Source organism: Deltaproteobacteria bacterium, from assembly GCA_020848745.1.
GTDB lineage: Bacteria > Desulfobacterota > Binatia > UTPRO1 > UTPRO1 > UTPRO1.
In genome coordinates this window covers 1-42349 of record JADLHM010000043.1, presented here as the reverse complement: position 1 = coordinate 42349, position 42349 = coordinate 1, and the positions used below count along the sequence as shown (strand labels likewise).

40 protein-coding genes, 1 other RNA gene and 1 pseudogene are annotated in these 42349 nt (G+C 70.5%); 23 read left to right on the top strand and 19 right to left on the bottom strand.

The window, feature by feature from the left end:
- Positions 1 to 5 precede the first annotated feature (5 nt).
- The 7 genes from ffs (at position 6) to IT293_05595 (ending at position 5105) form a co-directional block, all read left to right on the top strand.
- An RNA gene (gene ffs / locus IT293_05625) (signal recognition particle sRNA small type) lies at positions 6 to 104 on the top strand.
- Positions 105 to 180: 76 nt separating this feature from the next.
- Complete coding sequence (gene dnaX, locus IT293_05620) at positions 181 to 1920, top strand: DNA polymerase III subunit gamma/tau (protein MCC6764124.1); 1740 nt, start codon at positions 181 to 183, stop codon at positions 1918 to 1920.
- Complete coding sequence (locus IT293_05615) at positions 1917 to 2231, top strand: YbaB/EbfC family nucleoid-associated protein (protein ID MCC6764123.1); 315 nt, start codon at positions 1917 to 1919, stop codon at positions 2229 to 2231. The genes dnaX and IT293_05615 overlap by 4 nt, the downstream gene beginning before the upstream one ends.
- A 12-nt stretch (positions 2232 to 2243) precedes the next feature.
- Positions 2244 to 2840, top strand: coding sequence for a recombination protein RecR (gene recR / locus IT293_05610; protein MCC6764122.1), 597 nt, complete (start codon positions 2244 to 2246; stop codon positions 2838 to 2840).
- A gap of 49 nt (positions 2841 to 2889) precedes the next feature.
- Positions 2890 to 3912 (top strand): thioredoxin domain-containing protein, encoded by a 1023-nt coding sequence (locus tag IT293_05605; GenBank protein ID MCC6764121.1) that lies wholly within the window; start codon positions 2890 to 2892, stop codon positions 3910 to 3912.
- A gap of 27 nt (positions 3913 to 3939) precedes the next feature.
- Complete coding sequence (locus tag IT293_05600; protein MCC6764120.1) at positions 3940 to 4386, top strand: hypothetical protein; 447 nt, start codon at positions 3940 to 3942, stop codon at positions 4384 to 4386.
- Positions 4383 to 5105 carry a dienelactone hydrolase family protein gene (locus tag IT293_05595; GenBank protein ID MCC6764119.1) on the top strand — a complete coding sequence of 241 codons (723 nt, stop codon included), beginning with the start codon at positions 4383 to 4385 and terminating at the stop codon, positions 5103 to 5105. Before IT293_05600 ends, IT293_05595 begins: the two co-directional genes overlap by 4 nt.
- Positions 5106 to 5127: 22 nt before the next feature.
- Here IT293_05595 and IT293_05590 read toward each other — a convergent pair whose 3' ends face one another.
- From IT293_05590 to metF, 5 genes are all read right to left on the bottom strand, one after another.
- On the bottom strand, positions 5128 to 8535 hold the full coding sequence (locus tag IT293_05590) for an AAA family ATPase (GenBank protein MCC6764118.1): 3408 nt from the start codon (positions 8533 to 8535) through the stop codon (positions 5128 to 5130).
- A 31-nt stretch (positions 8536 to 8566) separates the two neighbouring features.
- The gene (locus IT293_05585; GenBank protein ID MCC6764117.1) at positions 8567 to 9682 is read right to left on the bottom strand and encodes a zinc-binding dehydrogenase; all 1116 of its coding nucleotides are present in this window, start codon (positions 9680 to 9682) and stop codon (positions 8567 to 8569) included.
- A gap of 1 nt (position 9683) precedes the next feature.
- Positions 9684 to 10352, bottom strand: a complete 669-nt coding sequence (locus IT293_05580; protein ID MCC6764116.1) for a hypothetical protein — start codon at positions 10350 to 10352, stop codon at positions 9684 to 9686.
- Positions 10340 to 11584 carry a beta-ketoacyl-ACP synthase II gene (gene fabF, locus IT293_05575; protein ID MCC6764115.1) on the bottom strand — a complete coding sequence of 415 codons (1245 nt, stop codon included), beginning with the start codon at positions 11582 to 11584 and terminating at the stop codon, positions 10340 to 10342. The genes IT293_05580 and fabF overlap by 13 nt, the downstream gene beginning before the upstream one ends.
- A 61-nt stretch (positions 11585 to 11645) precedes the next feature.
- Complete coding sequence (gene metF, locus IT293_05570; GenBank protein MCC6764114.1) at positions 11646 to 12518, bottom strand: methylenetetrahydrofolate reductase [NAD(P)H]; 873 nt, start codon at positions 12516 to 12518, stop codon at positions 11646 to 11648.
- Between the two features lie 98 nt (positions 12519 to 12616).
- On the opposite strand from metF, the gene clpS reads away from it, so the two are divergent.
- A complete protein-coding gene (gene clpS / locus IT293_05565; protein MCC6764113.1) occupies positions 12617 to 12943 on the top strand; it encodes an ATP-dependent Clp protease adapter ClpS in 327 nt (108 codons plus the stop codon).
- A complete protein-coding gene (clpA, locus tag IT293_05560) occupies positions 12943 to 15270 on the top strand; it encodes an ATP-dependent Clp protease ATP-binding subunit ClpA (GenBank protein ID MCC6764112.1) in 2328 nt (775 codons plus the stop codon). The genes clpS and clpA overlap by 1 nt, the downstream gene beginning before the upstream one ends.
- 15 nt (positions 15271 to 15285) lie before the next feature.
- Here clpA and IT293_05555 read toward each other — a convergent pair whose 3' ends face one another.
- The gene (locus IT293_05555) at positions 15286 to 16434 is read right to left on the bottom strand and encodes a GNAT family N-acetyltransferase (protein MCC6764111.1); all 1149 of its coding nucleotides are present in this window, start codon (positions 16432 to 16434) and stop codon (positions 15286 to 15288) included.
- Between the two features lie 125 nt (positions 16435 to 16559).
- Here IT293_05555 and IT293_05550 point away from each other — a divergent pair, with 125 nt between their 5' ends.
- Complete coding sequence (locus tag IT293_05550) at positions 16560 to 17438, top strand: alpha/beta hydrolase (GenBank protein ID MCC6764110.1); 879 nt, start codon at positions 16560 to 16562, stop codon at positions 17436 to 17438.
- Between the two features lie 6 nt (positions 17439 to 17444).
- Here IT293_05550 and IT293_05545 read toward each other — a convergent pair whose 3' ends face one another.
- Entirely contained in the window at positions 17445 to 18050 is a 606-nt protein-coding gene (locus IT293_05545) for a hypothetical protein (protein ID MCC6764109.1), read from the bottom strand.
- 65 nt (positions 18051 to 18115) lie between these two features.
- Here IT293_05545 and IT293_05540 point away from each other — a divergent pair, with 65 nt between their 5' ends.
- On the top strand, positions 18116 to 18430 hold the full coding sequence (locus tag IT293_05540; protein MCC6764108.1) for a DUF971 domain-containing protein: 315 nt from the start codon (positions 18116 to 18118) through the stop codon (positions 18428 to 18430).
- Positions 18431 to 18521: 91 nt separating this feature from the next.
- Here the strand turns inward: IT293_05540 and IT293_05535 are convergent, their stop codons facing one another.
- On the bottom strand, positions 18522 to 18803 hold the full coding sequence (locus IT293_05535; protein MCC6764107.1) for a dodecin domain-containing protein: 282 nt from the start codon (positions 18801 to 18803) through the stop codon (positions 18522 to 18524).
- Between the two features lie 134 nt (positions 18804 to 18937).
- Positions 18938 to 24586, bottom strand: coding sequence for an excinuclease ABC subunit UvrA (uvrA, locus tag IT293_05530; protein ID MCC6764106.1), 5649 nt, complete (start codon positions 24584 to 24586; stop codon positions 18938 to 18940).
- Between the two features lie 44 nt (positions 24587 to 24630).
- On the opposite strand from uvrA, the gene IT293_05525 reads away from it, so the two are divergent.
- The gene (locus tag IT293_05525) at positions 24631 to 25344 is read left to right on the top strand and encodes a methyltransferase domain-containing protein (protein ID MCC6764105.1); all 714 of its coding nucleotides are present in this window, start codon (positions 24631 to 24633) and stop codon (positions 25342 to 25344) included.
- Here IT293_05525 and IT293_05520 read toward each other — a convergent pair.
- The 3 genes from IT293_05520 to IT293_05510 all read right to left on the bottom strand — a co-directional run bounded on the left by IT293_05520 (position 25310) and on the right by IT293_05510 (position 28811).
- The gene (locus tag IT293_05520) at positions 25310 to 25690 is read right to left on the bottom strand and encodes a response regulator (protein ID MCC6764104.1); all 381 of its coding nucleotides are present in this window, start codon (positions 25688 to 25690) and stop codon (positions 25310 to 25312) included. The genes IT293_05525 and IT293_05520 overlap by 35 nt on opposite strands.
- Positions 25691 to 25827: 137 nt before the next feature.
- On the bottom strand, positions 25828 to 27228 hold the full coding sequence (locus IT293_05515) for a sigma-54-dependent Fis family transcriptional regulator (GenBank protein MCC6764103.1): 1401 nt from the start codon (positions 27226 to 27228) through the stop codon (positions 25828 to 25830).
- A complete protein-coding gene (locus IT293_05510; protein MCC6764102.1) occupies positions 27225 to 28811 on the bottom strand; it encodes a PAS domain S-box protein in 1587 nt (528 codons plus the stop codon). Before IT293_05510 ends, IT293_05515 begins: the two co-directional genes overlap by 4 nt.
- Before the next feature lie 164 nt (positions 28812 to 28975).
- Between IT293_05510 and IT293_05505 the strand changes: the two genes are divergently transcribed.
- From IT293_05505 to IT293_05480, 6 genes are all read left to right on the top strand, one after another.
- A complete protein-coding gene (locus tag IT293_05505; protein MCC6764101.1) occupies positions 28976 to 29584 on the top strand; it encodes an RNA polymerase sigma factor in 609 nt (202 codons plus the stop codon).
- Entirely contained in the window at positions 29581 to 30198 is a 618-nt protein-coding gene (locus IT293_05500) for a zf-HC2 domain-containing protein (GenBank protein MCC6764100.1), read from the top strand. The genes IT293_05505 and IT293_05500 overlap by 4 nt, the downstream gene beginning before the upstream one ends.
- Entirely contained in the window at positions 30195 to 30527 is a 333-nt protein-coding gene (locus tag IT293_05495) for a DUF3106 domain-containing protein (GenBank protein MCC6764099.1), read from the top strand. Before IT293_05500 ends, IT293_05495 begins: the two co-directional genes overlap by 4 nt.
- A gap of 94 nt (positions 30528 to 30621) precedes the next feature.
- A complete protein-coding gene (locus IT293_05490; GenBank protein MCC6764098.1) occupies positions 30622 to 31734 on the top strand; it encodes a hypothetical protein in 1113 nt (370 codons plus the stop codon).
- Positions 31731 to 33611, top strand: coding sequence for a hypothetical protein (locus IT293_05485; GenBank protein MCC6764097.1), 1881 nt, complete (start codon positions 31731 to 31733; stop codon positions 33609 to 33611). The genes IT293_05490 and IT293_05485 overlap by 4 nt, the downstream gene beginning before the upstream one ends.
- A gap of 77 nt (positions 33612 to 33688) precedes the next feature.
- Positions 33689 to 34453: a transposase family protein gene (locus IT293_05480; GenBank protein ID MCC6764096.1), complete on the top strand. Its 765-nt coding sequence runs from the start codon at positions 33689 to 33691 to the stop codon at positions 34451 to 34453.
- A 419-nt stretch (positions 34454 to 34872) separates the two neighbouring features.
- Here IT293_05480 and IT293_05475 read toward each other — a convergent pair whose 3' ends face one another.
- A complete protein-coding gene (locus IT293_05475; protein ID MCC6764095.1) occupies positions 34873 to 35124 on the bottom strand; it encodes a hypothetical protein in 252 nt (83 codons plus the stop codon).
- A 794-nt stretch (positions 35125 to 35918) separates the two neighbouring features.
- Here IT293_05475 and IT293_05470 point away from each other — a divergent pair.
- Both IT293_05470 and IT293_05465 read left to right on the top strand, forming a co-directional pair.
- On the top strand, positions 35919 to 36818 hold the full coding sequence (locus tag IT293_05470; protein MCC6764094.1) for a hypothetical protein: 900 nt from the start codon (positions 35919 to 35921) through the stop codon (positions 36816 to 36818).
- 145 nt (positions 36819 to 36963) lie between these two features.
- Entirely contained in the window at positions 36964 to 38001 is a 1038-nt protein-coding gene (locus IT293_05465) for a hypothetical protein (GenBank protein MCC6764093.1), read from the top strand.
- A gap of 147 nt (positions 38002 to 38148) precedes the next feature.
- On the opposite strand, the gene IT293_05460 is transcribed toward IT293_05465, so the two are convergent.
- Positions 38149 to 38601, bottom strand: coding sequence for a hypothetical protein (locus tag IT293_05460; GenBank protein MCC6764092.1), 453 nt, complete (start codon positions 38599 to 38601; stop codon positions 38149 to 38151).
- A 175-nt stretch (positions 38602 to 38776) separates the two neighbouring features.
- On the opposite strand from IT293_05460, the gene IT293_05455 reads away from it, so the two are divergent.
- The 3 genes from IT293_05455 (at position 38777) to IT293_05445 (ending at position 40294) form a co-directional block, all read left to right on the top strand.
- Positions 38777 to 39067: a DUF933 domain-containing protein gene (locus IT293_05455; GenBank protein ID MCC6764091.1), complete on the top strand. Its 291-nt coding sequence runs from the start codon at positions 38777 to 38779 to the stop codon at positions 39065 to 39067.
- A gap of 760 nt (positions 39068 to 39827) precedes the next feature.
- Complete coding sequence (locus IT293_05450) at positions 39828 to 40070, top strand: DUF4258 domain-containing protein (protein ID MCC6764090.1); 243 nt, start codon at positions 39828 to 39830, stop codon at positions 40068 to 40070.
- A complete protein-coding gene (locus IT293_05445; protein ID MCC6764089.1) occupies positions 40067 to 40294 on the top strand; it encodes a type II toxin-antitoxin system MqsA family antitoxin in 228 nt (75 codons plus the stop codon). The genes IT293_05450 and IT293_05445 overlap by 4 nt, the downstream gene beginning before the upstream one ends.
- Here IT293_05445 and IT293_05440 read toward each other — a convergent pair.
- From IT293_05440 to IT293_05420, 5 genes and pseudogenes are all read right to left on the bottom strand, one after another.
- Positions 40279 to 40477: pseudogene (locus tag IT293_05440) on the bottom strand (DUF433 domain-containing protein). The gene IT293_05445 and the pseudogene IT293_05440 sit on opposite strands and share 16 nt — an antisense overlap.
- Before the next feature lie 73 nt (positions 40478 to 40550).
- Positions 40551 to 40775 (bottom strand): type II toxin-antitoxin system HicA family toxin, encoded by a 225-nt coding sequence (locus IT293_05435; protein MCC6764088.1) that lies wholly within the window; start codon positions 40773 to 40775, stop codon positions 40551 to 40553.
- A complete protein-coding gene (locus tag IT293_05430; GenBank protein MCC6764087.1) occupies positions 40768 to 40977 on the bottom strand; it encodes a type II toxin-antitoxin system HicB family antitoxin in 210 nt (69 codons plus the stop codon). The genes IT293_05435 and IT293_05430 overlap by 8 nt, the downstream gene beginning before the upstream one ends.
- Positions 40978 to 41106: 129 nt before the next feature.
- Positions 41107 to 41220: a hypothetical protein gene (locus IT293_05425; protein ID MCC6764086.1), complete on the bottom strand. Its 114-nt coding sequence runs from the start codon at positions 41218 to 41220 to the stop codon at positions 41107 to 41109.
- A 299-nt stretch (positions 41221 to 41519) separates the two neighbouring features.
- Positions 41520 to 42349, bottom strand: an 830-nt coding sequence (locus IT293_05420) for a transposase (protein MCC6764085.1), incomplete at its 5' end; no start/stop codon positions are given.

Below are 42349 nucleotides of genomic sequence, written 5' to 3'. Positions count from 1 at the left end.
GTGGTGGCTAGGTCCCGCGCAAGAAAGCGTCGCGAACTCCGTCAGGTCCGAAAGGAAGCAGCGGTACCGACTCCCTTTCTGTGCCGCGGGGGCGCCTAGCTGCCACCTCGAGCGGACGACCGTCGCCTGCAACCGACCCGCGATGGTGGAGACCCGCGAACCCTCTTCGAGGACACGGCGATGGCGTACTTGGTACTGGCCCGGAAGTGGCGGCCGCAACGATTCGAAGACGTGGTGGGCCAGGATCACGTCACGACCACGCTCAGGAACGCCATCACGCAGGGCCGGATCGCCCACGCCTTTCTCTTCTCGGGCCCGCGCGGCGTCGGCAAGACGACGATCGCGCGCCTCCTCGCCCGCGCGCTGAACTGCGAGCGGGGGCCGACCGCCGAGCCCTGCGGCACGTGCGGGAGCTGCGCCGACATCGCCGCCGGAAGCGCGCTCGACGTGGCCGAGATCGACGGCGCCTCGAACACCGGCGTCGACAACATCCGCGATCTGAACGAGGCGGTGCGCTACCGGCCCGCCTCCGGGCGCTTCAAGATCTACATCATCGACGAAGTCCACATGCTCTCGACCGCGGCCTTCAACGCGCTCCTGAAGACGCTGGAGGAGCCGCCCGAGCACGTGAAGTTCATCTTCGCGACGACCGAGGTGAACCGCCTGCCGCCGACCGTCGTGTCGCGCTGCCAGCGCTACGAGTTCAAGCGCATTCCGATGCCCGAGCTGCTCGCGCGCCTCAAGCAGATCGCCGCCGACGAGAAGATCGAGACCAGCGACGCCGCGCTCTTCGCGCTCGCCCGCGAGGCCGACGGCAGCATGCGCGACGCGCAATCCCTGCTCGATCAGGTGATCGTCTTCGCCGGGAAGACCATCGGCGAGGCGGAGGTGCGCGCCGCGCTCGGGGTCGCCGACCGCTCGGTGCTGCACCGGACGACCGAGGCGATCCTCGCGCGCGACCCGGCGACGTGCCTGCAGGCGGTCGAGGAGCTGCACCGCTACGGCTACGAGGTCGGACAATTCTGCCGCGACCTCGTCCGGCAGCTGCGCAACCTCACGGTCGCGGCGCTCTTCGCCGACGCGGGCATGCTGACCGATCTCCCCGACGCCGAGGTCGAGGAGACGATGCGGCAGGCGACGCTGCGGTCGAGCGACGACCTGCAGCGGCTCTTCCGTATGGCCCAGGTCGGCGCGGACGAGATCCGGCGCTCGATCCTGCCCGCAGTCATGCTCGAGATGACGCTGGTGAAGATGGCGACCATGCCCGACGCCGCGCCGCTCGATCAGCTGCTCGCGCGCCTCGAGGCGATGGAACGTCGTCTCGGCGGGGGCGCCCCCGGGGGCGGCCCGCGTCCCGCGAGCGGCGCGCCGGCCGCGGCGCCGAGCCCCGCGCGGCCGCCGGCACCGGGCGCCGGCCCGTCTCCACGCGCCGATGCGGCGTCGGCGGCGAGCCCGCCGCGTCCCGCGCCGCCGCCGCGACCGCCAAGCGCGGCCGCGGCGCCGCCCGCCGCGGACCCGGCGGGGAACGGCGGCAAGGGATGGGATGGCTTCCTCGCCGCGGCGCAGAGCAAGATCAGCCTGAAGGTGTATCTCGCCGGGAGCCGCCTCCTCGAGGAGACCGGCGACACCCTGCACATCGGGGTCGAGAACGACCTCGCGATGCGGGCGCTCAAGGATCCCGACAGCGCAGCGGCGCTGCAGGAGATCGCGTTCCGGGCCTACGGCGGTGCGCGGCGCATCCTCGTGAGCGTCGCCAAACCCCCCGCCGAGGAGATCGCGATGCGCATGGCCGCCGAGGACGCGCGGCGGCGCGAGATCAGCGAGCGCGCGGAGCGCAGCACGAGCGTCCGAGCCGCGGTCGACATCCTCGGCGGCGAGATCACCGAGGTGCGGCCGCGCGGCCGCGGAGGGAAGACATGAGCTTCGGAGACATCGGGAACATCATGAAGCAGGCGCAGCAGCTCCAGGAGCGCCTCGCCCAGGTCCAGGAGGACGTCGCCCGCCGGACCGTCGAGGCCGCAGCGGGCGGCGGGATGGTCAAGGTGAAGGTCAACGGCAAGCACGAGCTGCTCGCGATCACGATCGACCCCGCCGTGCTGAAGGAGGACGTCGAGCTCGTGCAGGATCTCGTCCTCGCGGCGGTGAACGAGGGCCTCCGCAACGCCCAGCGGATGGTCGCCGAGGAGATGACGAAGGTGACCGGCGGCCTCAAGATCCCCGGGCTCGGCTGAGGCGACGCCCGCATGGCCTACACCCCCTCGATGACCCGGCTGATCCAGCAGCTCTCGAAGCTCCCGGGCATCGGCGAGAAGACCGCGGCGCGGCTCGCCTTCCACCTCCTGCGCGCCGACCGCGGCCTCGCTGACGGCCTCGCCGAGGCCCTCAAAGCGCTGAAGGAGCAGACGCGGCTCTGTCAGACCTGTCACGGGCTCACGGAGACCGACCCGTGCCCCATCTGCGCCAACGGCGAGCGCGCCGCCGACGTGATCTGCGTCGTCGAGGAGCCCGCGGACCTGATCGCGATCGAGCGCTCCCGCGGCTTCCGCGGGCGCTACCACGTGTTGCAGGGCGCGCTGTCCCCGCTCGACGGGGTCGGGCCGGAGGACCTCCAGATCGGCGGCCTGCTGCAACGCCTGCGCGGCGATACCGTGCGCGAGGTGATTCTCGCGACCAATCCCACCGTCGAGGGCGAGGCGACCGCGCTCTACCTCGCCCGGCTCATCAAGCCCCTCGGCGTGCGCGTCACCCGCATCGCGCACGGCATCCCGATGGGCGGCGACGTCGAGTACGCCGACGTCGTGACCCTCGGTCGGGCGCTGGACGGCCGGCGGGACATGTGACCCGAATGCCCGCGGCGCGTCCGCCGAACGGGCCCCAAGGAGGACAGGCATGCGAAGATTGACGATGGCCGGGGGTGCGCTCCTGGCCGGTGTGATGATCGGAACGACGCCGCGGATCGCCGCGGCCGACGACGTCCTGGCGACGGTCGGGACGAAGAGCTTCACGCGCGCCGAGATCGAGGCGCAGGTGAAGCCCAAGCTCATCGAGATCGAGGCCCAGAAGTACGAGATCCTGCGCGAGGGTCTCGACGAGGCGATCGCGCAGGAGCTCTTCACGCTCGAAGCCGCGGCGCGCAAGGTCACGCCCGCGCAGCTGGAGGAGGACGAGGTCGCGAAGAAGGTGCCGGCGCCGAGCGACGCCGAGATCCAGAAGCTCTACGACGACAACAAGGAGGACCTGCAGGGACAGACGCTCGAGCAGGTGAAGCCGCAGATCGTCGAGTACCTGAAAGCCGAGAAGGGCCAGGCGCGCCGGCTCGCGTTCATCCAGGAGCTGAAGGCGAAGTACAAGACCGTCGACAAGCTGAGGGCGCCGACGGTCGAGGTCGCGACGGCCGGCCGCCCCGAGCGCGGCGGCGCCAAGGCCCCGGTCACGATCGTCGAGTTCTCCGACTATCAGTGCCCGTTCTGCAAGCGCGGCGAGGACTCCGTGCAGAAGGTCGTCGACACGTACGGCGACAAGGTCCGCGTCGTGTTTCGCGACTACCCTCTGCCGTTCCACGAGCGCGCGCGGCCGGCGGCGGAAGCGGCGGCCTGCGCCAACGCCCAGGGGAAGTTCTGGGAGTACAACAAGAAGCTCTTCGCCAACCAGAGCGCGCTCGGCGACGACAACCTGAAGCAGTACGCCAAGGATCTCGGTCTCGATACGGCGAAGTTCGACGAGTGCTACGCGAAGAAGCCCTACAGCGCCGCGATCGACAAGGACCTCGCCGACGGCGTGATGGCGGGGGTCAACGGCACGCCCGCGTTCTTCATCAACGGGCGCGCGCTCTCCGGCGCGCAGCCGTTCGAGAAGTTCAAGGAGATCATCGACGAGGAGCTGGCGGCGGCCGCCGCGAAGCCCGCGTCCTGATCCGGCGGTGAGCGCGGAGGAAGCGCCATGGCGAGAAGCGAGACGCGTCGAGCGGCCTCGGGCATCCTGACCGCGGTCCTCGCGGTCCTGGTCTCGGGCTGCAGCCCGCAAGCCGTCGTACCGCGCTGGGATCCCGTCGCCTTCCGCGACCTCTCGACGCTCGAGTTTCTGACGGTCGGCGCCGACGAGGGGCCGCACTGGTCGACGGTGTGGCTCGCCGTCGTCGACGACCAGGTCTACATCCGGCTCGGCACGCGGGCGGCCGGCCGCATGCAGGCCAATACGACGACCCCGTTCGTCGACGTCCGGATCGGCGGTCGCGAGTACCGGCGGGTGCGGGCCGTCGAAGCGCCGGAGATGGCGAGCCGGGTCGCGACCGTGATGGGCGCGAAATATCCGAGCGACCTCCTGATCCGTCACGTCCCGCACCCGCTGACGATGCGGCTGGAGCCCGACGCGGCGAGCACGTCGTGAGCGCGGCCGTCGAGCGGATCACGATCACGGCCGGCGGCCGCACGATCCCGCTCGAGATCTTCCCGCGCGCGAGCGGGGAACGCGGCCCGGCGGTGTTGGTGCTCTCGGAGATCTTCGGGCTGAACGACGACATCCGGCGCATCGCGCGGCGCTTCGCCGCCAACGGCTACCTCGCCGCCGCGCCGGATTTCCTCGCGGGAGGCTGGCACCTCGGTTGCGTCGTCCGGGCCGCCCGCGACCTGCGGGCCGGCGAGGGCGCGACGGTCGCGGTCCTGGAAGCGGCGATCGACGCGGTCGCCGCCCGTCAGGACGTCGCGCGCGTCGGCGTCGTCGGCTTCTGCATGGGCGGCGGCTACGCGCTCCTGCTCGGGACGCGCGTGCCGCTCGGCGCCGCCGGCGTCTTCTACGGCGACGTCCCCGGCGCGGAGGCGCTGGCCCGCGCCTGCCCGATCGTGGGCGGCTACGGAGGACGCGACCGCATCTTCGCCCCGCAGGGCCGCCGCCTGATCGCCGGCCTCGACGCGCTCGGCCGCACACACGACGTGGTCGTCTACGAAAACGCCGGCCACTCGTACATGAACGACGCCGGCCATCCGCTTCTCGCGACGCTCACGCGGCCGCTCATGGCGGTCGCCTACGACGCGGCCGCGGCCGAGGACTCCTGGCGGCGCATGCTCGCGTTCTTCGCCCGCCACCTCGTGGAGGCGCCCCAGGGATGACGCCGACGCCGGCGCCGCGGCGCTACGCCGTCTCGCGGCTCGCCGCCCCGAGCTCCGCCAGGATGCGGTTCGCTTTCCCGGCGTCGCGCGCGTAGCCGAGCGCCGCGTAGGCGGCGCGGGCGACCTCGGCGTGGCGCGCCGCGCCCTCCGCGTCGCCCATCGCCTGCGCGAGGGTGGCGCGACCCAGGCTCGTCGCGGCGAGCCCCGACCGCGAGCCGATCGCCTCCGCGAGCGTATGCGCGTGCGCGTACCAGCGCGTCGCGTCCGCCCAGCGCGATGGCCCGAGCCGCGTGGCCACGTCGCCGAGGGCGAGGGTGCAGCTCAGCTCCCGCAGGCGGCCCCCGGCGTTCTTGTACGAACGCTCGGCGCACTGTTCGGCGCGCTTCGCCTCGTCGATCACGAGCAACGCCTCGCAGATCGTCTGGCAGCTGAGCGTCTCGATGCCGGTGAGCGGGACATTCTCGAGCAGCTCGACGTGGCGATCGCCGCTGATCGGCTCGTCGAGCTCGTGCCGCGCGAGGATGCCGAGCGCCGCCGCCAGGCGCAGGTGCGACACGCTGCCGATCGCGCGTGCGATCTCGAGGCTCCGGTCGGCCCATTCGCGCGCCCGCTCGTACTCGCCGCGCGCGAGGTACATGAGGGAGAGGGTGACGGCGGATCCGCTCTGCACCGTGCGATTCGGATACGCGACGGCCGCGGCGTAGGTCTCCTGGGTCGCGGCGAGGCCGCGCTCGAGGTCGTCGGCGTGGAAATGGAGGCGGTCGCGCATGAAGCGCGCCCCGAGGTAGATGTCGCGCCGTTTCCCCTCCAGCGGGACGGTGGCCCGCTCCAGCGCGCCGATGACGCCTTCGGTCCGCGCGCGGGCGTCCGCGAAGCGACCGTCGAAGAGATAGTCCCAGGCGAGCGCCCGCGAGATCCGGATGGTCGCGAGCTCCAGCCCCGCGCGCTCCGCGATGCCGAGCGCCTGCTCGATGAGCGCTTGCCCCGCCGGAAAGTTGCTCGGGCCCCGGCCGCTGATCATGAGACCGTGCAAGGCGCAGAGCTCGGCGAGGTTCTCCGCGTCCCCGAGCTCCTCGGCGAGCTCGCGACCCCGCCGCGCCGCCTCCTCGGGATCGCCGTGGTCGAAGATCCCGTAGATCACGTTCATGCGCAGCACGGCGAGCGCGGCCTCCACGACGACGCGCTTGTGCTCCGCGGCGTCCGGATCGGCCGCGAGCGCCGCCGTGGCGAGGTCGTAGGCGCTGCGATAGAAGCGCGCCGCCGCGTGGAACGACGGGACCCGCTCGGCGTCGCGCGCGGCGCGCAAGACGGCCTCGATCGCCTTCTCGCGATGCTCGCTGCGCGTGTAGTGGTGCGCCAGCAGCGCCGAGCGCTCGGCGTTGGGATCGCCGGGCATGGCTTCGATCATCCGCCCGATGCGATCGTGCAGCTCGCGGCGCTGGCGCAGGAGGAGGCCCTCGTAGGCGACCTCTTGAATGAGGCTTTCCCCGAAGCGGAACTCGTCGCCGACGAGCAGGCTCTTGCGGTGGATGATGCCGCGCTCCTCGAGCATGGCGAGCTCGGCGTTCACGTCGATGCCCTCGTCGACGAGGAGCTCCCGGAGCTGGTCGCGCTGAAACTGTCGTCCCAGCACCGCCGCCACCTGGACGACGCGCTTTCCCTGCGCCCCCAGCCGGTCGAGGCGGGCGCTGACGAGCTCTTCCACCGTCCCGGGCATGCGGATCTCGTCCACTGGGCGCGTGAGCCGCACCTGCCCGTCGCTGCGCAGCAGGGAGCCCTCCTCGACGAGGGCGCGGGTGATCTCCTCCGTGAAGAAAGGGTTGCCCTCGGCCTTCTGCACGATGAGGCCCTCGAGCCGGCCGGGAAGCGGACCGCCCGCGACGCCGCGCACGACCTCCACCGTCTCCTCGTCGGAGAGCGGGCCGAGCGTGAGCTGCGTGAACGCGGACTTCACCCGCCAGCCCGGCTGGTGCTCGGGCCGGTGGCTCATCAGGATCATGAGGCGCTCGCGCCTCGTCGTTCCGACGGCCAACGCGAGCATCTCGCGCGCCGGCTCGTCGATCCAGTGCACGTCCTCGATGATCACGACGACCGGAGCCTGCTCGCTCGCCTTGTAGACGAGCTCCGAGACGGCCTCGAAGTGCTCGTACTTCGACGCCTCGTCCTCGGACGACTCGCCGTCGCTTCCGGCGCCGCCGAGGTCCATGACCTGGCAGAGCGACGGATAGCGCCCCACGAGCTCGGCGGCGCTGGCGCCGAGCCGAGCCGAGATCTTCTCGCACGCCTCGTGCTCGCCGTCGTCGCTCGTGATCCCGAAGTACTGGCGCAACATGGCCACCCACGGCGCGTAGGGCACCGCTTGCGTCATCGCCGAGCAGCGCGCCTCGAAGAACACGACCGGCACCTCGGCAAGCCGTTGCTTGAACTCGTAGATCAGCCGCGACTTGCCGCTGCCGGCGTCGCCCACGATCGTCACGACCTGCGGGAAGCCGCCGGCGAGGCGATCGAAGCACGCGATCAGCTGCGCCAGCTCCTCGATGCGTCCGACGAGCGGGGTCAGGCCGCGCGCCTCGGCGACGGCGATCGCGGTGGTCGTCGCGGAGAGGCCGCGGACCTCGTGCGCCACGACGGGCTCGCGCTTGCCCTTCACCGCGAAGCGCCGCGCCGGCATCACCTCGAAGAAGCCGCGCACGAGCCGATGCGTGGCGTCGGAGATCAGCACCATGCCGGGATCGGCGACCGACTGCAGACGCTGCGCGAGGTTGGTGGTGTCGCCGATCGCCGTGTAGTCCATCTTCAGGTCGCTGCCGACCGTGCCGACCACGACCGGTCCGGTGTGGAGGCCGATGCGCACCTGGAGATCGATCGCGCAGCCGCCATGCCCGCGTGCGTTCATCGCCGCCAGCGCGTCGCGAATGGCGAGCGCCGAGTAGACGGCGCGATAGGGCGCGTCCTCGTGCGCGACCGGCGCGCCGAAGACCGCCATCGCTCCGTCGCCCGCGAGATGGGTGACGATACCCTCGACGCGATACACCTCGCGGAAGACGACCGCCATGTACTCCTCGAGGAGATCGCGAAACTCCTCGGGATCGAGCCGCTCGGCGATCGACGTGGAGCCGACCAGATCGCAGAACATCACGGTCACGAGCTTGCGCTCGCCCGCGACCACGCCCTGGCTCGCGCGGATCTTGGCCGCCAGGGTTTCCGGAATGGCCGGCGCCGCCGGGCGCGCCGGCTCGACGCCGGCCCCGCTCGGCCGGCCGCCTCCCGCGGCCTCCGCCGGCGCCGGCGTTCCGCACTCCGGGCAGAAGCGGAACCCCGGGTCGATCGTGCCGCCGCAGTTGGTGCACGCGAGCGGCGCGCGGGTGCCGCACGCGTGACAGAACTGCTTGCCGGGAATCAGCGCGGTCTGACAGTTGACGCAGCGCACGGGGCGACCGTGGCCTCTGTCCGCCGGTGAGTCAAGAACGCGGGCGCGCGTCCGGAACGAGACAGGAGTGGATGCTGCTCTCGCCGGGAATCTCGCCGGCGAGCGTCCGGATGGCCCGCTCCGCGTCCGCGAGGGCGAAGTCGTGCGTGTGCATGCGCGCGAGCGGCACGCGCCCCGACTCGATCAGCCGGATCGCCGCGTCGTAGGCACGCGCCGTCACGCCGAACGCGCCGTGGATCGTGACCTCCTTGACGACGGCGAAGTCGCTCACGAAATCCGGCACGGGCTTGAAGCCCTTCACGCCGGCCAGCACGATGCGGCCGCTGGTCGCGACGTAGCGGAGCGCGTCGGCGACGGGCGCGGTTGCGTACGACGACACCTCGAGCACGACGTCGGCGCCGTGCCCGTTGGTGAGCTCGCGCACCCGCCGCGCCGCATCCTCGCGCTCGACGTCGATGACGTGGTCGGCGCCGAGCTCGCGCGCGAGCGCGAGCTTCGCCCCGTCACGCGCGAGCCCCGTCACGATGATCGTGTCGGCGCCGGCGGCGCGGGCGGCGACGACCGAGGCGATCCCGCGCTGTCCCGGACCGAGGATCAGGACGACGTCACCGGGGCCCGTGCGCGGGATCTCCACCGCCCAGCGGAAGCCCGCGCCGAGCGGATTGAACATGACGGCCAGGCTCGCAGGAATGTCCGCGCGCACCTTGTGCACCACCGAGCAGGGATCGAGGTACATGAAGTCGGCGTAGCCGCCCCAGAGTCCCGGCGGGTGGGAGAGCCGCACGTAGCCGTGCGCGAACATCGTCCCGCGTCCGCGGCAGAGGTGGTACCGGCCCGCGAGGCAGGTGCGGCAGCGGCTGCACGGGATCGGCGCCTCCACCGCGACGCGATCGCCGACGTCCACGCCCCAGCGCTCCGCCGCCCGGTCGCCGATCGCCGCGATGACGCCGAGCGGCTCGTGTCCGGGCACCACCGGCAGCGGCACCGGAATCGTCCCGGTGTACTGCTCGACGTCGCTCCCGCAGATGCCGCACGCCTCGATCCGCAGGATCGCGCCGTCGTCGTCGATGGGCGGAATCGGCAGCTCGCGGAGCACGAGCTGGCGCGGTCCTTCCTGGACGACGACCCGGCTCGTGCGCGGCAGCACGTCAGCGCGCCCGCCGGCCGAAGACGCCGAGGCCGAACGCCAGCACCAGCCCCGCCACCAGTGGCAGGGCCGTCTGCATCCACGGGGTCCGCCGGAACGTCGCGAGCATCTGCGCCCACCCGACGCTCGGCCACTCGCGACCGGCCGCCCGGGGCGCGCCCCCGAGCACGTCGATGCGGACGTCGGCGAACCAGGCAGTCCCGGTGTTGAGATTCGCGTAGCTGCCGAGGCGGAGGCAGACGTCCCAACTGCCGAGGTCGCCGCTCTGCGCGCTCACCTCGACGCGTTGCCAGTCCTGCGTACCCTTCACGTCGACGGAATCGGCGATGCGCGGCTCGATCGCGATCAGCGCCCCGGCCGTCGCGAGGCCGACGCTCTCGGTCTTCACCCGCGCCGAGACGCGATACGAGGCCCCGGGAGTGACGGGAATCGTCTGACAGAGCCGGGCGTCGTTCGGGCCCCGATTCACGATCCGGACGATGCCCGATCCGTCCCCCGCCGCCTCCCACCCGACCTCGGAGAGATCGCGTGCCCAGGCTTCGAGTCGCCAGCCCGTCGGCATCCCGTCGGACGCCGCCGTGAAGGCGCCGTTCTGCAGCGGCGCGGCGCCGGCCGTCGTCACCGCGGCCGCGGCCAGCAGGAGGCCGCGCGCGACGCTCAGCCGTCCCATCGTCGCAGCACCAGCGACGCGTTGGCGCCGCCGAACCCGAACGAGTTGCTGAGCGCGTACCGCACGTCCGCACGCCGCGCCTCGTGCGGCACGTAGTCGAGGTCGCACGCGGGATCCGGATGGTCGAGGTTGATGGTCGGCGTGACGATCCCCGTCGCGAGGGTCTTCGCCGCGATCATCGCCTCGAGCGCGCCCGAGGCGCCGATCAGGTGTCCCGTCATCGACTTGGTCGCGCTCACCGGGATGCGCTGCGCGCGCTCCCCGAACACGAGCTTGATCCCTTGCGTCTCGTTCACGTCGCCGAGCGGCGTGGAAGTGGCGTGGGCGTTGATGTAGTCGATCGCGTCCGGCCCGATGCCGGCGCTCTCGATCGCGGCCTGCATGCAGGCCGCGACGCCGACTCCATCCGGCAGCGGCGCGGCGATGTGGAACGCCTCGCTGCCGGTCGCGTAGCCCACGACCTCGGCGTAGATGCGCGCGCCCCGCGCCCGCGCGTGCTCCAGCGACTCGACCACCACGACGGCGGCGCCCTCCGAGAGCACGAAGCCGTCGCGATCGCGATCGAAGGGCCGACTCGCCTTCTCGGGCTCGTCGTTGCGGAAGGAGACCGCCTTCGAGTTCGAGAAGCCGGCGACCTCCGTGCCGTTGATGAGCGCGTCGGTGCCTCCCGCGAGCACCACGTCGCAGGTCCGGTCGCGGATGTAGCGCCAGGCCTCGCCGATCCCGTTCAGCCCCGACGCGCAGGCGTTGCCGATCGTGAAGTTCGGCCCGCGCACCTGGAGGCGGATCGCGACCTGCGCTGCCCCCATGCTGCTGGTGATGGCGGTGATGTAGAACGGCGACACCGCGCCCGGACCGTTCGCCAGGAACGCGGCCACGGTGCGAAAGATCGTGCGCCCGCCGCCGTCGTTGTTCCCGAGCAGCACGCCGATCCGGCGCGAGTTGTCGGGCGTAATCTCGAGCTTCGCGTCCTCGACGGCCATCACGGAGGAGGCGACGGCGTAGCGCGCGAAGTCGTCCATGCGCTTCAAGTGCTTCGTCGGAATCCAGCGCCCGGCCTCGAAGCCGCGCACCTCGCCCGCGATCCGACACTGCTGATCGGACGCATCGAAGAGCGTGATCGGTCCGATGCCCGACCGTCCGGCGCACGCGCTCTCCCAGATGGCGTCGATGCCGGTACCGATCGGCGTCACGCCCCCCATCCCCGTGATCACGACCCGCGGCGTGGACATCGGGGGGTATCTAGTGGCCGCGCTTCACAGCGTCAAACCGGGTCGGCGCGATCCGCATCCGTCATGGGTGATCGCGGCGGAGCTCGCGCAGGATCGCCGACGTCGCCGGCGATTGGTTGAGCGTGTAGAAGTGGATACCCGGAGCGCCGCGCGCGAGGAGCTCGCGGCATTGCCGGATGGCGTAGGCGATGCCGACCTCGCGCGCTCCCGCCTCGTCGCCGCGCGTCCGGTCGAGGTCGGCCTGCAGGTCGGCCGGAATCGCCGCGCCGGAGAGCTTCGCGATGCGCTCGATCTGGGCGACGTTGGTGATGGGCATGATCCCGGCGACGATCGGCAGGTCGATGCCGCTCGCCCGCGCCCGCTTCACGAACGAGAAGTAGTCGGCGTTGCGGTAGAACATCTGCGTGATGAGCAGATCGACCCCGGCGTCGACCTTGGTCTTCAGGTTCTGCAGATCGACCTCGGCGGACGGCGCCTCGGGATGCTTCTCGGGGTACGCGGCGCCCGCCAGGCAGAAGTCGAAGCCGCCCTCCTTGAGAAAGCGGACGAGCTCGCAGGCGTGGGCGAACCCGTCGGGCGGGCGCACGAAGTCCGGCTGATCGGCGGGCGGGTCGCCGCGCAGCGGCAGCACGTTCTCGATGCCGGCGTCGCGGATGCGCTCGAAGATGCGCCGCATCTCGAGCCGCCCCGCGGTCGCACACGTCATGTGCGCCATGGCCTCGACGCCGACCTCGTGCTTGAGGCGCGCCGTCAGCTCGATCGTCTTCTCCGCCGGCTTCCCGCCGGTCTTCGTGACCGAGACGAAGCTCGGGCCGAGGTCCTTCAGCCGCTGCACCGTCTCGACGAGCCTCTGCTCTCCGTCGCCCGTCTTGGGAGGGAAGAACTCGAAGGAGAAGACCGGCCGGCGGCCCGTGAAGAGGTCGCGAATGCGCATGGGCCCGCCAGCTTACTACAGAGATGGGCATCCCGCGCCAGCGGCAATCCGATGCGCCCGCGTTTTTTCGACGCCCGCCGGATGCTAGGGTGCCTCCCATGGGCGTCGAGCGGGACCGGCGGAACGACGGCGAGGGGACGGCCGTCGAGACGCGCACCAAGACGCGGCTCAAGAAGCCGCGCATGTACAAGGTGCTCCTGCACAACGACGACTACACGACGATGGAGTTCGTCGTGTTCGTTCTGCAAGGGGTTTTCCACCATTCGGAGTCGGACGCGACCCGCATCATGCTGCATGTGCACAAGAGCGGGGTGGGGGTCGCGGGCGTCTACACGCGTGAGGTCGCCGAGACCCGCATCGCGCAGGTCGAGGCGTTGGCGCGCAAGCACGAATATCCGCTCCGCTGCAGCATGGACGAGGCCTGATGCGCATCAGTCGAGAGCTCGAGATCAGTCTGGCCCTGGCCGTCAGCGAAGCGCGCCGGCGGCGGCACGAATTCCTCTGCATCGAGCACGTGCTCTACGCCCTGCTGCACGACGCCGACGTGGCCGGGATCGTGCGCCATTGCGGCGGCGACGTGGACGAGCTGAAGCAGGAGCTCGAGCGCTTCTTCGACGAGAAGCTACAGCGCCTGCCGGACGGCGCCGACGTCTCGCCGGAGCAGACGATCGGCTTCCAGCGGGTGATCCAGCGCGCCGCCGCGCACGTGCAATCCTCGGGCAAGGACGAGATCCTCGGCCGCAACGTGCTGGTGGCGATCTTCCGCGAGCCCGACTCGCACGCGGCCTACCTGCTCGATCAGCAGGGCATCACCCGCCTCGACGTCGTGAGCTACATCTCGCACGGCGTCTCGAAGATCGCGGAGGAGGGAGACGTCGTCGAGGGCGAGCCGTCGGAGAACGAGGAGGACGACGAGGCCGAGGCGCCGAGCCGCAAGCGCGACCCGCTCGCGCTCTTCGCCGTCGATCTCGTGGCGCGCGCGGCGGCGGGCAAGATCGATCCGCTGATCGGCCGCGACGACGAGCTGGCACGGACGGCCCGCGTGCTCTGCCGCCGCCGCAAGAACAACCCCGTCTTCGTGGGCGAGCCCGGGGTCGGCAAGACGGCGCTCGCGGAAGGACTGGCCCTCCAGATCCACGAAGGCCTCGTCCCCGACGCGCTCAAGACCGCGCGCGTCTACGCCCTCGACATGGGGGCGCTCCTCGCGGGTACGCGCTTCCGCGGCGACTTCGAGCAGCGCCTGAAGTCGGTGATCGCGGCGCTCCGCAAGATTCCCGGGGCGATCCTCTTCATCGACGAGATCCACACCGTGGTCGGGGCGGGCGCGACGAGCGGCGGCTCGCTCGACGCCTCCAACATCCTGAAGCCCGTGCTCGCCTCGGGCGAGCTGCGGTGCATCGGCGCCACGACCTACCAGGACTTCAAGAACCACTTCGAGCGCGACCGCGCCCTGGCGCGCCGCTTCCAGAAGATCGAGATCCCCGAGCCCACGACCGAGCAGGCGCATGAGATCCTGAAGGGCCTCAAGTCCCATTACGAGGAGCACCACGGCGTCACCTACACGCGGGCCGCGCTCCGTGCCGCCGCCGAGCTCTCGGCCAAGCACATCAACGACCGCCACCTGCCGGACAAGGCGATCGACGTGATCGACGAGGCCGGCGCCATCGTGCAGATGCAGCCGGTTGCGCAGCGGAAGAAGACCGTGCGGGTGAAGGAGATCGAGCACGTCGTGGCGACCATCGCCCGCATTCCGCCGCGCAGCGTCTCCACCTCCGACCGTGACCGCCTCGCGACGCTCGAGCGCGACCTGCAGCTCACCGTCTTCGGGCAGGACCAGGCCATCGGCTCGCTGGTGTCGGCGATCAAGCTCTCGCGCGCCGGGCTCGGTCAGCCGGAGAAGCCCGTCGGGTCGTTCCTGTTCGCGGGGCCGACGGGCGTCGGCAAGACCGAGGTCGCGAAGCAGCTCGCGTCCGCGCTCGGGATCGCCTTCATCCGCTTCGACATGAGCGAGTACATGGAAGCGCATACGGTCTCCCGGCTCATCGGAGCCCCGCCGGGCTACGTCGGCTTCGACCAGGGCGGGCTCCTCACCGACGCGATCCGCAAGACGCCGCACGCGGTGCTGCTCCTCGACGAGATCGAGAAGGCGCACCCGAACCTCTTCAGCATCCTCCTGCAGGTGATGGACCATGCGACCCTCACCGACAACAACGGACGGCAGGCCGACTTCCGCCACATCATCCTCATCATGACGACCAACGCCGGCGCCCACGAGATGGCCGCCAACGCGATCGGCTTCGGTGGGCGTTCCAATGCCGATCAGGGCGGCAAGGCGATCGAGCGGCTCTTCAGCCCCGAGTTCCGCAACCGGTTGGACGCGATCATCTCCTTCGGGGCGCTGCCGATGCCGGTGATCGAGCGCGTCGTCGACAAGTTCATGATGGAGCTCGACGTCCAGCTGAACGAGAAACGCGTCTTCGTCCACATGACGCCGGAGGCGCGCCGCTGGCTGGCGGAGAAGGGGTACGACCCGACGTTCGGCGCGCGCCCGATGGCGCGCCTCATTCAGACGGAGATCAAGCGCGTGCTCGCCGACGAGATCCTCTTCGGACGCCTGAAAGGCGGCGGCCGGGTCGCGATCGCCGAGGGCGACGGCGCGCTCGCCTTTGAGTACGCCCCGCCGCCCGAGGAGGCGCCGCGGGTCACCGTCGACGAGACCGCCGGTGACGACGCCGCCCACGACGAGGACTGACCCGCCGCGCTCGGGTCACTCGCGGCCGTCGCGGCGCAGTGCCGTCTGCGCGTCGAGCCACCCGATCTCGCGCGCGACGGCCCGCCGTTCGTCCACCAGATAGCGTCCCACCGCGTCCGCGAGCCGCGGGTCGCCGAGGAAGTGCATGCTCGTCGTCGCGCGCGCGTCGAAGCCGCGCAGATGCTTGAACTCACCGCCGGCCCCGGGCTCGAAGCGCGTCGCGCCGAGCGCCAGCGCCAGCTCGATCGCGGCGTAGTAGCAGACGTTGAAGTGCAGGTGGCGAACGTCCTCGAAGGCTCCCCAGTAGCGCCCGTACAAGGCGTCGCGCTTCCATACGTTGAACGTTCCGGCGACGATCCGGCCCCGCCGCCGGGCGACCACGAACGCGAGCCGCCGCTTCCAACGCCGCCGCAGGAGCTCGAAGAGCTTCGCGTTCAGGTACTGGTGCCCCCACGCGAACTTCTCGACGGTCGAACGGTACAGGTCGAACATCGGCGCGAAGAGCTCGTCGGGGATTGCATCGCCGACGTGCGTGGAGATGACGACGTCCTGCGCCGCCAGCTCGCGGCGCTCGCGACGCACCTGATTGCGGCGCTTGCTGCGGAGCGCCGCGAGGTAGTCGTCGAACGTGCGCCAGCCCGGGTTGATCCACTGGAACTGGTAGCCGTCGCGCCGCACGTACCCGAGGGCCTCGAGCGCGTCGGCCTCGTCGGGCAGGCAGAAGGTGACGTGGACCGACGAGTACCCCTCCTCGCCGCAGAGGTCGCGGAGCGCCGTGGCGAGCGTCCGCACCACGCGCCCGCGGTCGGCGCCGGGGTGCGACAAGAAACGCGCCCCGGTCGCCGGCGTGAACGGCGTCGCGACGAGGAGCTTCGGGTAGTACCCTATCCCGGCCCGCACGGCCGCCTGCGCCCAACCGTGGTCGAACACGAACTCGCCCTGGCTGTGCCCCTTCACGTAGAGCGGGCACGCTCCGACGAGCCGTCCGCCGTCGTCGTGGAGCGCCAGGTGCTGCGGCAGCCACCCGGTCCGTTCGCTTACGCACCCCGCTTCCTCGAGTGACGCGAGCCAGGCCCATTCGAGGAACGGCGAGGCGTCTTCCGCCAGCGCGTCCCATGCGTCCGGCTCGACCGCGCGGAGATCGTTCAGGATCGTGAGCTTCATGAGCGCGGCGCCGCGAAATCGCGACTCTATCCGAGGCTCCGCGGCGCCACTAGAAGGGAAGCCGCGCTCGCATTGACTTCTCTCGGCGCGGCCGGGATCACGGGGGGCGACCAGGAGGTGCGGCGATGAAGACCGGTACGGTACAGGTACGCGGCATGACGTTCCACACGCTGGAGGAGGGGGAGGGGCCCCTCGTGCTCTGCCTGCATGGGTTTCCCGATCACGCGCGCTCGTTCCGCCACCAGCTGCCGGCCCTCGCCGCCGCCGGCTACCGCGCGGTCGCGCCGGCGATGCGCGGCTACGCCCCGACGGGTGCGGCGCCCGACGGCCACTACCAGACGGCCGCGCTCGCCGAGGACGTCGTGGCGCTCATCGAAGCGCTCGGCTACGAGGACGCGATCGTCTTCGGGCACGACTGGGGCGCGCTGGCGGCGTACGGCGCGGTGTTGGCGGCGCCCGGTCGCGTGCGAAAGCTCGTGACCGCCGCGGTGCCCTACGGCGCGCAGGTCGCGGCGGCCTTCATGACCAACTACGACCAGCAGCGCCGATCCTGGTACATGTTCTTCTTCCAGACGCCGTTCGCCGACATCGCGATCGCCCACGACGACTACGCATTCGTCGACCGGCTCTGGCGCGACTGGTCGCCGGGCTGGCGCCTCCCCGCCGCCGAGATGGCGGCGCTCAAGGAAACCTTCCGACAGCCGGGCGTCGCTTCGGCCGCGCTCGGCTACTACCGCGCCATGTTCGATCCGACCCGTCAGGATCCCGCGCTCGCAGCGCTTCAGAACCGCATGATGAGCGATCCGATCGAGGTGCCCGGGCTCGTGCTGCACGGCGCCGACGACGGCTGCATGAGCGCCGAGCTGGTCGAGGGCATGGCCGCGTACTTTCCGCGCGGCCTGCGTGTCGAGATCGTGCCGGGCACGGGGCACTTCCTGCACCAGGAGGACCCGGCGCGCGTGAACGCCTTGATCCTCGACTTCCTCGGCGCCGCGGCGGACTAGAAGTTTCTAGCGCCCGGGCGCCGGCTCGCCGCCGTCGTCGCCGGCCCCGGCCTCCTCGAGCGTCCCGAGGCGGCTCTCGATCGCGTCGAGCCGTGACTCGACGCGGGTGAGGGCCCGGCGCAGCTCCTCGACGGTCCCGTCCGGCGTCGCCGTCGGCGCTGCCGGACGGGCGGCGACCGACCCCGGCGCGGGCGGCGGCGCGAGCACGAGCTGTGAGGGATCGTGGAGCGCCATCTCCGGTTTTCCCCGGTAGGCCGTAACGGTACCGCTCACGCGCACGACGTGGTCACGGATGCGCGCCTCGAGGTCCCGCGGGAACTTGTCGCGATCGCCGGCCAGGATCGTCGCCGTGAACCCCGCGAAGTTCGGACTGAACGCGACCACGGTGGCGAGGGGCGACTCGTGGATCGCGGCGACCCGGCCCTCGACCGTGACCTGCCGTCCCACGTAGTCGCCCGCACGGCTCCCTGCCACGAGGATGCCAGGTGCCGAGGCCGCCGGAGGCGCGGGAGACGCCGCCGCCGCAGGTGCGTCCGGATCGGCGGCGCGCACCGCGCTCGCGGCCAGCAGCACGAGCCCAGCAGCCGAGAGCGCGCGTCGGCCGATTCGCATGCGCTGCATCCTCCCGGCGGGGCTCGGCGCTGTCAAGAATCGCGCCCGCATAGTAGATCCGGCCCATGGCACCGACGATCAAGCGGCTTCGAGAGGTGGGACGATACGCCGTCGGCATCGACTGGAGCGACGGGCACGACAGCATCCTGCCGCACCGCCACCTCCGCACCGCCTGTCCCTGCAACGCGTGCCTCGCCGCGCCACCGGAGGTCGGACCCTCGCACTGCGAGGTCGCCCTCGTACGCACGGTCGGCGACGGTACGCTCTTCATCGCCTGGGCCGACGAGCACGAGACGTTCTTCATGGCCGACGAACTCCGGGCGCTCTGTCGTTGCGCGCACTGCGTGCGCGAGCCGAACTATCCGATCTCCGGCCAGTAGCGCGCGTCCGGGGCTGGTTATCCACAGCTGTGGATGACTCGGCCCTCGGCTTCACGCGAGGTTGACCGCCCGCTCCCCCAGTGGCGGCGCGTCAGCTCGGCGTCGGCTCGCTCTGCGCCGAGACGCGCAGCGTGACCCGGAAACGCGGACGGTTGGCACGCCGGTCGATCTCGGGAATCACCAGCACCCCGGCGCCGTCGAGCGTCCGAAGCGACGTCGACGCGTGCGAGAGGGCGCGGCGCACCGCTTCCGCGATCGTGTGGTCCGACGAGCCCTCGAATTCGAACGTCACCGGCTCCTCCTCGAGCACCTCGGGAGAAGCATCGGCAACAGCAGCGTCGGCGACCGCCCATGCGGCGTGGATCTCGTGCATTATGGATGACCCGTTGGTGCTGAAAGGAAACGACCCGGCAGAGCGGCGCGACGACTCCGCGGAGCGAGGTTGGCGCCACCACCACTCCGCCGTCTGCTACCGCGGGCAGAGGTAGCCTTCTTCACGTCGGACTGTCAAGAAAAATCTGCGCCAGATTGTCTCACCTCGACAGCCGTACCGAACGAGGGCAGCGATCCACCCGACATGCCCGCCGGTCGTCGGAGCCACCGGGCCGTATGGGATCGCCCGGGCCGCGCAACCAGATCTTCTGGACGGCCGCTCGCGACGATCTCGCCCCCGTTGGCCGCGGCCTCGGGACCGAGATCGATGAGATGGTCGGCGGCACGCAGCACGTCGAGGTTGTGCTCCACGACGACCAGGGTGTGCCCCTGGTCGACCAGGCGATGGAAGGCGTGGATCAGCCGTTCGACGTCGGCGAAGTGGAGGCCGGTCGTGGGCTCGTCGAGGACGAAGAGCGTGCGACCCGCACCGCTCCGGCCGAGCTCGGAGGCGAGCTTGATCCGCTGCGCTTCCCCCCCGGACAGCGTGTTGCTCGGCTGTCCGAGCGTCAGGTACCCGAGCCCGAGCTCGACCAGGACCGCGAGCGGCCGCGCGATCACGGGCACCGCCGCGAAGATCCCGGCCGCCTCCTCGACGGTCGCGTCGAGCACGTCGGCGATCGAGCGTCCGGCCCAGGTGACCGCGAGCGTCTCCGCGGTGAACCGCCGGCCACCGCACGCCTCGCAGGCGACGGACGTCTCGGGGAGGAAGCTCATCTGCACCCGGATCCGACCTTGGCCGGCGCACGCGTCGCACCGACCGTCGGCGACGTTGAAGGAGAACCGCCCCGGCGCGTACCCGCGCGCGCGGGCGGCCGCCGTCCCCGCGAAGAGGCGACGGATCTCGTCCCAGAACCCGACGTACGAGGCCGGGATCGAGCGGGGCGTGCGTCCGATCGGGCTCTGGTCGACCTCGATGACGCGCTCGATGGCCTCGTGGCCGGTGATCGCCCGGTGCGCCCCGGGACGCGGCGCGGTCAGCCCCTTCGCCCGGCGCAGGCCGCAGTAGAGCACGTCCTTGACGAGGGTGCTCTTGCCGGAGCCCGAAACCCCGGTCACGCACGTCCACGCTCCGAGCGGGACGTCCACCGTCAGGTGTTTCAAGTTGTTGGCCGTCGCGTCCCGAACCGTGAGCCGGGGACCGTCGGTCGGGCGAGGCGGCCGACCGCGCTCGCGGCCCCCGCGGAGATAGCGCCCGGTGAGGGAGCGGGGGTCCGCCGCGATCTCGGCGGGCGTGCCCAGCGCCACGAGCGCGCCGCCGTCTCGACCCGCGCCCGGACCGAGGTCGACCACGAGGTCGGCGGCCGCGATCGTCGCCTCGTCGTGCTCGACGACGAGGACCGTGTTACGTCGCTCCACGAGCGTCCGCAGCGACTCGAGGAGCCGTGCGTTGTCGCGCGGGTGCAGGCCGATCGTCGGCTCGTCGAGCACGTAGCACGCGCCGCGGAGGTTCGCGCCGAGCTGGGCCGCGAGGCGGATGCGCTGCGCCTCGCCGCCGGACAGGGTGTCCGCGCTGCGGTCGAGGGTCAGGTAGCCGAGACCGACGGTCGCGAGGAACGCGAGCCGCGGGCGCACCTCGGCGAGCAGGTCGCGGACGATCGCCGCTTCGCGCGTGCCGAAGCGCCACTCGCCGAGCGCCACCGCGCACTCGTCGACGGTCATCGCGGTCAGCTCCGGGAACGTCCGGTCGAGCACCCGCACCGCCCGTGCCCGTGGCACGAGCCGCGTCCCCGCGCATCCCGGACAGGCCTGGAGCGCGACGTACGGGCGCATCGCGTCGGCGACGATCGCCTCCCCGGCGGCGCCGCCTTCCGCGCTCTCCTCGTAGAAGCCGTGGGCGCGCAGGAGCGGCAACACCCCGTCGATCTTCTTGCCGTCGCCCTCGAGCACGAGTCGGCGTTGCCGCGCGGTCAGCCGCCCGAAGGGGCGGTCGACCGCGATGCCGACGCCCTGCACCGCGCGCAGGAGCCGTCGCTCCTCGCTCCCGAGACCGAGCTCCGCGAGCGCGGGGATGGCACCGTCGCGGAGCGAGCGCGCCGGATCGGCGACGACGGCCTCCTCGTCGATCTCGATCCGGGTTCCGAGCCCCTGGCACTCCGGACAGGCGCCCTGCCGGCTGTTGAACGAGAAGAGCCGGGGGTCGAGCACCTCGTAGCCGAGGCCGCAGGGCGCGCAGAACAACCGCTCGCTGAACACGTGCTCGCGCCCGCCCGCGAGCGCGACGACGACACCGGCGCCGAGCCGCAGCGCCTCGGCGACCGGCGCCGTGAAGCGCTCGGCGCCGCGTCCGCCCGGCACGCGGCCCACCAGCACATCGACGTCGTGCTCGGTGTAGCGATCGAGGTCGGGCAGCGGGTCGAGCGGCAGGACCGCGCCGTCGACGCGCACGTGCGTGTAGCGCAGCCGCCGCGCCGCGCGCAGGACGTCGCGGTGGAACCCCTTGCGCCCGCGCACGACGGGCGCGAGAAGGACCGCCGCCCCGCCGCCGACGCGCTCGGCGAGCCGCGTCGCGATCTCACCCCGGGGCAGCGGCCGGATCGACCGGTCGCAGCCGACGCAGTGTTGCACGCCCACCTTCGCGAACAACAGGCGGAGATAGTGCGCCACCTCCGTCACCGTCGCGACCGTCGACTTCCGACCGCCGCGGCTCAGGCGCTGCTCGATCGCGATCGTCGGCGGGATACCGGCGACGAAGTCGACGTCCGGCCGCGGCAGCACGTCCATGAACTGGCGTACGTACGTCGACAGGCTCTCGAGGTACCGGCGCTGCCCCTCGGCGAACACCACGTCGAAGGCGAGCGTCGACTTGCCGGACCCGGAGAGTCCCGTCACGACGATCATGCGGTCGCGCGGCAGCTCGAGGCTCAGGTCCCGCAGGTTGTGCTCGCGGGCTCCGACGATGCGGATCGTGTCGCGGTCATGGCCGGCCGGCGGTGGCGCGCCGACCGGCGGCGCCGCCGCCGGCGGCTCGGCCGCGAGCACGGGCGCGAGGAAGCGCCCGGTGTGGGAGGCCGCGCATCGCGCCACCGCCTCCGGCGTCCCGACGGCGACCACCGCGCCGCCGCCGTCGCCGCCTTCGGGCCCGAGGTCGATCACGTGATCGGCGCATTTGATGACCTCGACGTTGTGCTCGACGATCAGGAGGGAATGGCCGCGTTCGGTGAGCTTGGCAAAGGCGCCGAGCAGCCGCTCGATGTCGGCGAAGTGCAGCCCCGTCGTCGGCTCGTCGAAGACGAACAGCGTGTGCGCCTTGGTGTCGTGCCCGAGGTGCGCGGCGAGCTTGATGCGCTGCGATTCGCCCGCGGAGAGCGTGCTCAGCGGCTGGCCGAGGCCGAGGTATTCGAGCCCGACGTCCACGAGCGGCTGGAGTGCCTGCAGGATGTCGGGCCGGTCCGCGAAGAACTCGAGCGCCTCGCGGACCGTCAGGCCCAACACGTCCGCGATCGTGCGCTCGCGATAGCGCACCTCGAGGACGTCGGGGTTGTAGCGCCGTCCGTGGCAGGCCGGGCAGACCAGCAACACGTCCGAGAGGAACTGCATCTCGATCTGCTCGAAGCCGTCGCCGCGACACGTCTCGCAGCGGCCGCCCTCGACGTTGAACGAGAACGTGGCGGCGGTGAAGCCGAGGAGACGCGCCTGGTCCGTCGCGGCGAAGAGCCGGCGGACGCCGTCGAACATCTTGGTGTACGTGGCGGCGTTGGCGCGTGGCGTCGAGCCGATCGGCGCCTGATCGACGAAGATCACCTCGGCGATCTTCTCGGCGCCGTCGATGCCGTCGCAGAGCCCGGGCGGGGCGGTCGGCAGGCCGCGGCGACGGAGCAGGCCGCGATACAGCACCTCCTCGACGAGCGTGCTCTTGCCGGATCCCGAGACGCCCGTGATGCACACCATGCGCGCGAGCGGGATCGTGACGTCGATGCCGCGCAGGTTGTTCGCGCGCGCGTTCCGGATCGTGAGCGCGAGCGCGCGGTTCGGCGGACTGCGGCGGACAGGCGTCGGGATGCGGCGCGCCCCCGACAGGTACCGTCCGGTGAGCGACGCCGGGTCGGCGGCGACCGCGGCGACCGGCCCCGCGGCGACGATGCCGCCCCCGGCCGTTCCCGCGCCGGGCCCCATGTCGATCACGTGATCCGCGGCCATGATGATCTCGGGATCGTGCTCGACGACGACCACCGTGTTCTTGCGCGCGCACAGGTTGCGCATGATTCCGACCAGCCGCGCGCTGTCGCGCGGGTGCAGGCCGATCGACGGCTCGTCGAGCACGTAGAGCGTGTTCACGAGCGAGGACCCGACGGCGGTGGTGAGATCGACACGCTCGAGCTCGCCGCCGGAGAGCGTGCGCGACTGGCGGTCGAGCGTCAGGTAGCCGAGACCCACCTCGAGGAGATAACCGAGGCGCGACCGGATCTCGCCCGCGACGAGCGCCGCCGCCGGATCCTTCTCGGGATCGACCGCGAGGCCCGAGAAGAACGCCAGCGCCTCCTCGACGTTCATGCGGTTCACATCGGCGATCGAGCGCTCGGCGACGCGGTAATCGAGCGCGTCCGGCTTCACGCGGCTGCCGCCGCAGGCGGGACAGATCCGGTACGAGCGATAGCGCGACAGGAGCACGCGCACGTGCATCTTGTAGGTCTTCCGCTCGAGCCAGCGGAACCAGCCGCGGATCCCGAAGAAGCGCTCGTCCCCGTCCTCCACGAGGCGGCGCTGCTCGGGCCCGAGGTGGACGAACGGCACGTCGACGGGGATCTTGCGGCGGCGACAGAACGCGAGGAGCCCGCGGCGCTCCTCGCTGGTCGAGGGCGTCGTCCAGGGCTTGATGGCGCCGCCCTCGAGCGTTCGCCCGGCGTCCGGGATCACGAGGTCGAGGTCGAGGTCGATGACGCGGCCGAAGCCGCGGCAGTCGTCGCACGCCCCGAGCGGGCTGTTGAAGGAGAAGAGGTTCGGCGTGGGGTCGCGATAGACGATGCCGCACGGCAGGCAGGCGAGGGCGGCGCCGTACTCCCGCCGGCTCCTGCTGTCGAGGCTCGCGACCCACATGCGGCCCTTGCCGTAGGCGAGCGCCTGCTCGATCGAGGCGACGAGCCGGGCGCGCGACTCGCGCTTGCAGACGAGGCGATCCACGAGGATGTCGATCGGGCCCGCCGGCGCAGTCGCCAGCGTCTCGAGAGCGTGGACCTCGCCGTCGACGAGGGCGCGGGTGAAGCCCTGGCCGGCGAGCGCCGCCACGAGCTCTCCCCACGGCAGGTCGGGCAGCGGGAACGGAAAGCCGAGGAAGACCGCCGCTCCGGACCGCTCCCGCAGCAGGGTTTCGCAGACGCCGGTCGGCGTGGCGCGCTCCACGCGCGCGCCGCAGCGCCGGCACTGCAGCACGCCGAGCTTGGCGAACAGCAGCTTCAGGTGATCGTGGATCTCGGTGACGGTGCCCACGGTCGAGCGCGACGTGGTCACCGGCCGCCGCTGGTCGATCGCGACCGCGGGAGGGATGCCGCCGACGTGGTCCACGTCGGGCTTCTCCATGCGCTCGAGGAACTGCCGCGTGTAGGTCGAGAAGCTCTCCACGTAGCGCCGCTGGCCTTCCGCGTAGAGGACGTCGAAGGCGAGCGTGGACTTGCCGGAGCCGCTCACCCCCGTCACGACCGTGAGCTGGTGCAGCGGAATGTCGACGTCGATGCCCCGCAGATTGTGCTGACGGGCGCCTCGGATCTGGATATGGTCGCTGGCCATCGTCGTCGGACGGCGCCGTCGCGACGCCGAAACGGGGCACTATAGTGGAAGCGACCTCTCCCTGCACCCCGGCGGCGCCGGACGCGATCGCCGGTCGTCCCGCGACCCTGCTCGACGTCGACCTCGGCGTGCGGCGGGTGCGCCTGCACGCGGTCCCGGCCCTCGAGACCCTCGTGGACCGCGGCGCGCTCCTGCGCGGCGAAGCCGAGCCTCCCTATTGGGCGCACCTCTGGTCGGGCGCGTCGGTGCTCGCCGGATATCTGGCGCGCTTCGTGCCCCTCGCCGGCCGGCGCGTGCTCGAGATCGGCTGCGGCCTCGCGCTCCCCGGCGTCACCGCCGCGGCGCTCGGCGCGGACGTCACGCTCGTCGACGCCGTCCCCGAAGCGCTCATGTTCGCGGCGGCGAGCGCGGCGGCGAACGGCGTCCGCTGCGCCGTCGCCACCGCCGACTTCATGCGCCTCGATCCCGGATGGCGCTTCGACGTCGTCCTGGCCGCCGAGGTCGCCTACGATCGCGAGCGCTGGGGGGAGATCGCCGCGGTGTGCGAGCGCCACCTGGCGCCCGCCGGCGTCACCTACCTCGCCGACGGGTATCGGACCGACACGCGCGGCTTCTGGGCCGCGCTCGCGGCGCGCGGCCTCGTCGTCCACGCCGTCGACGTGCGGGCCGTGGAGGAGGGGCGCCCCGTCGCCGTGCGCGTCGCCGAGGTCCGCCGGCCGGGCGTCAGGTCTCGAGGCATCCCGCGACCAGCTCCTTGAGCCGATCCACGTCGAGCGGGAGGGGCAGGCAGTGCACGTCCTCGACGCCGCTCACGATCCAGCGACGCCGCTCGGTTTCCGGCATGCCGAGCAGGACGAACGGCGTCCTGCGGCCGTGCTGCCGGGCGCTGCAGAGCACCGTCAACCCGCACACTCCGGGCAGGGCGACCTCACTCAGCACGAGATCGTACGCGTGATCGTCGAGCGCCTCCATCGCGGCCTCGCCCGAGGCGACACGATCGATCATGTAGCCGCAGCGGCAGAGGATGCGGCCGATGGTGCCGCTGAAGTTGTCATCGGCCGCGACCACGAGGATGCGGCGCGAGGTTGGGGGAAGGCCGGACATTCGGGATCGGGTCAGCACGAAATATGCCACGCGCGGGGATGACGCTACAGCCCCGAAGGCGCGCAGGGTCCCACAATCGCACCAGCCCGCCCGGACGGGGGTCCGGGCCGGGCGTCGCGAAGCGTGACACCCCTGAGTCAGTCCAACCCGTACTTCTCGATCTTCCGGTAGAGCCTCTGGCGGTCGATCCCGAGCAGGCGCGCCGTCCGGTTCTTGTTGCCCTTCGCCTGCCGGAGCGCCGCCGCGATCAGCTGGCGCTCGGTCGCCTCGAGCGACGGCACCGCGCTCCCGAAGTCGAGCCCGTCCCCGCTCGGTGCGGGCGGCGCGGCGACGAGGTGGCCGAGGCTCGCGGGCGTGATGTCGTCGCTCGGCGCGAGCGCGAAGCAGCGCTCGATCACGTTCTCGAGCTCGCGGATGTTGCCCGGCCAGTCGTACCGCTCGAGGAGCGCGAGCGCCGCCGGCTGGATCGCCTTCGGGGCGACATTGAATTGCCGCGCGTAGCGCTCCACGAAGTGGCGCGCCAGGAGCGCGACGTCCTCCCGGCGCTCGCGCAGCGGCGGCAGCGGCAGATGGACCACGTTCAATCGGTAGTAGAGGTCGGAGCGGAAGGCCCCGGCCTGAACCTCGGCCACGAGGTCGCGATTGGTGGCGGCGATCAGACGCACGTCGATCTTGAGCGGGCGCGTCGTGCCGAGCGGCGTCACCTCGCGCTCCTGGATGGCGCGCAGGAACTTCACCTGCAACGCGGCCGGAATGTCGGCGATCTCGTCGAGGAAGAGCGTACCCCCGTGCGCGGCCTGGAAGACGCCCTCGTGATCGGCGACGGCGCCCGTGAACGCGCCGCGCCGGTGGCCGAAGAGCTGGCTGTCGAGCAGCGTGTCGGACACCGCGCCGCAATTGAGCGCCACGAACGGACGCTCGGCGCGCGCGCTCCGCTGGTGGATGCTGCGCGCCACGAGCTCCTTCCCGGTGCCGCTCTCGCCCGTGATGAGCACGGTGGTCGTGTTCTGGGCGAGCGCGTCGATCGCCTGGTAGAGCCCCCGCATCGCGACGCTCTGGCCGATGATCTCGCCGAAGCCCTGCGAGCGCTCGATCACCTCCCGGAGACGGCGGTTCTCGCGCTCGAGGCTCGCGACCCTGAGCACCTGCTCGATCGTCATCAGGAGCTCGTCGGGGTTGCACGGCTTCACGAGGTAGTCCCAGGCGCCGAGCTTCATGGCCTCGACGGCCGCTTGCGTGCTGCCGTGGCCCGTCAGCACGATCGTCGGGGGTGACAGGAGCCGGCGCTCCCCGGGCGGCGGCGGTGGATCGGGCTGCAGGCGGCGCAGCAACGCCATGCCGTCCATCACCGGCATGTTCAGGTCGGTCACCACGACGTCGAACGCGCGCTCGGCGACGGCGCCGAGCGCCTCCCGGCCGTTCGCCATGGTCGCGACGTCGTACCCTTTGCGCTCGAGGATCTTCGCGAGCGTACGCGCCATGTTCGGCTCGTCCTCGACGAGCAGGACGCGCGCCCCCTCCGCAGCCGCCGCGCTCATGCCGTCGCCTCGCTCCGCCCCGTCGCCAGCTCGATCACGAAGGTCGTGCCCACGTTGGGCGTGCTGCGGACGCTGATCTCGCCGTGGTAGCGGCGCACGACCGAGTGGACCACCGAGAGTCCGAGGCCCGTGCCCTGTCCGGGCGACTTGGTCGTGAAGAACGGATTGAAGATGTCGCTCAGCTGATCCGACGGGATGCCGATGCCGGTGTCGGTGAACTCGACCCGCACCCGCCGGTCGGGAGAGAGCGAGGTCCGGATGCTGAGCTCCCCGCCGTGCGGCATCGCCTGCACCGCGTTGGTGATGAGGTTCAGGAAGATCTGGCGGAGCGCGTTCTGGTTCGCCGCGCAGGGTCCGATGTCGCCGAAGTCCGTCACCACCCGCACGTCGCTGTTCTGGAGGTACTTGTTCATCAGGAGCAGCGTCTTGCGAAGGAGATCGTTCGCGTCGACGAGCTCGATCACCGCCCGCGAGTCGCGCGAAAACTCGAGCAGGCTGTTGATGATCGTCTGCACGCGATCCATCTCCTCCTTCGCGATCCGCAGGTCCTCGCGCACTTCGGGGTTGTTCTTGTCGACGATCTCCGCGAGATCGTAGAGCGCGTTCATGATGATCGCGAGGGGATTGCGGATCTCGTGAGCGATGCCGGCGGCGAGCTGCCCGATCGCGGCCATCTTCTCCGACTGGATCAACTGTTCCTCGAGGCGCTGGCGGTCCGACATGTCGACGCAGATCTGCTGGATGAAGCGCTGCTCGCCGTACTCGATGACGCCGGAGTTGATGAAGACCGGGATGATCGTGCCGCTCTTGGCGCGGTGGTGGAGGTCGTCGCGATTCGCGTTGCCCTCGGCGCGCGTCTGCTCCCAGAGGGCGAGCGCCGCCGAGCGCTCGTCGGGCGGATGCAGGTCCCACGTGGTCATGCCGCGGAGCTCCTCGGAGGCGTACTCCAGGCTCTGCTCGGCGACGTGGTTCGCCGCCAGGACCGCGCCGGTGTTCCAATCGATCCTGAAGATCGCCGCCGGAGCGCTGTCGATCGAGCGGCGGTACGTCGCCTCCTGCTCGCGCAGCTGCTCCTCGCGCGCCTCCACGAAGAAGTCGGTGATGTGCAGGAGGCGCTCCTCGAACTCCTGGGCGAGGAGTGCGAGCAGCTCGGCCCGCCGCGGCCGGTCGTCGGCATACCGCCGGCGGACGGCGTTTCCCATCAGCTGGAACGCCTTCATCTGCCCCGAAAGGAAGCGTGACGGCGGGAACTTGGAGATGAAGCCCCGGCTCGCGTGGCTCCGCAGGTAGACGTAGGTGCCGCAGTCCTCGGGGTCGGCGATGTGCCGCACCCAGCGCCGGAGGGCGATCTCGATGTCCTCCGAGAGCGCGGGCCAGCGCGTCTGCGGGATGCCGAACGCGGGCCCGATGTGGGCCACCCAGCCCGCTACGACGTCGGACATGGTCTCGTCGAGCACCCGCGCCAGCTCGTCGCGGAGGGAGCTCCGGGTGCGCGGGAAACGCAGCAGCGAGCACCCCCGCATGTATCCTTCGATGCGCCGGAGGTGCTCGTCGAGAGCGTCGTCGTGCCCTTCTGCACTCATTCGGTCGTGGCCGGACGAACCGCCGAGTCTGTACCAAGTCGGCCCCCCTCGTGCCAGCGTGCCCCCGCAGGGCTCTCGATCAGGTGCGTGGGCGGGCGCCATCCTCTATAGGAGGTTCCCGTGCCGCCCGGCCCCGATCGCGCAACTCGCGGAGACGTCGAGCTTTGAAGCGAGACGACGTGACGCTCGCCGACCCCGCGTCCGATCCGGACGTGCAACGGATGTTGCGCGTCCGGGCGGGCGATGCGGAGGCCTTCCGCGAGCTGTTCGACAAGCACAGTCGGTCGATCGTGAACTTCGCGTTTCATTTCGTGGGAAGCCGCCAGCGGGCGGAAGAAATCGCGCAGGACGTGTTCCTGCAGCTCTATCGGGCCGCCGGCCGCTACGAGCCGACGGCGAAGTTCACGACCTGGCTCTACCGCATCGCGACCAACGCCTGCCTGAACGAAGTGCGCCGGCCGGAGCACCGCCATCCGCGCCGTCCCCTCGAGCACACGCCCGACGACGAGCGGAAGCGCAGCGAGATCGCGTTCCCCGATCCGACCGCCGTCGCCGGGGACGGCGCCTTGGCCGGTCGACAGCTCGAAGCTAAGATCCACGAAGTGCTCGAGGCGTTGCCCCCGAATCAGCGCGCCGCGCTCCTCATGAGCCGGGTCGACGGCCTGTCGTACCTGGAGGTCGCCGAGGCGCTCGAAACCACGGAGAGCGCCGTCAAGAGCCTGGTGTTCCGCGCGACCGCGACCATGCGAAAGGAGCTGGCCGAGTTCCTGTGAGCGACTCCGCCTGCGAACGCACGAGCCCCGAGCTCGTCGCCTATCTCGACGGCGAGCTCGCCGACGCCGCCCGCCGTCCCATCGCGGACCATCTGGCGGGCTGCCCGACGTGCCGGCGCGAGCTGGAGCGCCTGACGACGCTCCAGGGGTGGCTCGCCGACCTCCCGCGTCTCGAGCCGGGCCCGGCCTTCGCGACCGACTTCGCACGCCGCCTCGCCGCCGAGCCGACGCCGCTCGCGGCCCGGCGGGGCGGTGCCCGCGCGCTCCGCTGGATCGTGCCCGCGCTCGCGGCCGCCGCGGTCTTGACCCTCGCGCTGCGCTCGTTCACCGCCGCGCCGCCCGCGCCCGCCGCGCCGCGCGACCGGAGCGCCGCCGCGCCGCCGCGCGACGCGAAGGCGGCGCCCGTGGCCGTGGCGGCGGCGCCGCCGCACACGAGCCCCGACGCCGGGCAGGTCGCGGACGTCGACCAGCTCCGTCTCGAGGACCTGCCGCCGGAGCTCCGCGAGCATCCCGAGCTCTTCCTGAGGCTCCCGGTGGTCCGCCGGCTCGAGACCCTCGAGTATCTCGGCTCGCTGCGCGAGCAGCGCGAGGGTGGCGACGGCGGTGCCGGGTGAGCGCGCGCACGGCCGTCGCGCTCGCGGCCACGTGCGCCGCGCTCGTCGTGATGGCGGCGCCAGCGCGCGGCGGTGAGCGCGTCGCCCAGAGCTGGCAGGAGATGTCGCCGCAAGAGCGCGGCGAGGCCTACCGCAACTACGAGCGCTTCCAGAAGATGCCGCCCGACCAGCAGCGCCAGATCGAGCGCAACTACGATCGCTGGCAGCAGCTCCCGTCGCAGGAGAAGGAGCGCCTGCGCTCGAACTACCGGGAATATCGAGAGATGCCGCCGGCGCAGCGGCAGGACCTGCGGCGACGCTCCGAGGACCGGCGCAAGCGCCGCGACTGATACGTCGGATGCTAACCTTCCGCCAACGCTCGAGGTCACGCCGGTCGCACCGACGACGCTCGACGGCGCCGCGACCGCGCGCGTCTTTGACGGCGTGACCAAGGACCTCGTGCTCGCGCTCGGCACGGGGAGCAACCGGACGACGCTCGGGTCGGCGACGGTTCCCGGGAAGCTCGTCGCGAAGGGCGCGGCCGGCGCCGACGTCGTGATAGTCGAGGCGACGACGATCGGCGGTGGCGTCAAGGCGGATCTCGGTGCGGGCGAGAACGCGCTCGCCCTCGACGAGACGACGGTCACAGGCGCCCTCGCCTACAAGGGCGGGGCCGGCGGGGACGCGGTGAGCTTCACGAGCGTGACTGTCGACGGCGCCGCCAAGATCGACCTCGGCGCCGGCGCGAACGCGGTTCTCGGCGGCACGGCCACGTTCACCGGCAAGCTCGCCGTCAAGGCGGGGGCGGGGAGCGACGCGGTCGTGATCGGCGCGCTCACCGCGGCGCGCGCGGCGGGCATCGATACCGGCGCCGGCGACGACTTCGTCACGATCGCGGGTGCGATGGTCGAGAGCGGCAAGATCGTGGGCGGCGCCGGCATCGACACCCTCATGGTGACCGCCGTCGAAACCACGAAGGCGCTGGCACTCGACGGCGGTGGCGACGGTAACGCCGCGTTCGCGACCGCGCTCACCGTCGGTGGCGGGCTCATCTGCGCGAGCGGCGCGGGCGACGACCGGATCGTCGTCAACACGGCCACCGTCGGCGCGGGCCTCGCGGTCAAGACGGGCGCCGGCACGAACGACGTAACGATGCAGGCGCTGACGGCCGTCGGCAAGCTCGCGTACAAGGGCGGCGCGGGTGCGGATGTGCTGACCCTCGACGCCGTCACCGCCGGCGGCGCCGCGACGGCGGACCTCGGGGACGGCGCGAACCAGCTCGAGATCCGGAACGGCAGCACGCTCGGCCCGCTCGGCGTGAGGGCCAAGAAGGGCCCCGACATCCTGACGCTTCAGGGCGCGACGGTGAACGGCGCGGCGAAGCTCGCGGCCGGCGCCGGCGCCAACGCGATCACCGTCGACGCCGGCACCATTACCGGGTCGCTCGCGGTGACGGCCGGGGCGGGGGACGACGAGCTACGCTTCCTGAACGCGCCGGTCTTCGGGGGCGAGCAGAAGATCGACCTCGGCGGCGGCGCCAACACGGTGACGCCGTGACCGCTCCGCGCCACGCGCTGCGGCTCCTGGCGGCGCTCGCCGGGCTCGGATGCACGCTGCTCGGCGCGCCGCCTTCGGCCGCCGCGCTTTCGCCGCCGACGTCGATTACGGAAAGCTTTTCCGCGACCGTCGACAACGCTGGCGATTGCGAGGGCGGCCCCGAGCTGTTGCGGAGCCATCCGGTGCAGGCCGGCGACGTGGTCCGGATCACGGCCAGGATCTCGGGCTTCGATCCGAACCTCCCTCCCGACACCCCGCTCGGCGATGCCGTCTTCGCAGGCGTGACGGCCGACTTCAGCAGCAGCGATCCTAGCAACACGACCACCGGTGTCGTCGCCGCGGACGAGGTCGCCGACCTCACCGTCTGCATCGGCGTCGGCACCCACGTGACCGTCACGGTCGAGATCAACCCGACGGGCCGCCTCGTGAACGCGGTCGCCCTGCTAGCGACGCCGCTCGTCCGCGATTGCGAGGAGGGCAGCGAGCAGGGGGTGCCCTGTCCGGTTCCGAAACAGGAGCTCGCGGACTACCACCCCGACCAATGCGACAGCGAGACCGTCGGTCCGCTGTGGCAGTGGCGTGACTGTGCCAGCGAGACCGGCGGTACCGCGGGTCTCGATGGCAAAACGGAGCTCAAATGGCCGGTGACCGTCGTCGGCGGCGAGTCCATCATCTTCGACGGCGTGCGCGTCAAGGTGCCGCCGGCCCTCGCCGCCGAGGGCGTCTCGGCGGTGCGGATCGGTGGGGTCGTGACCATCGGCGACCAGACCTTCCATCTCGAGCTTCGCGATGCCACGGAGCAATTCACTGACGAATGGGTCGCGACCCTCGTCGTTGGCGAGAACCGCGAGACCTTCCCGGACGTCTATGGACGCCACGATCTTCGCGTCGAATGGCACGCCACCATCGAATATGGGGACGACCAGAGCGCGAGCCTCGACGCCGGCGAGACCGCGCAGATCGTCTTCGTCACGCCGGCGCGTCCGACGAGGTCTACCCTGATTCCCTTCGTGTCGCTCTTCGCCTTTGCCATGCCTGACGGGGTGAGGGCCACGAGCGCGGTCGCGCTCGACGAGCGGGTCTGGTCGGCGTTCATGAGCCTGGAATTCACGCGCACACGGCTCAATCCAAGCACCGGCACGCTACAGTCGGGCACGCGGCTCCGCTACTACCGCGACTGGATGCTCTCCGACCTCCTCGCGTTCGGCTTTCCCAACGACCGCGGCGGACGCCACCGTTTCGAGTGTGAGGGGGGGACGCACGAGGAGGAAGCACTCAGCGAGCCGGTCCGCTTCGAGGGCGCGGGCGTGGCGCGCTGCGACGCCTTCGTCCGGCTCCTCGAAGCCACGTGGGGGTTGCTCGGCACGAAGTCCGAGAGCGTGGACCTCGACGACACGTCCGCCTGGAGGGCTCTCGCCGCGAGGCTGCCGCGGACCGCGACCTTCATGCTCATCCGCCCGCAGTCGTGGAGGTTCGGCGCGCTTGCGTCGATCCTGACGCCGGAGGCGCTCGCGCGCCTCCATGCGCCGCTCGGCTACAGCCACATGGTGAGCTTCCCGCCGATTCCCGGGCTCGCGCTCGCGGCCCTCGGCTCTCCGTTCGGCACGGTCGAACAGGTCGCGGCGACCGAGCCGATCGCGCAGAACACGTCGGAGCCCCCGCTCATCTACAGGCTCGGCGAGTTCACGCTCCTCGAAATGGATGACGTCACGTACGACCCGACGTTCGGCCAGCGCTACTCCTCGATCGCCCACTGGATCGCGACCAACGTCGCCGGCGTCGCGTCGCACACGATCGGGGAGGAGGGCAAATCGGATGTCGACTTCTGCCGGCCTCCGCTGCCCTGCACGCTCTGGGTGCGTCCGACGACACAGTAGCGACCGACCGCGGGAGGTCACCGACTCGGGACGGACGGAGTTCGTCGTCGCGGTCAAGCCTGGCGCCGAGGCGGACGATGCGGGACCACGAGTTTTACGCGAGGATCTTGGGGCTGACGGCGCCGTGGAGTGTGGAGCGAGTCGAGCTCAACGTCGCCAGGGACGCGGTGCACGTGTGGCCGCAGCGCGCCTCCGATGCGCCGGCGACGCGCCCCGAGTGCCACAGCACGCAGACGATCTACGATCACCGCGAGCGCGAGTGGCGGCACCTCGACACGTGTCAGCTCCAGACCCGGCTCCATGCGCGCGTGCCCCTCATCGACTGCCCGACGCACGGGGTGTTGCAGAGCCCCGTACCCTGGGCTGTGACGAACAGCAGTTCAGGACAACGTCCGACTTTGGGGATTGTGTCACCCGCCGTACGGCGAACCTTCGACGAAAACGGCGCTAAAAACGCCTATCGACCTGGGTCGCGGTCGGCGACGCCTTCGGCTTCGTCGATCCCATGCTCTCGCCGGGAGCCATGGTGGCGCTGCGCGCGGCGGAGTTTCTGGCCGAAGCACTCGCTCCCCTGGCGCATCCCTCCCTCCTGTGCCACCGATACCACCAGCCTCCCCGCCGCGCGTGCAGAGCCGGCTCTAGTCCGAAGTTACGGGCGCCGATGCGGTCGGGCTCTCCCGCGGGGGAACCGTGTCGATAGACTATTCGCGGACGTCGCCGAGAATCCTCTCCCATCGCGCGATCCGCTCGTCGTCGAGACCCACGAGCTCGATCAACCGGTCTCTGACGTACACCCGATCGAACGAGGCGCCCATGAAAGCGATCAGGCGTTCGAGGTCTAGGATGTCCTTGGTCCGGAAGAACAGCATCTTGAAGACGGCAAGGTCCTCCGGGGAGATAAACCACGCCGGACGGCCGCCGAGCGGCGCTCGCCGTATGCGCTGACGGACGCTGTCGTAGAAGGGGAGGCTGGCGACGAATACGTCGATCCGCATCTCCTGCCACCAGAGCTTGAAGTCTCCCCGTGTTCGGGCGCTTTCGAGGGCGGCGTCGACGTCGACCGTGAACCCGCCGTGCAACAGGACCTCCAGTACGGACGCCAACTCGTCGGGTCCAACGAAGATGTCGAGGTCGACGTCGTTCGTCGCGCGTGGAAACCCCCAGACACCGAGCGCCAATGCGCCGCCGATCGCATGCGGAACTCCGGCCACCTCGAGGACGTCCGAGAGACGGCGCGCCAACTCGGGGGCGGATGTAACCGTCATGTCAGCGGGGCGGCGGTCACTAGTCGGATCCAGAGCTGCTCGTGGGCCGGCAATCTCGGGTCCTGGTGTTGCAGGACGCGCCTGCCGTCGGCGCGTGCTGCGATCTGCTCTGCAGCAAGGCGACAGAGCGCCTCGAGGATCTCCGATCGCTCGGCTACCGAGGTTCCGCGATACGGCGCGATGTCCTCGCGGATCGCATCGTGATCCGATCGGCGGCGGAGTGCGGGCGGTAGGACGTGCAGGGTCATGCCACCACGTTGCCCCGTCTGCACTGACCCCGCAAGCGGCGCGGACGCGGACGACCCTTGCGGCGTCGCCACAGCGACCTACGATCGGCTCGTCTCCTTTGAGATCGAGCGCCTGCAGTGCGCGTTCGGCGACGCCGGCGTCTCAGACTGCTGCTCAGTGCGCCGCCTGCTGCGTTGTCTTGGCGATGATCGTGAGCTGGGCCATCGACGTCGGCGGATCGTTCCCTGTTTCCGCCAGGACCGCCGTGCACACGAGCTTCTTTAGACGTGGCGAGGATGCGCGCCGAGCCCTTCGAGAAGATGCCGCCGCCCAGGTTTGGATTGATCAGTATGCCTGCGGCGCCACCCGTCCCAAATATCACGGTTTGCCCGGGGGCCCCGGCGCTCCGGGGTGCACGGCGCTCGAGCTCCTCGGGCTCGAGCTCCGCGACGACAACCGCAGAATCTTCGCGACACCGGGCATCTACCTGCCGCGCGTGCAGTAACCGACGCGCGGCACGGCGGCGCCGGAGCGCGTTGTGGGACGTCCTCCGGCTGCCGCGGTGAACCGCCGTCGATTTTTCGTTGACTCGCGAGGATGTCGCCTCTAACGAAGAATTACCGGACTCGACGAACCGCGTCTCCTGGACTGTGCCGATCGATGCGCAACGAATGAGGAGGTCGCCGTGGATTCCCGGATTCGCTCAGTATTGGTCGCGTGTGGCTTCGCTGTCGGGCTGACGGCTCTCCCCGCGCTTGCCGCAGAGCCCCATGTCACGAGCTGCCGTCAGAGCTGCGGCAGGGAGGGCGCCTGCGTGCGTGCCGCGAAGGCGGCGTTCACGTCGTGCGCCGATACGGCCGACAACCCCGCCGTCTGTTTTGCGATCATGCGAGCATCGCGCGACGCCTGCACAGCCGCCGTGGGCGCCTGTCGAGCGCGGTGTCCGGCTTGCGCCGCCGACGCCACGTCCGGATTCACGGGATGCGCGACCGCGCCCGACCTCGCCGAGTGCGCCGCGAACGTGGCGGACGGCTTTCAGCAGTGTCTCCGCAGCTCGGTCTCGGGTTGCGAGGGTTATGAAGGCCTCGCGAGCGCGGCGGCGCTCGCACTTTCGCCCTATCCCGTGGCCGAGGCGGAGCAGCTCGCGCTCGAGGCGTCGGGAGCGTTCGTCGCGGCGCCGGACGTATATACCCGTATTCGCGACGACTTGGCGGCCATCCGCAGCGCCTATCCGGAGGTGAGGGGAATCGAAGCCTTCGAGAGCTGGCGCGCGAACGAGCTGTTGGTCTCGTTCGACGACGCCGGCAAAGCGATGGTCGACGCCGGCACCTACGACGCCTGGGCTTGTCAGAACACGCGTTATGGGCTCACGTCGATCAGTCCGAGCATTCCTTCCTTCTATGTGTTGGAGTTCAGCCACCGCATGAACGCGCCGCTGCTCGCGAGCGAGTATGCGGGCCTCTCGCACGTGACCTCGGCCGAACCGAATAGTATCTTCGGTGACCACAGCGACGTCTGCGCCGCCATCGCGGGCACCACATACACGTACGTCTTCGACGAAGGCTCCGGGGATTGTCCCTCCGGATGCATCGATCACACGTATTGGGGTTTCGCGACCACCTCGACGGGTTCGATCACGAGCCTCGGCACGTGGTCCCGGGGCGACAGTCCGCCGCCGTGGTTCGTGGCCAGCGGCTGCGTGCGCTGGCTCTGACGTCGCTCACCAGCAGCCCTGCCACCGTTCGCCACAGCGGGGCTCTTCGGGACGAAGCGGTAGACGCGGGATCTGACGTATCCCACTTGACCGTACGTTGTGGGATATGACAAAACATATCCCACCTTCTCATGGGAGGTGGGATATGTTCCATCTGACCAAACCGCACGAACGCGCGTTGTTTCTCGTCTTCAGCGAGCTCGCGCGTCAGGCATCCGAAACTCCGGTGGTGCTTCTCGGCACACCCGGGACGATTGCCGAACGTACCAATGCCGAGGGGACGCGTTTCTGGGTCCGCCGCTACTCCGATGCGAGCGGCGCGCGGCGGGAACAGTACGTCGGGAAAACCGATGATTCCGAGTCGGCGGCCGGTGTCCAAAACCTTCGCCTACAGATCGCGTCGGCCAATGCCGCCATCGCGAGTGTGCGGCTGCTCGCGCGCTCGGGCTACGCCACCGTCGACAAGAAAGCGTTCTTCACGCTCGCGAGCCTGCACAATCGTGGCGTCTTCCGAGCCGGCGGCTTCCTCATCGGAACGCATGCGTATGGCGCGCTCCTGAATGCCCTCGGTGTGCGTGCCGTCGCCTATGCGACCGAAGACGTCGACATCGCCCGCGGCGAGCGTCTCGCACTGCCCGAGGTTCCGAGCTTCCTCGGGATGCTTCGCGAGAGTGGGGTCGAGTTCGTCGAGGTACCGCAGCTCGATCGCCGTGCGCCCGCCGTCTCGTTCAAAGAGCGCGGGGTGTCACGATTTCGCGTCGACTTGCTCGTGCCGTCGAAGAACGAGAAGTACCCGGTCATCCCGGTGCCCGAGCTCCAAGCGCACGCGACCGGTCTCCCGTATCTCGCGTACCTGCTCGGTCCTTCTCAGATGGTCCCCATCCTCAGCGCGCACGGCGTGGCCGAGGTGCGCATTCCAGCAGCGGAACGCTACGCGACCCACAAGATCTTGGTTTCACAACTACGCGGCTCCGCCGGCGCCAAGACCGGTAAGGATCTCCAGCAAGCCGCCGTCCTGGTCGATGCGCTCACCGAGCAATTCCCTGGCGCCTTGGGCGAGGCGGTCGATGCATTGCCGAAGTCGGCGCGACGCCTCTTCGGTCGGGGCCTGAAAGCGCTGCGTGCGCACCTTCCGCGTACGGCGGAAACGGCCTGGGAATCGCTCGAGGCGGGACAGTCGTAGGAGACGCCTCCGAGTCACGCGCAAGCCTTGCTACCCGACCTCCCTCACGGTCGCATCGCACCTCGGGCGAACCCGATTCGCGATCGCCGTCATGCTGGTCTCCGACGCCACCGCCCGCTTTTCGTCGTCGAGCTTGCCGCTAGCGGCTCACGACGCGAACACGAACTGGCTCGGCTCCTCGCCGCCCGGGCTCGTCTCGACGATCGCCCCGAGCGGGTCGGCGTGGCCGCAGAGGCGCGCCACCGTCTCGGCGTCGTCTTTCCTCGTCGTCGCCGTGCACCGCGCGCCGTCCGCGAGTCGGGCGACGACGACGCCGGTCGCGGGCCGCCCCTCCTTCCCGTAGACGACGGTGAAGCTCTCGACGGTCGCCCGCCCTCGGCTGCTCCGTGAACGGCACGGCGGGGCGCGCGTCGAGCTCGGCCTGGAGCGGGCCGCTGTCGCAGCGCACGAACGGCGCCGCCGACGACGCGTACACGCCGGCGGAGTACTTCGAGAGCATGCCGCCGTTCGCGCCGACGAATCCGAACGATCCCGGCCGCGCCCGCTCGACCATGCTGGCGACGGCGTGCAGCGCGTAGTCGTTGCCAGGGCCGCCGAAATACGGAAGCCCGCCTGTCACGGTGAGCCCACGCGGATCGTCCTCGGCGATCGCAAGCGCGTCGCAGACGCTCGACACCGCGACCGGGAAGCAGATGTACAGGTCGAAGCACGCGACGTCGCCGACGCCGATGCCGGCCGCGCGTAGCGCGGCTCTCCCCGCGAGCTCGGCCGCTGGATACGCGCCGAGGTCGGAGCGATCGAGCAGCGGCCGGTCGGCGACCTTGGCGTAGCCGCGGAGATACACGAAGCGGCTCGCGGGAATCCCGAGCTCACGCGCGACCCCGACGGTCGTGAGCACGATGGCGGCGCCCTGATTCACCTGGTCGCGCGACACGAAGAGCCGCGGATACGGGTCGGCGATCATAAGGGCGATGCCGGCTGCCGCGCAGCGGGCGTGTTCCGTGTCGAAGGGAAGGATTACGTCGTCCAGGACGGCGACGTGCTGCATTTCCGGCTTCACGTGTGAACGGGCTGCCCTCGGTCTTTTCTATTGCGTGGACGCTGGTACGAGATCGAGGACGAAGATCACCAGCCACCGCGGACGGCGCGCGCGTAGTTGAATCCGTGCTTGCTGTCATCCGATGCATTGTCGGCCCCGACGCGGCCGAAAAAGAAGTCCACCGACCACGCTCGATTCGTGAGCCGTTGGATGGTCGTCAACGTCCAGTAGTTGAACGAATCGACCGGATCGGCCCCGACCTCGCGATGGTCTCCGACCGGGCCGAAGATCGGATCGATGCACGGCGCCCCCTGGCGGCATCCTGGCGCGTTCAGATCCAGGATGGACTCCAGCTCGGCCGGCGCTCCGGACGGCTCATCCTCCGGGCCCGCGGTCTCGGGTATTCGTCAAGCTCACTCGTCAACGCGGCCGAGGTGCTGAACGCCGGCCAGGAGGACACCGATTCAGTGCCCGCCAACGGATCAGAGTTTCCCGAGGACGATGACGATTCCACGGCCTCTCCAGTGATCGACCTGTCCCTGTCGAAGTTCGCGATCCCAGACCTAGTGCTCCAACGTTGCGGAGGTGCAGGGCGCCGGCGAGCCGGACCCCGATTCGGACCACGGCAACGGGTTCGCGAACGACGAGGACGACGACGACAGCGCCACGGTCGATGCGATCTAGGCATGGTCATTCGCTGCGTTGACACCGCCACCATCGACTCGTTACGGTCGTTGCGGTAGGCAGCGGTGCTCGACTCGTCTTTCGCCTCCACGCGATCAGGCGGATGTTCGAGCGGGGGATCAGCCCCGAGGACGTGCGCCATGTACTCGACGACGGACAGGTCATCGAGCAGTACCCCGACGACACTCCCTACCCGAGCCGACTCGTGCTCGGCTGGCGGGGCGATCGGCCGCTCCACGTCGTCGCTGCCGACATCCCCGGCGGCCAGGAGATCATCGTCGTGACCGTGTACGAGCCCGACGCGATTCGCTGGGAAGCGGGCTTCACGAAACGGAAACCCTCATGAACTGCGTGATCTGCAAGAACGGACGGACCCGACGGGCTGGCATCACGGTCTCGCTCGACCGTGGCGAGACGACCGTCGTCGTCCGCAGCGTTCCGGCCGAGGTCTGCGAAAACTGTGGCGAGGAATACCTCGACGAGGCGACTACTTCACAGATTCTCCGAACGGCAGATGCGGCGGCCCAGGCTGGCGTGAAGATCGAGGTCCGCGACTACCTCGCCGCGTAGACGAGGCATGCCTGCACGTCGTCGAGCGTGATGTGGTCGTACTGCTCGACGATCTGCTGAGGGGTCCAGCCCCGCGCCAGGAGATCGATCACCAGCTCCACGGAGATGCGCGTGCCCTTGATGACGGGCTTCCCGACCAGCACGTTCGGCCTGACTGAGGGCGATGCGTTCGCGCCAGGCCATATCGGGTTTCGTAGCAGCGGACACCGACTACAAGGGGGATTGGAACCAGGGAGATGGGGACGGAAATCGAAGGTCAGGCGAGCACCGCGCGGAACTCCTCGAAACTCACCCCGGCGAGATGGATCAGCTTGTGCAGCATCCCAGGCGCCAGCTCGCGATGATTCGGAATCGACCGCGACGCGATGCTGCCGGGCTTGGTCAAGATCATGTGGCTGCCGACTTGCCGGCGAAACGTCCACCCCAGGCGCTCGAAAGCGCGGCGCGCCTCCTGGCCCGAGACGACGGGCAACTCAGGCAACGGCGACGTCCACCTCGACCGTGCGGACCGTCAGGGGCATGCCCTGCTCCGCACGAACTTCGAGGCAGCCGATGATGGCCTCCCGGATGTTCGCGATCGCCTCATCCTCGGTCTGTCCCTGGCTGACACAACCGGGGATCGCCGGGCACTCCGCGACGATCATGCCGGTCTCGTCGCGTTCCAAGATCACGGGCAACTTCATGAGAGCGACGGTAGCAGGGTGGCCACGAGAGCGACAACCACTACTTGTACAGGCCGCGTCCAGGCCATGGGAGGCAACGTCCCCGACGGGGATTGCACCTTATTATATTGTATATTGGTTCTTCCGGCTTCAGTGTGGGTAGAGGTCGAGCTTTCCGCAGTGAAAGTAGATCGCGGTCTTAAAGTTATCGCGGTTGCGGTAGCCGCGTGCGGTGTAGCGAATCCACTGGATCTTCGAGTTCAGGCCCTCGGCGGCGGCGTTGGTAGTTGGTAGTCGTTATTAGTCGGTAGAAGTCGTTATTAGCGCCGAGTCGACATAATCGGCGATTATCGGACCTACGCCCCGTTCCCGAACTTCGCCCTATTCCCCTATTCTCCAACGACGGGGCGGATTAGCGGCCCGGATGGAACGTGCTGCCGCTCCGCCGTGGTGCCGTCCCACATCCCATGTTGCGAACGGCTCGGTCAAGATACACCGCGGCATCGATCGCCTGGAAGCGATCTCAAATTGCCGCGGGGAGCACGCTGACACCCGGGCGGGTGCTACGCGGGAAACGCGAACGCCAGGTCGTCTCCGACCGCGGGTGGTGGGCGAGCAGGCGCGGGGACCGGCGTGTCGGTCGGGAGACCGAGGTGCCGCAGGATGCGCTGGACGACCGCCGGGTCTTCGAGGGTGGCCACGAAGCGGAGCCGGGCGCCACAATCGCACGCGAGGACGTCGATCTCGAAAACCCGGCGCATCAAGTCGGCCCAGAGCCATCCGCGACGTGACGGCCGGCTCGGCGGCGTGGCGGCCGTCACCGGGGGGAGTGGCGGCGCTGGCGTCGGCTGCGTGGGCTCCAGCGGGACCGCCTGCGCGATGGCGGCAGCGCGATGGCGCGCCCGGGCGCCGAGAATACCATGATAGATCAATAAATTGACTCTGGGCTTGGGGATGAGCACTGCGAGTTTTTCCAGGAATTCCACGCCACCGAAGACCAGGGCGCGCGTGCCGTCGGCCCAGGGATGCGCGAGCGTGAGACCGACGCGCCCGTCGGGGAGGAGCTCGACGCGCTCCTGGGCCAGCGGCGAACGGAGGAGATAGTGGCAGAGTTTTTCGAGGGCGCGGCGGTCCTCGGCGCGGACGGTGCGGCCACCGTGGAGATCGAACTCGGCGGCGCGGGCGTGCCAGGGTGACGCGACCTTGGCGAGCGGGGCGGTCGTCGTGCGTCCGACCCGCCCGACACGCGCCCCGGGCGCCGCGCCGAGGAGGCTCCGTCCGGTGACGCTCGCGGCAGCGAGCGCCGCGAGTGCCCCGGCATCTTCCTCCGCAACCGCATCGTCGGTGGGGTCCTCGCTCCCGAGCGGGATGCCATGACGGCGAAGCAGGGTCG

Bases quoted from the DNA above. Each gene is read 5' to 3' on its own strand.
- dnaX (MCC6764124.1), top strand. From the start codon at position 181: ATGGCGTACTTGGTACTGGCCCGGAAGTGGCGGCCGCAACGATTCGAA.
- IT293_05615 (MCC6764123.1), top strand. From the start codon at position 1,917: ATGAGCTTCGGAGACATCGGGAACATCATGAAGCAGGCGCAGCAGCTC.
- recR (MCC6764122.1), top strand. From the start codon at position 2,244: ATGGCCTACACCCCCTCGATGACCCGGCTGATCCAGCAGCTCTCGAAG.
- IT293_05605 (MCC6764121.1), top strand. From the start codon at position 2,890: ATGCGAAGATTGACGATGGCCGGGGGTGCGCTCCTGGCCGGTGTGATG.
- IT293_05600 (MCC6764120.1), top strand. From the start codon at position 3,940: ATGGCGAGAAGCGAGACGCGTCGAGCGGCCTCGGGCATCCTGACCGCG.
- IT293_05580 (MCC6764116.1), bottom strand. From the start codon at position 10,352: ATGGGACGGCTGAGCGTCGCGCGCGGCCTCCTGCTGGCCGCGGCCGCG.
- fabF (MCC6764115.1), bottom strand. From the start codon at position 11,584: ATGTCCACGCCGCGGGTCGTGATCACGGGGATGGGGGGCGTGACGCCG.
- metF (MCC6764114.1), bottom strand. From the start codon at position 12,518: ATGCGCATTCGCGACCTCTTCACGGGCCGCCGGCCGGTCTTCTCCTTC.
- clpS (MCC6764113.1), top strand. From the start codon at position 12,617: ATGGGCGTCGAGCGGGACCGGCGGAACGACGGCGAGGGGACGGCCGTC.
- clpA (MCC6764112.1), top strand. From the start codon at position 12,943: ATGCGCATCAGTCGAGAGCTCGAGATCAGTCTGGCCCTGGCCGTCAGC.
- IT293_05555 (MCC6764111.1), bottom strand. From the start codon at position 16,434: ATGAAGCTCACGATCCTGAACGATCTCCGCGCGGTCGAGCCGGACGCA.
- IT293_05550 (MCC6764110.1), top strand. From the start codon at position 16,560: ATGAAGACCGGTACGGTACAGGTACGCGGCATGACGTTCCACACGCTG.
- IT293_05545 (MCC6764109.1), bottom strand. From the start codon at position 18,050: ATGCGAATCGGCCGACGCGCGCTCTCGGCTGCTGGGCTCGTGCTGCTG.
- IT293_05540 (MCC6764108.1), top strand. From the start codon at position 18,116: ATGGCACCGACGATCAAGCGGCTTCGAGAGGTGGGACGATACGCCGTC.
- IT293_05535 (MCC6764107.1), bottom strand. From the start codon at position 18,803: ATGCACGAGATCCACGCCGCATGGGCGGTCGCCGACGCTGCTGTTGCC.
- uvrA (MCC6764106.1), bottom strand. From the start codon at position 24,586: ATGGCCAGCGACCATATCCAGATCCGAGGCGCCCGTCAGCACAATCTG.
- IT293_05520 (MCC6764104.1), bottom strand. From the start codon at position 25,690: ATGTCCGGCCTTCCCCCAACCTCGCGCCGCATCCTCGTGGTCGCGGCC.
- IT293_05515 (MCC6764103.1), bottom strand. From the start codon at position 27,228: ATGAGCGCGGCGGCTGCGGAGGGGGCGCGCGTCCTGCTCGTCGAGGAC.
- IT293_05510 (MCC6764102.1), bottom strand. From the start codon at position 28,811: ATGAGTGCAGAAGGGCACGACGACGCTCTCGACGAGCACCTCCGGCGC.
- IT293_05480 (MCC6764096.1), top strand. From the start codon at position 33,689: ATGCGGGACCACGAGTTTTACGCGAGGATCTTGGGGCTGACGGCGCCG.
- IT293_05475 (MCC6764095.1), bottom strand. From the start codon at position 35,124: ATGACCCTGCACGTCCTACCGCCCGCACTCCGCCGCCGATCGGATCAC.
- IT293_05465 (MCC6764093.1), top strand. From the start codon at position 36,964: ATGTTCCATCTGACCAAACCGCACGAACGCGCGTTGTTTCTCGTCTTC.
- IT293_05450 (MCC6764090.1), top strand. From the start codon at position 39,828: ATGTTCGAGCGGGGGATCAGCCCCGAGGACGTGCGCCATGTACTCGAC.
- IT293_05445 (MCC6764089.1), top strand. From the start codon at position 40,067: ATGAACTGCGTGATCTGCAAGAACGGACGGACCCGACGGGCTGGCATC.
- IT293_05430 (MCC6764087.1), bottom strand. From the start codon at position 40,977: ATGAAGTTGCCCGTGATCTTGGAACGCGACGAGACCGGCATGATCGTC.